This window comes from Rodentibacter trehalosifermentans (assembly GCF_002000545.1).
GTDB lineage: Bacteria > Pseudomonadota > Gammaproteobacteria > Enterobacterales > Pasteurellaceae > Rodentibacter > Rodentibacter trehalosifermentans.
Genome location: NZ_MLHL01000068.1, coordinates 1 through 41,705 on the forward strand (window position 1 = coordinate 1; position 41,705 = coordinate 41,705).

Annotated in this window: 38 protein-coding genes, 1 tRNA gene and 1 riboswitch; of the genes, 28 read left to right on the forward strand and 11 right to left on the reverse strand. The window is 41.6% G+C overall.

The window, feature by feature from the left end; all coding sequences use genetic code 11:
• Positions 1 to 198 precede the first annotated feature (198 nt).
• Positions 199 to 1,116, forward strand: a complete 918-nt coding sequence (locus tag BKK52_RS11095; RefSeq protein ID WP_077474704.1) for a LysO family transporter — start codon at positions 199 to 201, stop codon at positions 1,114 to 1,116.
• A gap of 21 nt (positions 1,117 to 1,137) precedes the next feature.
• Here the strand turns inward: BKK52_RS11095 and BKK52_RS11100 are convergent, their stop codons facing one another.
• Complete coding sequence (locus BKK52_RS11100; protein ID WP_077478697.1) at positions 1,138 to 1,698, reverse strand: YceB family lipoprotein; 561 nt, start codon at positions 1,696 to 1,698, stop codon at positions 1,138 to 1,140.
• A gap of 134 nt (positions 1,699 to 1,832) precedes the next feature.
• On the opposite strand from BKK52_RS11100, the gene BKK52_RS11105 reads away from it, so the two are divergent.
• From BKK52_RS11105 to tyrA, 11 genes are all read left to right on the forward strand, one after another.
• The gene (locus BKK52_RS11105) at positions 1,833 to 2,528 is read left to right on the forward strand and encodes a BUD32 family EKC/KEOPS complex subunit (RefSeq protein WP_077420872.1); all 696 of its coding nucleotides are present in this window, start codon (positions 1,833 to 1,835) and stop codon (positions 2,526 to 2,528) included.
• Between the two features lie 21 nt (positions 2,529 to 2,549).
• Entirely contained in the window at positions 2,550 to 2,675 is a 126-nt protein-coding gene (locus BKK52_RS14110) for a hypothetical protein (RefSeq protein ID WP_256821880.1), read from the forward strand.
• A gap of 96 nt (positions 2,676 to 2,771) precedes the next feature.
• Positions 2,772 to 2,848: transfer RNA gene (locus BKK52_RS11110), tRNA-Met, on the forward strand.
• 173 nt (positions 2,849 to 3,021) lie between these two features.
• Positions 3,022 to 3,477 carry a ribosome maturation factor RimP gene (gene rimP / locus BKK52_RS11115; RefSeq protein WP_077420870.1) on the forward strand — a complete coding sequence of 152 codons (456 nt, stop codon included), beginning with the start codon at positions 3,022 to 3,024 and terminating at the stop codon, positions 3,475 to 3,477.
• A 19-nt stretch (positions 3,478 to 3,496) separates the two neighbouring features.
• Entirely contained in the window at positions 3,497 to 4,984 is a 1,488-nt protein-coding gene (gene nusA, locus BKK52_RS11120) for a transcription termination factor NusA (RefSeq protein WP_077420875.1), read from the forward strand.
• A 12-nt stretch (positions 4,985 to 4,996) separates the two neighbouring features.
• The gene (gene infB / locus BKK52_RS11125; protein ID WP_077478698.1) at positions 4,997 to 7,516 is read left to right on the forward strand and encodes a translation initiation factor IF-2; all 2,520 of its coding nucleotides are present in this window, start codon (positions 4,997 to 4,999) and stop codon (positions 7,514 to 7,516) included.
• Between the two features lie 141 nt (positions 7,517 to 7,657).
• Complete coding sequence (locus tag BKK52_RS14260; RefSeq protein ID WP_077420868.1) at positions 7,658 to 8,068, forward strand: DUF3302 domain-containing protein; 411 nt, start codon at positions 7,658 to 7,660, stop codon at positions 8,066 to 8,068.
• Positions 8,069 to 8,071: 3 nt separating this feature from the next.
• On the forward strand, positions 8,072 to 9,205 hold the full coding sequence (locus BKK52_RS11135) for an HlyD family secretion protein (protein ID WP_077478699.1): 1,134 nt from the start codon (positions 8,072 to 8,074) through the stop codon (positions 9,203 to 9,205).
• Between the two features lie 223 nt (positions 9,206 to 9,428).
• Positions 9,429 to 9,815: a 30S ribosome-binding factor RbfA gene (gene rbfA, locus BKK52_RS11140; protein ID WP_077420866.1), complete on the forward strand. Its 387-nt coding sequence runs from the start codon at positions 9,429 to 9,431 to the stop codon at positions 9,813 to 9,815.
• The gene (gene truB / locus BKK52_RS11145; RefSeq protein ID WP_077474700.1) at positions 9,815 to 10,735 is read left to right on the forward strand and encodes a tRNA pseudouridine(55) synthase TruB; all 921 of its coding nucleotides are present in this window, start codon (positions 9,815 to 9,817) and stop codon (positions 10,733 to 10,735) included. The genes rbfA and truB overlap by 1 nt, the downstream gene beginning before the upstream one ends.
• Before the next feature lie 88 nt (positions 10,736 to 10,823).
• Positions 10,824 to 11,948, forward strand: a complete 1,125-nt coding sequence (gene tyrA / locus BKK52_RS11150) for a bifunctional chorismate mutase/prephenate dehydrogenase (RefSeq protein WP_077420865.1) — start codon at positions 10,824 to 10,826, stop codon at positions 11,946 to 11,948.
• Between the two features lie 82 nt (positions 11,949 to 12,030).
• Here tyrA and dxs read toward each other — a convergent pair whose 3' ends face one another.
• The 3 genes from dxs to xseB form a co-directional block, all read right to left on the reverse strand.
• The gene (dxs, locus tag BKK52_RS11155) at positions 12,031 to 13,890 is read right to left on the reverse strand and encodes a 1-deoxy-D-xylulose-5-phosphate synthase (RefSeq protein WP_077478700.1); all 1,860 of its coding nucleotides are present in this window, start codon (positions 13,888 to 13,890) and stop codon (positions 12,031 to 12,033) included.
• A 69-nt stretch (positions 13,891 to 13,959) separates the two neighbouring features.
• Complete coding sequence (ispA, locus tag BKK52_RS11160) at positions 13,960 to 14,865, reverse strand: (2E,6E)-farnesyl diphosphate synthase (protein WP_077420863.1); 906 nt, start codon at positions 14,863 to 14,865, stop codon at positions 13,960 to 13,962.
• Between the two features lies 1 nt (position 14,866).
• Positions 14,867 to 15,106: an exodeoxyribonuclease VII small subunit gene (gene xseB / locus BKK52_RS11165; RefSeq protein ID WP_077420862.1), complete on the reverse strand. Its 240-nt coding sequence runs from the start codon at positions 15,104 to 15,106 to the stop codon at positions 14,867 to 14,869.
• A gap of 167 nt (positions 15,107 to 15,273) precedes the next feature.
• Between xseB and thiI the strand changes: the two genes are divergently transcribed.
• Positions 15,274 to 16,725, forward strand: a complete 1,452-nt coding sequence (gene thiI / locus BKK52_RS11170) for a tRNA uracil 4-sulfurtransferase ThiI (protein WP_077474698.1) — start codon at positions 15,274 to 15,276, stop codon at positions 16,723 to 16,725.
• A gap of 26 nt (positions 16,726 to 16,751) precedes the next feature.
• Here the strand turns inward: thiI and BKK52_RS11175 are convergent, their stop codons facing one another.
• Positions 16,752 to 17,696 carry a gluconeogenesis factor YvcK family protein gene (locus BKK52_RS11175; RefSeq protein ID WP_077420860.1) on the reverse strand — a complete coding sequence of 315 codons (945 nt, stop codon included), beginning with the start codon at positions 17,694 to 17,696 and terminating at the stop codon, positions 16,752 to 16,754.
• 150 nt (positions 17,697 to 17,846) lie between these two features.
• A riboswitch (molybdenum cofactor riboswitch) is annotated at positions 17,847 to 18,008 on the forward strand.
• Between BKK52_RS11175 and moaA the strand changes: the two genes are divergently transcribed.
• The 5 genes from moaA (at position 17,997) to BKK52_RS11200 (ending at position 21,014) form a co-directional block, all read left to right on the forward strand.
• Positions 17,997 to 19,010: a GTP 3',8-cyclase MoaA gene (gene moaA, locus BKK52_RS11180; RefSeq protein ID WP_077420859.1), complete on the forward strand. Its 1,014-nt coding sequence runs from the start codon at positions 17,997 to 17,999 to the stop codon at positions 19,008 to 19,010. Its footprint overlaps the riboswitch before it by 12 nt.
• 49 nt (positions 19,011 to 19,059) lie before the next feature.
• Positions 19,060 to 19,539, forward strand: a complete 480-nt coding sequence (gene moaC / locus BKK52_RS11185; RefSeq protein WP_077420858.1) for a cyclic pyranopterin monophosphate synthase MoaC — start codon at positions 19,060 to 19,062, stop codon at positions 19,537 to 19,539.
• Positions 19,540 to 19,785, forward strand: a complete 246-nt coding sequence (gene moaD / locus BKK52_RS11190) for a molybdopterin synthase sulfur carrier subunit (protein ID WP_077420857.1) — start codon at positions 19,540 to 19,542, stop codon at positions 19,783 to 19,785. It abuts the gene before it with no gap.
• Between the two features lies 1 nt (position 19,786).
• A complete protein-coding gene (moaE, locus tag BKK52_RS11195) occupies positions 19,787 to 20,239 on the forward strand; it encodes a molybdopterin synthase catalytic subunit MoaE (RefSeq protein ID WP_077478701.1) in 453 nt (150 codons plus the stop codon).
• Between the two features lie 109 nt (positions 20,240 to 20,348).
• Positions 20,349 to 21,014: a Bax inhibitor-1/YccA family membrane protein gene (locus tag BKK52_RS11200; protein WP_077420855.1), complete on the forward strand. Its 666-nt coding sequence runs from the start codon at positions 20,349 to 20,351 to the stop codon at positions 21,012 to 21,014.
• Positions 21,015 to 21,075: 61 nt separating this feature from the next.
• Here BKK52_RS11200 and BKK52_RS11205 read toward each other — a convergent pair whose 3' ends face one another.
• Together BKK52_RS11205 and argR are read right to left on the reverse strand one after the other, a co-directional pair.
• Positions 21,076 to 21,972 carry a TIGR01777 family oxidoreductase gene (locus tag BKK52_RS11205; RefSeq protein WP_077478702.1) on the reverse strand — a complete coding sequence of 299 codons (897 nt, stop codon included), beginning with the start codon at positions 21,970 to 21,972 and terminating at the stop codon, positions 21,076 to 21,078.
• On the reverse strand, positions 21,972 to 22,424 hold the full coding sequence (argR, locus tag BKK52_RS11210; RefSeq protein WP_077420853.1) for a transcriptional regulator ArgR: 453 nt from the start codon (positions 22,422 to 22,424) through the stop codon (positions 21,972 to 21,974). The genes BKK52_RS11205 and argR overlap by 1 nt, the downstream gene beginning before the upstream one ends.
• Before the next feature lie 203 nt (positions 22,425 to 22,627).
• Between argR and mdh the strand changes: the two genes are divergently transcribed.
• The 6 genes from mdh (at position 22,628) to sucD (ending at position 30,900) form a co-directional block, all read left to right on the forward strand.
• Positions 22,628 to 23,563 carry a malate dehydrogenase gene (gene mdh, locus BKK52_RS11215; protein ID WP_077420852.1) on the forward strand — a complete coding sequence of 312 codons (936 nt, stop codon included), beginning with the start codon at positions 22,628 to 22,630 and terminating at the stop codon, positions 23,561 to 23,563.
• 300 nt (positions 23,564 to 23,863) lie between these two features.
• Entirely contained in the window at positions 23,864 to 24,445 is a 582-nt protein-coding gene (locus BKK52_RS11220; RefSeq protein ID WP_077420851.1) for a ComEA family DNA-binding protein, read from the forward strand.
• A gap of 186 nt (positions 24,446 to 24,631) precedes the next feature.
• Positions 24,632 to 27,439, forward strand: coding sequence for a 2-oxoglutarate dehydrogenase E1 component (gene sucA, locus BKK52_RS11225; protein WP_077478703.1), 2,808 nt, complete (start codon positions 24,632 to 24,634; stop codon positions 27,437 to 27,439).
• Positions 27,440 to 27,526: 87 nt separating this feature from the next.
• Entirely contained in the window at positions 27,527 to 28,756 is a 1,230-nt protein-coding gene (gene odhB / locus BKK52_RS11230) for a 2-oxoglutarate dehydrogenase complex dihydrolipoyllysine-residue succinyltransferase (RefSeq protein WP_077474694.1), read from the forward strand.
• Between the two features lie 99 nt (positions 28,757 to 28,855).
• A complete protein-coding gene (gene sucC / locus BKK52_RS11235; RefSeq protein ID WP_077478704.1) occupies positions 28,856 to 30,022 on the forward strand; it encodes an ADP-forming succinate--CoA ligase subunit beta in 1,167 nt (388 codons plus the stop codon).
• 2 nt (positions 30,023 to 30,024) lie between these two features.
• Entirely contained in the window at positions 30,025 to 30,900 is an 876-nt protein-coding gene (sucD, locus tag BKK52_RS11240) for a succinate--CoA ligase subunit alpha (protein ID WP_077420847.1), read from the forward strand.
• Positions 30,901 to 31,450: 550 nt separating this feature from the next.
• On the opposite strand, the gene asnS is transcribed toward sucD, so the two are convergent.
• From asnS to malE, 4 genes are all read right to left on the reverse strand, one after another.
• Positions 31,451 to 32,854, reverse strand: coding sequence for an asparagine--tRNA ligase (gene asnS, locus BKK52_RS11245; RefSeq protein WP_077420846.1), 1,404 nt, complete (start codon positions 32,852 to 32,854; stop codon positions 31,451 to 31,453).
• Between the two features lie 477 nt (positions 32,855 to 33,331).
• Positions 33,332 to 34,222 (reverse strand): maltose ABC transporter permease MalG, encoded by an 891-nt coding sequence (gene malG / locus BKK52_RS13390; protein WP_077420845.1) that lies wholly within the window; start codon positions 34,220 to 34,222, stop codon positions 33,332 to 33,334.
• A 9-nt stretch (positions 34,223 to 34,231) separates the two neighbouring features.
• Positions 34,232 to 35,782: a maltose ABC transporter permease MalF gene (malF, locus tag BKK52_RS13395; protein ID WP_143531416.1), complete on the reverse strand. Its 1,551-nt coding sequence runs from the start codon at positions 35,780 to 35,782 to the stop codon at positions 34,232 to 34,234.
• A gap of 161 nt (positions 35,783 to 35,943) precedes the next feature.
• Complete coding sequence (gene malE, locus BKK52_RS11255) at positions 35,944 to 37,131, reverse strand: maltose/maltodextrin ABC transporter substrate-binding protein MalE (RefSeq protein WP_077415668.1); 1,188 nt, start codon at positions 37,129 to 37,131, stop codon at positions 35,944 to 35,946.
• Between the two features lie 380 nt (positions 37,132 to 37,511).
• Here malE and malK point away from each other — a divergent pair, with 380 nt between their 5' ends.
• The 4 genes from malK to BKK52_RS11275 all read left to right on the forward strand — a co-directional run.
• Positions 37,512 to 38,654: a maltose/maltodextrin ABC transporter ATP-binding protein MalK gene (gene malK, locus BKK52_RS11260; protein WP_077478705.1), complete on the forward strand. Its 1,143-nt coding sequence runs from the start codon at positions 37,512 to 37,514 to the stop codon at positions 38,652 to 38,654.
• Positions 38,655 to 38,737: 83 nt separating this feature from the next.
• The gene (locus BKK52_RS11265) at positions 38,738 to 40,009 is read left to right on the forward strand and encodes a maltoporin (RefSeq protein WP_077478706.1); all 1,272 of its coding nucleotides are present in this window, start codon (positions 38,738 to 38,740) and stop codon (positions 40,007 to 40,009) included.
• A gap of 60 nt (positions 40,010 to 40,069) precedes the next feature.
• Positions 40,070 to 40,963 carry a maltose operon protein MalM gene (malM, locus tag BKK52_RS11270; protein WP_077478707.1) on the forward strand — a complete coding sequence of 298 codons (894 nt, stop codon included), beginning with the start codon at positions 40,070 to 40,072 and terminating at the stop codon, positions 40,961 to 40,963.
• Between the two features lie 598 nt (positions 40,964 to 41,561).
• A partial coding sequence (locus BKK52_RS11275) for an ESPR domain-containing protein (RefSeq protein ID WP_208606161.1) occupies positions 41,562 to 41,705 on the forward strand: 144 nt, incomplete at its 3' end.

Consider the following 41,705-nt stretch of genomic DNA (forward strand, 5'->3'; position numbering starts at 1 on the left):
GTGCTGTGCTGTGCTGTGCTGTGCTGTGTCATAATAGATCCTCTTAAATAAAAAAACAGTGGGAATTTTACTTAAGTGAATTTTATAAATAAAGCATAAAAATTATAAAACTGACTAAAAACAATACTATAAAACTCTATTTTATTTGATATCTTGAAAAGGTATGCTAAGCAAGGTTTATTACAAAGGAAAATGATTATGCAAGATGTGATAAACGGATTATTAGTCGTGCTGGTGCCTATGCTATTAGGCTATTTATTGAAAGTAAAAAACAAAAAACATATCTCCCAAATTAATCAAATGGTGATGTTTTTACTGTATATCATCTTGTTTTTAATGGGGTACTTACTCGGTCAGCTTGATGATCTGGAAACAAAACTTCCGATTATCGGTAAAACTGCAGCGACACTTTCGGCGATTATTCTCACCTCAAATGTGATTGGATTAATGATTTATGATCGATTGCACCCGGCGCCATTACTTAAACCTCCAGGAAAGCTCCCTTCTCGTTGGCATTCGTTGATTGATTCTGTCAAACTTTCTGGCATGGTGATTTTAGGGACGTTATGCGGTTGGTTATTTAATTCCTATCTTGTGTTACCTACGGGGATTAATCTTTATGTGTTGATTGTGTTAATTTTCTTCGTGGGCATTCAGTTGCGTAATAATGGTATTTCACTAAAAGAGGCGCTATTTAATCAACGGGGCTTTCAAACCGGTATGGTATTTACTGTTACTTCTTTATTTGGAGGGATTGTAGCGGCGTTGGTTTTAACTATGCCGATTACCCAAGGTTTGGCCTTTGCTTCCGGAATGGGGTGGTATTCGTTATCCAGTGTGGTGTTGACGAATGCCTGGGGGCCGGTGCAGGGGAGTATTGCGTTTTTTAATGATTTATCTCGAGAGATAATCAGTTTATTTATCGTCCCGCTTTTTATGCAGCATTTTCGCTCAACGGCAATTGGTATCACCGGGGCAACCGCATTGGATTGTACTTTGCCGATTATCCAAAAATCAGGGGGCATCGAAGTAGTACCTATCGCAATTTCCTTTGGATTTGTCACCAATATTCTCCCGCCGATTTTGCTGGTTTTCTTTTCAAGTGTGCCAATTTAGTCTCAATATCAACCGCACTTTTTATAAAATATTGGCTTCCAGTTCTAATACACCCGGTTCGATTTTAATGCCTTTGGCAAATTTCTTAATTAACAGGTCACGAACTTTTCTTTCATCGAGGGTATAAATGGGTACGGAGGCAATCAGCGCGGAAATGCTTTCGCTTAAAAATGGCATGGCGATTTGCAATTGTTCCATATATTCATTAGGTTCGCCTGCCCAGCGCAAAATGCGTACATCTCGCAGATAAACCGCACCTTTTTCCGGATCATAATAGGGAATGGTATCAAAGGTCAGATCTAATTTTGCCGGAAATTGTTTGCCGCCAAGTTTGAATAACCCTTCGGCAATTCCACTGATTTCTACCCGTTTTTCTGTGCTGCGTCCGATTTTGGTGTTGAGTTCTTTTAATTGATAATCGAGGGAAAATAATCCGGGAAAAGCAAATTTATCGTTGATTGCTCCCTTTTCTGAGAGATATTGATTGATTTGCTCTTCGCTGATACTAAATGGGGAAGCCTGCACCGTCGAAAAAGTGACAAAGCCGAATAATAATGTGAAAAGTTGAGTGAGATTTTTCATAAAACACCTACAAGTTGAAAGGATTTGAATAAAGCCTTAGAATGTGTGGCTTTTTGGTGGCAGCACTATACCACAAAACCTTGACGATAAAACGAATTCATCGGAGTTAATCTGTGATACATTCCAATATCAATATGAATATTAAGTCTATTTTAGAAAAATACAAAGGAGAACGTATTGTTAAATTTAGTGAAGGAGGGAAAGAATATTGGCTGAAACAACCGGAAAAACTCTCAGGTGTTTGGCTGTTTTTAAAACCGCATCCTAAAAAATCATTTGATCGTGAATTGAAAACGCTTTTATCATTAGCAAAACAAAATGTGCCTATCCCCAAAGTGGTGTGTTATGGGAAAGATTTTTTTATTTTGGAAGATGCAGGGCACAGTATTTCGAATTGGTTCAATGGCTTAGCTGTTTCGGAGGAGCAAAAATTTTTAATTTTAGCCGATGCAAGCCAAGCGCTAATCGGATTACATAAAGAGGGGATTGCACATGGGCGTCCTGCCGTGAGAGATATCGTTTGGAATGAAGGCAAAATTATTTTTTTAGATTTTGAATCCCGTTCAAAGAGTGAAAATAAAGACTGGTTGATTGTGCGGGATATGTTGTTTTTCTTTCATAGCTTATGCCGTGAAGAAACCATTTCAGATGCCTTAGTAAAAGATACGGCAGCTTATTATCAGGCTCATTGTCCGCCGAGAAATTGGCAACTGATGCAAAATTATTTATCTCGATTTCATTGGCTTTATTCTCTTTTATTGCCTTTTAAACCGATTGCGAAAAGGGATCTTGTTGCCATTTATCGTTTGTTTGAATTATTACATGAGTGAAAGGAAAAAATGATGAAAAAAATGCTCTTAGTTTTATTGATGTCAGCCATTATTGGCGCCTGTTCTGTTGGCGGCGGTATTGGCGTTGGCGGAGGAAGTAACGGTGTGGGTGTCGGCCTTGGTGTTGGCTCCGGATTTAGTTTTTAATAGGAAAGTGCGGTTGAAATTTCAGGCGTTTTAATATTTTTGAGAAAGTGCTTGATCTTTCAATAGAGTTCACTATAATACGCCACATCTTTCGGACGCGGGGTGGAGCAGCTTGGTAGCTCGTCGGGCTCATAACCCGAAGGCCGTCGGTTCAAATCCGGCCCCCGCAACCAACACAAGTTCAGTAAAAAGAACCCCAAATTTGGGGTTTTTTTGTACGAGAAATTTAAAAACTGGGCTTAGGTTCAACGAACCTAACCCTTTTTTTACGTCTAAAATTCAGTGCGAGATGTTGATTTACTCCGCATTGCAACAGTGGCGTAATCCCGCTAACAGGAGTAGGAAATTGGCAACATTAGAAGAAAATTTGAAAGCAATGCTTGAAGGGACAGTAGAGGATTTAGGCTGTGAACTTTGGGGCATTGAATGTCAACGTACGGGGCGGTTTATGACTGTACGTTTATTTATTGATAAAGAGGGGGGGGTTACCGTTGATGATTGTGCCGATGTCAGTCGTCAAGTGAGTGCCATTTTGGATGTAGAAGATCCGATTGCCGATAAATACAATCTCGAAGTGTCTTCACCGGGGTTAGATCGTCCGTTATTTACGTTAAATCAATACGAACGTTACATTGGGGAAGATATCGCTATTCATTTGCGGATTCCGGTGATGGATCGCCGCAAATGGCAGGGTAAATTAGCGCGTATTGAAAATGATATGCTGATATTAACCGTTGAGGGGCAGGAACAGGTTTTTGTGTTCGGTAACATTCAAAAAGCCAATGTGATTGCAAAATTCTAAAAAAGGAGGAAAAGAAAAAATGAGTAAAGAAATTTTATTAGCGGCTGAAGCCGTATCAAATGAAAAACTATTACCACGCGAGAAAATTTTTGAAGCATTAGAAAGTGCGTTGGCGCTTTCAACAAAGAAAAAATATGAATATGAAATTGATGTTCGCGTTTCAATTAATCCAAAAAACGGTGAATTTGATACTTTCCGTCGTTGGCTAGTTGTAGATGAAGTCAAAATGCCAACAAAGGAAATTACGTTAGAAGCCGCACAACTTGAAGATTCTAATATTCAACTTGGCGATTATATCGAAGATCAAATTGAGTCAATTACCTTTGACCGTATTGCGATGCAAACAGCACGTCAAGTGATCAGCACAAAAATTCGTGAAGCTGAGCGTGCTAAAGTGATCGATCAGTTCCGTTCCGAGGAAGGGAAGATCGTGACTGGTACAGTGAAAAAAGTCAATCGTGAAAGCATTATTTTAGATTTAGGCCATAAAGCGGAAGCGGTGATACTACGTGAAGATATGCTGCCACGTGAAAATTTCCGTCCGGGTGATCGTGTGCGTGGTGTACTTTATAAAGTCGCACCGGAAAACAAAACATCACAGTTATTTGTGACACGGGCAAAACCGGAAATGTTGGTGGAGTTATTCCGCATTGAAGTCCCTGAAATTGGCGAAGAAATGATTGAAATTCGTGGCGCAGCCCGTGATCCGGGTTCTCGTGCGAAAATTGCCGTGAAATCCAATGATAAACGTATTGATCCGGTAGGTGCTTGCGTAGGTATGCGTGGTGCACGTGTACAGGCGATCACGAATGAATTGGGCGGAGAGCGTGTTGATATCGTCCTTTGGGATGACAACCCAGCGCAGTTTGTGATTAACGCCATGGCACCGGCTGATGTTACCTCAATTATTGTGGATGAAGATACCCACGCGATGGATATTGCGGTGGATGAGGTAAATCTTGCACAAGCTATCGGGCGTAATGGACAAAATGTGCGTTTAGCCACCCAATTAACCGGCTGGACGTTAAATGTAATGAGTACAGAGGCGCTGAATGAAAAACATCAGGCAGAAGATAATAAAGCATTAAATTTATTTATGAATGCTTTAGAGCTTGATGAGGAGTTTGCCCAAATTCTTGTAGAAGAAGGCTTTACCAATTTAGAAGAAATTGCTTATGTCTCAGTAAACGAATTAACGGCAATTGACGGTTTGGAAGACGAAGATCTGGTGGAAGAACTGCAAACCCGTGCAAAAAATGCCATTACGGCAGAGGCTGTGGCGGAAGAAGAAGCGCTGAAAAAAGCCAATATTGAAGATGCCCTACTTAATTTAGAAGGGATGAATCGCCACATTGCATTTAAATTGGCCGAAAAACAAATTACCACCCTTGAAGAATTAGCCGAACAAGGGGTGGATGATTTAGCGGATATTGAAGAACTCAGCGCAGAACAAGCGGCAGATTTAATTATGGCTGCGCGTAATATTTGTTGGTTCAGCGAAGAATAAGGAGAATGAGTGATGACAGATGAAGTAAAAAAAGCGGATGCGGAAGCGCCGAAAAAATTAAGTATTCAACGCAGAACAAAAACAACGGTAAGCGGAACGACAACAGCCGGTAAAAGTAAAGCCGTTCAAGTGGAAGTGCGTAAAAAAAGAACGGTGAAAACCGATGCGGCACAAAAAGCGGAAGAAGCGGCAAAATTAAAAGCCCAACAAGAGTTAGAGGCGAAAAAAGCTGCTGAAAAGAAAGCGGCAGAAGAAAAAGTACGTTTAGAAGCAGAAAAAGCAAAAGCGGAGAAAGAAAAAGCACAAGCTGAAAAAGCTGCGAAAAGTGCGGTCGATTCTAAGCCTAAATCTGTTGATGTGGAAAAAGAAAAACGCAAAGCAGAAGAGGCGGAACTTCGCCGTAAAGCCGAAGAAGTAGCGCGCCAAAAAGCAGAGGAGCAAGCCCGTCAAGCGGCAGAAGAAGCAAAACGTTATGCAGAAAGGGATGATGAGGATGAAGAAGCTTCTTCAGAAGATTATTCCGATTACCATTTAAGCTCCAAATATGCACTTGAAGCGGAAGATGAAGAAGAGCGCCGCAATGAAAATCGTGGTCGTGGAAAAAATAAAGTTGCCAAAGCCAAAAAAGGCGGCCGTGACGACGATAACAGCAAAAATAATCGAAATGAGCGTGAATCTAACCGTAAAAACCAAAAAGAAGGGAAACCGGGTAAAGGTAAAAACGGGAAGAAAGGGGCGGCATTACAACAAGCATTCACTAAACCTGCTCAAGTAGCTAAAGCCGATGTGGTGATTGGTGAAACCATTACTGTGGCAGAGCTTGCCAATAAAATGGCGATTAAAGCCACTGAAATCATTAAAATGATGATGAAAATGGGCGAAATGGTGACGATTAACCAAGTGCTTGACCAAGAAACGGCCCAATTGGTGGCAGAAGAGCTGGGTCATAAAGTGATTCTCCGTAATGAAAATGAGCTTGAAGAAGCGGTACTTGGCGATCGTGATGTGAATGCAGAGAAAGTCACCCGAGCACCGCTTGTCACCATTATGGGGCACGTTGACCATGGTAAAACCTCGTTGCTTGACTATATTCGTAAAGCGAAAGTGGCTGCCGGTGAGGCTGGGGGAATTACCCAACACATTGGTGCATATCATGTAGAAATGGATGATGGAAAAATGATCACTTTCCTAGATACACCGGGACATGCCGCATTTACCTCAATGCGTGCCCGTGGTGCGAAAGCAACGGATATCGTAGTGCTTGTGGTTGCAGCAGATGATGGGGTAATGCCTCAAACGATTGAAGCGATTCAACATGCCAAAGCAGCCGGTGCACCATTAGTGGTTGCGGTAAACAAAATTGATAAACCGGAAGCCAATCCGGATCGTGTTGAACAAGAATTACTCCAACATGAAGTGATTTCCGAAAAATTCGGGGGCGATGTGCAATTTGTCCCGGTTTCAGCGAAACAAGGTCTTGGTATTGATGAATTGCTCGATGCCATCCTTCTCCAATCCGAAGTGCTTGAATTAACTGCCGTAAAAGACGGTATGGCAAGCGGAGTGGTGATTGAATCTTACCTGGATAAAGGTCGGGGGCCTGTTGCTACCATCTTGGTACAATCCGGTACCTTACGCAAAGGGGATATTGTACTTTGTGGTTTTGAATATGGTCGTGTGCGTGCAATGCGTGATGAAAACGGCAAAGAAATTGAGGAAGCCGGCCCATCTATTCCGGTAGAAGTGCTAGGGCTTTCCGGTGTACCTGCCGCCGGTGATGAGGCAACGGTCGTGCGTGATGAGAAAAAAGCACGAGAGGTGGCATTATATCGTCAAGGTAAATTCCGTGAAGTCAAACTTGCCCGTCAGCAAAAAGCGAAACTGGAAAATATGTTTAGCAATATGACGGAAGGGGATGTTGCAGAATTAAATGTTATCGTCAAAGCGGACGTACAGGGTTCTGTCGAAGCCATTGTTCAGGCCCTACATGAACTTTCAACAGATGAAGTGAAAGTGAAAGTGGTGGGCTCGGGCGTAGGCGGTATCACCGAAACCGATGCCACATTAGCGGCAGCCTCCAATGCGATTATGGTAGGTTTTAACGTGCGTGCCGATGCGTCAGCCCGCCGTGTGATTGAAAGCGAAAATATTGATTTACGTTATTATTCAATCATTTATGAATTGCTTAACGAAATCAAAGCAGCCATGAGCGGTATGTTACAGCCTGAATTCAAACAAGAAATCATTGGCTTGGCAGAAGTGCGTGATGTCTTCCGTCATCCGAAGTTTGGTGCGATTGCCGGCTGTATGGTGACAGAAGGAATCGTTAAACGTAATAACCCAATCCGTGTGTTGCGTGACAACGTGGTTATTTTTGAAGGCGAACTTGAATCACTTCGCCGTTTCAAAGATGATGTGGCCGAAGTGCGTAGCAATATGGAATGTGGTATCGGCGTGAAAAACTACAATGATGTCAAAGTGGGTGACCAAATCGAAGTCTTTGAAGTGGTTGAAGTGAAACGTACCATTTAATGATTAGGCAGTCACCTGCCAACTTTTCAAGTTGCGGTAAGATTTTTCGGTTAAAAAAACAGAGAAAAATCTCACCGCACTTTTTACATAAGATGAGCTGTTTGGGGCAACAATGCAGAAACAGCGATTTTGGGAGCAGCTATGTTGGATTATTTAGCCTTATTTTTTCTCTTATTTGCGTGTATTGTGATTTTTTATGCGGTGATCGCTATTCACGATATTCCCTATGAAATTGCCAAAAAACGCAATCATCCCCATTTAGAAGCAATCCATTATGCCGGGTGGGTCAGTTTATTTACCTTGCATGTGATCTGGCCTTTCCTTTGGATTTGGGCAACTTTATGGCATAAAGAAAATGGTTGGGGAAATGGCAATCGTCAAAAAGAAAAAGCACTGTTTTTAGGTGTAGAAAATCTCACCAAACAGCTTCCTGAATTGGAAAAGCAAAACCTAAAATTAGAAACCGAATTGGTAACATTACGTCAAGAATTGAAGGGTTTAACACAAAAATTAGCCCAATTAGAAAACAAGCAACATAAAAGTGAGGAGTAAAAGATGGAATTAATGATTTTAATTATTTACGCTTCGCTTTGTGTGGGGATTTTTAAACTCTTTAAAATTCCTTTAAACAAATGGTCGGTGCCGACTGCGATTTTAGGTGGTGTGGTATTAATGGTTTCTATGCTCTTGTTTATGAATTATAACCATCCCCATACCAAATTAGCGACACAATATTATGTTTCAACCCCTATTGTGCCACAGGTTCGAGGTCGTGTGATTGAAGTCAATCAATTTGCACCAAACCAACGGATCAAAAAAGGTGAAATGTTATTTCGTATTGATCCCACGCCTTATCAAGCGGAAGTGGATGCGAAAAAAGCAGAATTAGCGGATGCTATTCAAGCTGCGACTACCTTACAATTGGATGTGAATGCGGCAAAAGCTCGCTTAGAAGAAGCGAAATTGACGATGTTGCAAAAGCAAAGGGAAGCGGAACGTTATAAAAAACTGGTGGCAACACAAGGGGTGAGCCAATTAGAAGCGGAAATTAAAACCCGTGAAGCCTTAAGTGCCAAAGCCACTTATGAAACCCGTATTGCTGAGCTGGAAAAAACAGAAAAATTACTCAATTCCAACATTAATGGTGAAAATACCACTGTTGCAGCAAAACGGGCAGCCCTTGAACGTGCCGAATTTGATTTGGCCTCCACCACTGTGCGTGCACCGTCTGACGGGTATGTATCACAACCCTTTTTACAAGAGGGGATGATGGCAGGACGTTTAGCCATTCGTCCGGTGATGACCTTTATTGGTGAGCAAAAGCGTCAGTTCATTGCCGCCTTTCGTCAAAATTCCCTATTACGATTAAAACCCGGTGATGAGGCGGAATTAGCTTTTCCGGCTATCCCGGGAAAAGTTTTCCCTGCTAAAGTGAAAGGGATTTTACCGGCAATTGGTGAAAGCGAAGTGCAAGCCAATGGTACAACCTACACCCGTAAATTCATTGATGAGCAAGCAATGCCCCTTGTGGTGCTTGAACTCACCGAAGATATGGACGAATATCAACTCCCTTTTGGGGCAACGGCAGAAGCCGCCGTTTACACCGAACACGCCCACCATCTTGCTATGATGCGTAAGATTTTATTGAGAATGAATAGTTGGAAGAATTATCTCTATTTAGATCATTAAACCTCTTGGTGGATTAACATGAAAAAAAGCGGTCAGATTTATGATGTTTTATAAATTGATCGCTTTATATTTATCTAAGCCACACTTTTCTCAATGGCTTTTATATTAACTATTGGGCAAGTGTTTCAAAAATTCCCCAAAACCCACCGCACTTTTCCCTTTTTGGCGATAAATTTTGCTATAATCGCCCGTCTTAAATGCATACTAAAAATAGGAAAAGAAAATGGCCCGAGAATTTAAACGTAGCGACAGGGTTGCCCAAGAAATTCAGAAAGAAATTGCGGTAATTTTACAGCGTGAGGTAAAAGATCCCCGTATTGGAATGGTGACGGTATCTGATGTAGAGGTCTCCAGCGATTTGGCGTATGCCAAAATTTTTGTCACTTTTTTGTTCGATCATGACGAAAGTGCGATTGAACAGGGAATGAAAGGCTTAGAAAAAGCCGCACCTTATATCCGCACCTTACTTGGCAAAGCCATGCGGTTACGCATTGTGCCGGAAATTCGTTTTATTTACGATCAATCTCTCGTAGAAGGGATGAGAATGTCTAACTTGGTGACAAATGTGGTGCGTGAAGATGAACGCAAACACGTTGAGGAAGAGGCATAATGTCAAGACCATGCAAGCGGGGACGGGATATTGACGGCGTATTTTTGTTGGATAAACCGCAAGGCATGTCTTCCAATGAGATTATGCAAAAAGTCAAACGTCTTTTCCAAGCGAACAAAGCCGGGCATACAGGGGCACTCGATCCCTTAGCAACAGGTATGCTGCCTATTTGTTTGGGCGAGGCCACTAAATTTTCACAGTTTTTGTTGGATGCCGATAAGCGCTATTTAGTCACAGCAAAATTGGGCGAGCGCACCGATACTTCCGATGCGGAAGGGCAGATCGTGGAAACCCGGGCCGTGAATGTGGAAACGCCACAAATTTTGACCGCACTTGAGCAATTTCGAGGCGATATTTTGCAAGTGCCGACCATGTTTTCAGCTTTAAAACATCAAGGTAAACCCTTGTATGAATATGCCCGTCAAGGTATTACTGTCGAGCGTGAAGCCCGCCCCATTACGATTTTTGAACTCAATTTTATTGAATATCACGCCCCTTATTTAACTTTAGAAGTACATTGTTCTAAAGGAACCTATATTCGTACCTTAGTGGATGATCTCGGGGAAGTATTGGGTTGTGGTGCCCATGTGACGGTGCTAAGAAGAACAGCAGTGGCAGATTATCCCACTGAAAAAATGATGCAATGGGAAACCTTGCAAGCGCTTGCAGAAAAACAGGATTTAGCCCAACTTGATCAGCATTTATTACCGACCGACACTGCAGTCAATAAATTGCCGGCGTTATATTTAAACGCCGAGCAGAGCCGTGCCATCACTTTTGGTCAGCGTGTAAAGTTTGCCAATGAGCAAAATTTACAAGGCCAAGTGCGGTTATTTTCAGCGGAGAATGTGTTTTTAGGGGTGGCGTTAATTGATGGCTATATCATTCGCCCACAGCGATTAATCACACAATCTTTATAATTTCATTTGCCTTTCGTGCTAAATTCCAGTAATCTTGCCTGTAATTATTTTCTTACAAAATATGTAAATAAAAAATTACAGGTAAATTATGGAAGCGCTCAACGATTTACGTTCCGAAATTGATTCGCTGGATCGCGAACTCATTCAACTTTTTTCCAAACGTCTTAAATTAGTTTCACAAGTCGGCAAAGTAAAACATCAGCACGGTCTCCCTATTTATGCGCCTGAGCGTGAAATTTCTATGTTACAGGCTCGCCGTTTAGAGGCGGAAAAAGCCGGCATCTCACCGGATTTAATCGAAGATGTGCTACGCCGTTTTATGCGGGAATCCTACACCAATGAAAATCAATTTGGTTTTAAAACCGTCAATCCAGACATTCAAAAAATCGTGATTGTGGGCGGTTATGGAAAACTGGGTGGATTATTTGCCCGCTATTTACGGGCCTCCGGTTATCCGATTTCTGTTTTAGAACGTGATGATTGGAATGTGGCGGAACATATTCTTGCCAATGCAGATGCGGTGATTGTTTCAGTGCCAATTGCCAATACCCTTGAAACTATTGAACGTTTAAAACCTTATTTGACGGAAAATATGTTGCTGGCGGATCTCACTTCGGTGAAACGTGAACCTTTGGCGAAAATGCTGGAAATTCATCAAGGGGCTGTGGTGGGCCTGCACCCGATGTTTGGGCCGGATATTGCGAGCATGGCAAAACAGGTAGTGGTTTGTTGCGGAGGACGTTTTCCAAAACGCTATGAATGGTTGCTGGAACAAATTCAAATTTGGGGGGCAAAAATTCATCAAACCGATGCCATTGAGCACGATCATCATATGACTTATGTACAAGCCTTACGTCACTTTTCAACTTTTGCCAACGGTTTACACCTTTCCAAACAGCCGGTGAATTTGGCAAATTTACTGGCGCTTTCTTCCCCAATTTATCGCTTGGAGTTGGCGATGATTGGTCGTTTATTTGCACAAGATGCCGAGCTTTATGCGGATATTATTATGGATAAACCGGAGAATCTTGAAGTGATTGAAAGCCTAAAACAAACCTATGAAGAAGCATTAAGGTTTTTTGAAAGTCACGACCGTCAAGGTTTTATTGATGCTTTCCATCAAGTGAAGGAATGGTTTGGTGACTATTCCGAACAATTTTTAAAGGAAAGTCACCAATTGTTGCAACAAGCCAATGATTTAAAACAGGGATAGAGGATAAAAGCAAAAAGTGCGGTGAAAATAGCCGCACTTTTGGGTATTAGGATTATGGCAACTGCCACACGATAGCGAATTTTTACGCTTTGCCTTTGATAAAGGCGAGAATTTTTGCTTCAATGCCTTCGGCATCTAGCTGTAATTCGTGCAACATTTCTTGCTGTGTACCTTGGGGGATAAAATAATCAGGTAAGCCGAGTTGCAAAAGTGCGGTCGGTTTTGCTGATGAATTAAGCACTTCTGCTACCGCTGAACCGGCTCCGCCCTGAGTTGCATTTTCTTCCAACGTCACCAAATATTCGTGGGTTTGTGCAAGGATATTAATCATCTCCACATCAAGTGGTTTAACAAAACGCATATCGACCACGCTGGCCTCTAATTTTTCGGCAACGGTAAGGGCAGAGGTCAAAAGCGTACCAAAATTTAAGATAGCAATATTTTTTCCTTCACGAATAAGGCGGGCTTTGCCAATTGGTAAGGGCTCAAGCGGTGTTAATTCTACCCCAAGGGCATTGCCTCTCGGATAACGCACTGCCGCCGGTTTAGCACATTGATAGCCGGTATAAAGCATTTGGCGGCATTCGTTTTCATCACTTGGCGTCATAATAATCATATTCGGAATACAGCGCATAAAGCTTAAATCAAACGCCCCTTGGTGGGTTTGTCCATCTGCCCCTACGATACCGGCACGGTCAATGGCAAAGAGCACGGGAAGATTTTGAATGGCAACATCGTGGATCAGCTGATCGTAAGCACGTTGTAAGAAAGTGGAATAAATTGCTACAACCGGTTTATAGCCGGCAATGGCTAAGCCTGCGGCAAAAGTGACCGCGTGCTGTTCAGCGATTGCCACATCAAAATATTGTTTTGGGAAACGCTGAGAAAATTCCACCAGCCCCGAACCTTCACGCATTGCCGGGGTAATACCAATGATTTTAGGATCATGCTCTGCCATTTCACAAAGCCAGTCACCGAAAATTTGGGAATAGGTCGGATTGGCGTTGGATTTCGGTAATTCACCGCTTGTAGGATCAAATTTGGGCACACCGTGGAAACCGATAGGGTCTTTTTCTGCCGGGGCATAACCTTTGCCTTTTTTGGTTTTGATATGAAGAAATTGTGGGCCTTTTAAATTGCGCATATTGCTTAAGGTTGCCACTAATTCATCAATATTATGCCCATCTACGGGGCCGATATAGTTAAAGCCTAATTCCTCAAATAACGTACTTTCCGGTGAGAACATCACGCCTTTCATATGTTCTTCGGTTTTTTTCATGAAGTTTTTAACGCTTGGTACTTTATCAAGGAATTTTTTGCTGCCATCGCGCACCGTAGAGTAAAAAGAACCGGAAAAAATACGGGCGAGATGGTTGTTTAACGCCCCCACATTTTCTGAAATGGACATTTCATTATCGTTTAAAATCACCAACATATCCGTATGCAAGGCACCGGCATGGTTTAATGCCTCAAATGCCATACCCGCAGTAATGGCTCCATCACCAATGACACACACGGTTTTGCGTCCGGCATTTTCACGTTCTGCGGCAACGGCGATACCAAGGCCTGCACTAATAGAAGTGGAAGAATGGCCAACGCTTAACACATCAAATTCACTTTCTTCCCGCCAAGGAAAAGGGTGAATACCGTCTTTTTGACGGATAGTGGACATTTGATCTCGGCGACCGGTGAGGATTTTATGTGGATAAGCCTGATGACCAACATCCCAAATAAGCTGATCGAAGGGGGTTTTATAGACATAATGGAGAGCAACAGTGAGTTCCACTGTTCCTAAGCCTGAGGCTAAATGACCGCTGGTTTGACTAACGGAGGTTAAAAGATAATCGCGCAATTCTTGGCAAAGTTTTGGAAGTTGATCTTTATTTAAAAGACGCAAATCTTCCGGTGAATTAATTAAAGATAAAAGAGGGTAGTTGTTCATGGTGAGTCATTCCAAAAAATTTGTGATTTTTGACCGCACTTTTCACTTAAATAAGTGATAGGGCTTTCATTAACTTTTTCTTGTAATAATAAATTCCGCCAACGCACGAAGTGCGGTCGTATCAAAAGGAATTTTATCCAATTCGCTCAATGCCGTTTGATATAAATCTTGCGCCTTTTGCTTTGCCCCTTCTAACCCGAGCAATTTAGGGTAGGTGCTTTTATCCAAATCTAAATCTGAGCCTACGGGTTTGCCGATTTCTGAACATTCCCCTTCAATATCTAAAATATCATCTTGCACTTGAAAGGCCAGACCAATAGCCTCGGCATAGCGGGTTAAGGCCTGTTCTAGCGATTTATCGGAAAAATGCGGCGAGCAAATAAAGCCAAGTTTTAAGGCGGCTGTAAGCAATGCACCGGTTTTATTGCGATGAATTAATTCTAATTCTTGTAGGCTAATTTGTTTGTGTTCTGAGATTAAGTCTAAACTTTGTCCTAAGCACATTCCTTGTACACCGGAGGCTTGCGCTAAAATCTGCACTAATGCCAGTTTCTGCTGTGCACTAAGATGAGGGGTTTGGCTTAACATCTCAAAGGCGAAACTTTGTAAGGCATCTCCTGCGAGAATAGCGGTGGCTTCATCAAACGCAAGATGGCAGGTTGGATGCCCACGGCGGAGATCATCATTATCCATTGCCGGTAAATCATCGTGAATTAAGGAATAAGCATGAATCGCTTCAATGGCAGCAGCGGCATAATCAAGAGATTGTTCGTTGGCATTGAGCATATTTCCTGTGGCATAAACCAAAAAAGGGCGTACCCGTTTCCCGCCCAATAACAAGCCATATTTCATTGCCTCAAGTAAGGGGGCATTGTGTAAGGGAGCATTGTAGCTTTCCAGAGCGTCAAATTGCCTTTCTAGAAAAACATTAATGCGTTGTTGTACCTGTTTGAGTTGTTGGGCAAATGGGCGCATATTATTCCTTTTCCTCATAATCACTCAAAGGTGCTGTTTCACTTTTTTGTAAAAGTATTTGAATACGCTGTTCTGCTTGCTGTAAACGTGCTTGACCAAGTTGGGCCAATTGAATGCCTTGTTCAAATTCTTTGAGGGATTCTTCTAAGGGGAGTTCGCCGCTTTCTAAACGGGCGACAATGGTTTCTAATTGTGTCAATGTGCTTTCAAAATCCGGTGAGGAAGCCGATTTGCGTGCCATTTAATCATCCTTTTGATGGGGAAAATAAGTCTATTGTACTGTAAATTTAGGGGATGTTAAAAATTTATTTCTAAAAAGAGAGTGTGGGAGGATAGGCTATCTTGCCGTATGGACTTTTCCCCTGCTTTGCGTAAAATATTCGCCATTTTTTACCGGTCTTAATCTTTATGAAATTTATTATTAAACTTTTCCCTGAAATTATGATTAAAAGCGAAAGCGTGCGTAAACGTTTCGCCAAAATTCTTACCAGTAATATTCGTAATATTTTACAAAAATATGATGAAGAAACCGCCGTCGTCCGCCATTGGGATTACATTGAAGTGCGGTCAAAAAATGAAGAAAATCGACAAGCTCTCATCAGTTTGTTACAACGTATCCCGGGTATTCATCATTTTCTTGAAGTAGAAGAAAAAACCTTTACAGATTTACACCATATTTTTGAATTGACCCTTGCCGATGTGGCAGCGCAACTGCAAAACCGCACCTTTTGTGTACGGGTAAAACGCAAAGGCAAACATTCTTTCAGCTCTATTGAAGCAGAGCGTTATATCGGGGGGGGGTTAAATCAGCATATTGAAAGTGCTAAAGTGCGCTTAAAAAATCCTGATGTGACGGTGCGTATTGATATTGAAGATGACAAAATGCTGTTGGTGAAGAAACGTCATCTCGGCATTGGTGGCTATCCGATTGGTACGCAGGAAGATGTGCTTTCGTTGATTTCCGGCGGTTTTGATTCCGGTGTATCAAGCTATATGCTGATTCGTCGAGGCTCTCGGGTGCATTATTGTTTCTTTAATTTGGGCGGTGCGGCACATGAGATCGGTGTAAAACAAATGGCACATCATATTTGGCAGCGTTACGGTTCATCCCATAAAGTCCGTTTTATCGCTATCAATTTTGAAGGGGTAGTCGGTGAGATTTTAGAAAAGGTCGATAACGGACAAATGGGGGTAGTGTTGAAGCGAATGATGGTGCGTGCTGCAAGTCAAATCGCCGCTCGTTTTAATATTGAAGCCATTGTCACAGGCGAAGCCTTGGGGCAGGTTTCCAGCCAAACCCTCACCAATTTACGCTTAATTGATGAAGCCAGTGAAGCATTGGTGTTACGCCCGCTTATCAGCCACGATAAAGAGCAAATTATCGCCACAGCGAAAGAAATCGGCACCGATGATATTGCCAAATCCATGCCGGAGTTTTGTGGGGTGATTTCCAAAAATCCAACCATTAAAGCCGTGCGTGAGAATATTATGGCAGAAGAGGGGAAATTTGATTTTTCGATTTTAGAACGTGCTGTGCAAAATGCCCAATATTGGGATATTCGTCAAATTGCCGAAGACACGGAAAAAGAAGTGATATCTGTCGATACCATTTCAGTATTAGGCGAAAAGGACATTATTTTAGATATCCGAAGCCCGGAAGAAACCGATGAAAATCCGTTTGAATCAGACAGTCACGAGGTTCTCCAAATGCCGTTTTATAAGCTTTCCTCACAATTTGGTTCACTTGATCAAAGCAAAAATTATGTGTTGTACTGCGAACGTGGGGTGATGAGTAAACTACAAGCCCTTTATCTAAAAGAAAACGGCTTTGAGAATGTGTGCGTATTGGCGAAAAAATAATGCCAAAATTGACCGCACTTTTTCGGTTAGAACCTATGCTGATTTAATTCTTCCACCATCTCATCAATGGCTTTTGCCAATAAGGTGCGATCGTGGCGATAGCTGATATCGTCTGCGTTGAGGCGTTTTTCTAGAACGGTAACCGCAGACATATTGGAAAAATCGACCGCACTTTTACCGGTTGGCATAATCACCCCATCTAAAATCTCTGCACCGATTGTGCGGTGAATCCATTGGATACGATGAGCTAAAGAAAGCTTTGCGGCAGCCCCCAATTCTATACCTAAATTATCAATAAAAATTTTCTTCGCCGGGCTTTTTTTCAGGGCATTGCTCATCTCGGGTAGCAATAATGGGGGCATAATACTGGTGAAAAAACTACCGGGCCCAAATAAAATCACATCGGCCTGTTCAATGGCCTGTAGTGCTTCCGGTGTGGCTTGAACGAGTGGTATAAGAAATAAGGATTGGGGGAGTTCGGTTAAATTATCAATGCTCACTTCACCTACGATACTCGTGCCTGTCCCCGTACTTGCTGCAAGATGCACCGGGCTTTCCGACATCGGAATCAAATGCGATTTCACCCGCAATAGATCACGAATTAAATTTACCCCATCCAAAGGGCGAATATGCATATTTTCAAGGGCTTTTAGCATTAAATTGCCAAGATTATGACCGGCCAATTCCCCGTTGCCGCCAAAGCGATACTCAAAGAGTGCCGACGCAGTAGTAGGTTCGATGATGATTTGATTTAAACAATTGCGCAAATCTCCCCAAGCAATGCCGCCTTGTTGTTGGCGAATACGACCGGTGGAGCCGCCATTATCGGTGGTGGTAACAATGCCGGTCAGCCGTTCTTTCATAAAACTGAGTGCAGACATCACTCGTCCTAATCCATGCCCACCACCAATGGCGACAACATGTAAATTATTTAAGTAGTCATAGCGGCGGTGTGGGGTTAAATCGGACATAATATTTCTCTTTCTACCTAGAATGTATTAATTTTTAAAACATTATATAGTTATTTATATAATTGATTTAAAAGAATTTATTGAATTTCTCAACAAGAGGCGGGGAGTGCTTGCTTTTCTTGTTCAGAATCTTTTAAAATGCCCGCCAATTTTATCGCATAACTCCGAGCTTGTTTAGTCTAAGTTCCTCTTTGGTGAAAATACCTTGGTAAGGAATATGACGGCAATGCCAATAACGCTATTTGTTATTCAGGGATACGTTGGAAACGGCTTGTCCTCTCCATTTTAGAAAGGTGTATCATGCAATCGATTCCCATTAAAAACGTGGGAGACGCACGTTTAATTGATGCGTTTCAGCGTACCTATTATTATTTGCGGCTGTCTATTACCGATCAGTGCAATTTTCGTTGCAACTACTGCTTACCCAATGGTTATCAGCCTGAACTGAATAAACCCCATTTTCTTACGCTTACTGAAATTACACGCCTTGCTAAGGCTTTTGCCCATATGGGAACAGAAAAGATCCGTTTAACCGGTGGTGAGCCAACCTTACGAAAAGATTTTCTGACCATTGCAGAGCATATTGCACAAATTGAAGGTATTCAGCAGCTGGCATTAACCACAAACGGTTATCGTATGGCAAAAGCGGTGAAGGATTGGAAAAAAGCTGGGATTACCTCGATTAATGTCAGCTTAGATAGCCTTGATCCTAAAATGTTTTATCATATTACCGGTATGAATAAATTTGATGAGGTCATGCGCGGTATTGATCTTGCTTTCGAGGTGGGCTATCAGAAAGTGAAAGTCAATTCCGTATTAATGAAAAATTTGAATGATATTGAATTTAACCAATTTTTAGCTTGGGTAAAACATCGTCCTATTCAAATGCGTTTTATTGAACTGATGCAAACAGGCGATATGGATGATTTTTTTCATCGTCATCACCTCGGTGGCCAAATTTTAGCGGATAAGCTAGTGGCTAAAGGATGGAAGCTGCAACAAAAAGCCCTGACCGATGGCCCGGCAAAAATTTTTAAACACCCGGATTATGTGGGGGAAATTGGCTTAATTATGCCTTATGAAAAAGACTTTTGCACAAGTTGTAATCGGCTACGAGTGTCTGCCAAAGGCAAATTGCACCTTTGTTTATTCGGTGAGGCGGGGATAGAACTGCGTGATTTATTGCAATCTGATGAACAACAAGCCTTTTTACAAGCCCGAATATTTAATGCCTTACAAGGAAAACGTGAGCATCATTATTTACACCAAGGCGACAGCGGTATTCGCAATCATCTCGCCTCGATTGGTGGATAATGATGACTAAAATAAAAAGACTTCAACATTTAACCGCACTTTTAAACTTATGACAACATTTACCCATATTAATACACAAGGCGAAGCCAATATGGTGGACGTTTCCGATAAAATTGAAACCGTACGGGAAGCGCGTGCTGAAGCAATTGTGACTATGTCACAAGAAACTCTTTCGATGATTTTAAAAGGTGAGCATCACAAAGGTGATGTATTTGCCACGGCACGCATTGCGGGTATCCAAGCGGCAAAACGCACTTGGGAGCTTATTCCTTTATGTCACCCATTATTGCTTTCCAAAGTGGAAGTTAGCCTTGAACCTTTGGTCGAAACCCATCAGGTTCGTATCGAATCCCTCTGTAAACTGACCGGTAAAACCGGTGTGGAAATGGAAGCGCTCACCGCCGCAAGCGTTGCCGCATTAACCATTTATGATATGTGTAAAGCCGTGCAAAAAGATATTGTCATTGAGCAGGTTCGATTGTTAGAAAAAAGCGGTGGAAAATCAGGTCATTTTTTAGTGGAGAAATAAATGTTAAAGGTGTTATTTTTTGCCCAAACACGAGAGCTTATTGGTATGGATGAAATGCAAGTAGAGGCGGTGTTTTCTACGGCAGAAACCTTGCGTGAGCATTTAAGCCAAAAAGGAGATAAATGGGCGTTGGCGTTGGAAAAAGGAAAAACGCTGGTGGCAATTAATCAAACCCTTATGCCCCTTGAAAGTGCGATCAATAATGGCGATGAAATTGCCTTTTTCCCACCGGTCACAGGGGGGTAAGATGAGCGATATTCATATTTCTGTGCAAGAGGCAGAATTTGATCAAAACGCTGTTTATCGTTGGCTTTGCCAATCCCATTGTGTTGGGGCAACGGTCATTTTTGTGGGAAAGGTGCGGGATTTTAATTTAGGCGATGGCGTATCCGGGCTTTATTTAGAGCATTATCCGGCGATGACGGAAAAAGCCCTACATGAAATTGTGGCAGAAGCCAAGCAACGCTGGGCTATTCAACGGATTGCCGTTATTCATCGGGTGGGCTTGCTCAATACCAGTGATGAAATTGTGTTGGTGGGGGTGAGTTCAGCACATCGTGGTGAGGCTTATCGTGCCAATGAGTTTGTGATGGATTACCTCAAGTCCAAAGCCCCCTTTTGGAAAAAAGAACAAACGGCGAAAGGCGAGCGTTGGGTTGAGGCCAGAGATTCAGACAAAATTGCTTTAGAAAAATGGTAAAAATGGCATGTGATGGTTTTAATAAAAATAATTTTTTATTGCCCATTGACTTTTTATACACTCGCCTTTACCTTACTCACTGCGTTTAACTATATCATAAGGAGCTTTTATGCAATCTCGCATTATTGTTGACTCAAGAGAGGAATCCTTATTAAGCACCCATAAAGTGCTTCGTAACACTTATTTCTTGCTTGGACTGACAATGGCATTTTCGGCTGTGGTCGCCTATATTTCTATGGCGATGAACCTGCCTTATCCAAACATTATTGTTTTACTTGTTGGCTTTTACGGCTTACTTTTCATTACCCATCGTTTGGCTGATCGCCCGGCGGGGATTTTAGCGGCATTCGCTTTTACCGGTTTTATGGGCTATACCATTGGGCCGATTCTCAATATGTATGTTGCCAACGGTATGGAAGACTTAGTGATGTTGGCATTTGCCGGCACCGCAATTGTATTCTTTGCTTGTTCGGCCTATGTATTGACCACGAAAAAAGATATGTCATTTCTTGCCACGGCAATGTTTGCGCTTTTCATTGTGCTTTTACTGGGTATGGTTGCCAGTTTCTTCTTCCAAATGCCGGCATTAGCTATCGCAATTAGCGCATTATTCGTTGTTTTTTCAACCATGACTATTTTATATGAAACCAGTAATATCATTCACGGTGGCGAAACCAATTACATTCGTGCCACAGTGAGTATTTATGTGGCAATTTATAACTTATTCTTAAGTCTATTGAGATTACTTTCTATCTTCTCAAATAATAACGATTAAGTTTAATTGAAAAGAAAACGCACTTTGATATCGCAAAGTGCGTTTTTTATGCCTTTTGAATTTATTTCTTCGAGAAAAGTGCGGTCAGATATTGGGGTAAATTTTCATAGTGAAAATGAAATCCTGCATCAAGAAGCCGTGTTGGGTAAATCTTTTGGCTTTCAAGTAAAAGAGCTGCACGTTCGCCTAAAATCAGTTTTAATGCCAAGCGGGGGGCAGGAAAGAGGGCACAGCGTTTTAGTGCTTGAGCAAGCTGTTGATTGAATATTTTATTCGTTACCGGTTGTGGCGATACAAAATTATAAACGCCATGACATTGATGATGTTCAAGTAAAAATACAATGCCCCTTACCATATCTTCCAACGCAATCCACGCCCAATATTGTTCGCCCGAACCCAACCGACCGGCTAAATTCCAACGATAGAGCGGGAGCATTTGTTTTAATGCACCACCTTTAGGCGAAAGCACCATGGCAGTGCGAAGAAGGCAAACTTGGGTTTTTGCCTGTAATGCCGCATTTTCCCATGCCTGACAAAGCCGGGCAGTAAAGCTGTTATGTGCGATAGGGCTTGTTTCAGTAAGCGTTTCGATTGGGCGATCACCATAAATTCCTGTTGCCGAGCCTGAAATAAAGCGTGGGGGATTAGCTCCCTCATTAATTAATGCCGCTAATTGTTGTGTGAGTTTTACCCGACTATCAAATGATTTTTTCTTTTGTTGGAAAGTCCAACGCTTGGCAAAAATAGGCTCACCGGCAAGGTTTATCACCACATCAAATTCATCTAAATTTTTGAAGGAAGAAAGTGCGGTCAAAAATCGCAAGTTTTTTTGGGGAAAAAGGGCTGAGGCCTTTTTTTCATGGCGAACCAGTAAGGTAAGCTGATGTTGTTTCTGCAAAAGTGCAGAGACTAAAGCTTGCCCGATAAGCCCTGTTCCGCCGGTGATAAGAATATGCATTAGAGTGAACGTTCAAATAAATCTTGAATGTGGTTAATGAGCATTGAGATAGCTGTTTCCCGTGTTGGCGTAACAAAAATCGTATCATCGCCTGCAATAGTGCCCAAAATCCCTTCCGGTTTGCCGATAGAATCTAACAACCGTGCAATTAATTGTGCTGCCCCCGGGGTGGTTTTGATGACAACTAAAAATTCGTTGTGATCAATATCCAAGACTAAATTTTTTAACGGACTGCTTGTCGCCGGCACACTTAGCTCATTAGGCAAACAATAAACCATTTCCATTTTGGTATTGCGGGTACGCACCGCACCAAATTTGCTCAGCATACGTGAAACTTTTGATTGATTAATACCGGAAAAACCCTGATTTTTTAACGCTTCAACTATTTCACTTTGTGAGGCAAAACGTTCTTGGCTAAGTAATTCTTTAAATACTTTTGTTAAGTTATCCACTTTTGATCTTTAAGGAATGCTAAATTTGCATAAGCGTTGCATAAAAATTCATTTTATGCAACTAAAATTCAAGGTAAGGCCGTTAAAAGGAAAGATTTATGAATAGAAATTTGAACTAGATCTCATAATTGTATTTCTGTATTTGTAATTTATAGCCCAACCTTTTAAAATCTACCTGTTTATTTACAGAGTAAGGAGGCAACATGAAAGTTGCAGTGTTAGGTGCCGCAGGCGGTATCGGTCAAGCATTAGCGTTATTATTGAAATTACAATTACCGGCAGAAACAGAATTATCGCTGTATGATATTGCTCCTGTTACACCGGGGGTGGCGGCAGATGTCAGTCATATTCCCACTGCAGTAAAAGTAAAAGGATTTTCCGGTGAAGATCCAAGCCCGGCCCTTGAAGGGGCGGATGTGGTATTGATTTCTGCCGGTGTGGCTCGCAAACCCGGTATGGATCGCTCTGATCTTTTTAATATTAATGCCGGTATTGTTCGTGGATTAATAGAAAAAGTGGCAGCAGTTTGCCCAAAAGCCTGTGTGGGGATCATTACCAATCCGGTTAACACTACCGTAGCAATTGCGGCAGAAGTATTAAAAAAAGCCGGGGTTTATGACAAACGTAAATTATTCGGTGTCACGACGTTAGATGTGCTTCGTTCTGAAACCTTTGTTGCAGAATTAAAAAATTTGAATGTTTCCCGTACGACAGTGCCTGTCATTGGCGGGCATTCCGGTGTGACAATTCTTCCGTTACTTTCTCAAGTCCCTTATGCTGAATTTTCAGCTGAAGAAATTGCCCCTTTAACCAAACGTATCCAAAATGCCGGCACAGAAGTGGTGGAAGCCAAAGCCGGTGGCGGTTCTGCAACTCTTTCTATGGCGCAAGCCGCAGCACGTTTTGCCCGCTCATTAGTGAAGGGATTAAGTGGTGAAACCGTCGTGGAATGTACTTATGTAGAAGGTGATGGACAATATGCCCGTTTCTTTGCTCAACCGGTTCGTTTAGGTAAAGAGGGGGTAGAGGAAATTCTGCCTGTTGGCCCACTCAGTGAATTTGAACAACAGGCGTTAGAAGCCATGCTTCCAACATTACGCGCAGATATTGAATTAGGGGAAAAATTTATTAACGGTTAATTGATTTTTCTCGACAAAAAAGGCGCAATATTGGCGCCTTTTTTTGTGGAAAAATAAAAATTTTAAGAAAAACCGTGAGTTAGTTCACAGATTTGAAAAGAGGGGTTTGCATTAACGATTTGATAAGCGTATTCTGAACCCATAAAGAACAAGTGCTATCCTAAATAGCCGATATTTATTTTGCTTTCCGAGTAGTGTCTCTCCCGAGACACTTTTTTTTGCCTGCTAAAATGAACTAATTTCCCTTCCTTCAGTCTTATAGCCTGTCTTTTGACAACATTATTCTTTATAGGAGTATTTATGAAATCTTTAAAATCTTTATTAAGTTTAACCGCACTTGCCTTGGCGGTTTCAGGTTCTGCATTAGCCAGTGAAAATGCACTAAGCAGTTTAAAAAATGAGGCAACAAATAATATTAATTCAATGGTTCAAAGCCAAAAACAAAGTGCGGTTACCAATAAAAACAATGCGATGGAAAATGTGGTGAACGCAAAAGAAAAAGCAACAGAATCAGCGAAATCCTTAAAAGACTCGGCAAAAGCCTCAACAAAAAATACAGCCAAAGCAGCACAAGAGAAAGTGAAATCGGTGAGCTCATCTGACAATTCGTCAATGAAAGAAAAAGCGACAGAAAAATTCAATGTAGCTAAAGATAAAGTGAAAGCAGAGCAAGATAAAATCGCTTCAAGTGCAAAAGTAAATATCAATAAAGCAGATGCTGCAACATTACAAAAACTTTCCGGCATTGGTGAGAAAAAAGCACAAGCGATTGTGGATTACCGTAATAAAGTAGGCAAAATAAAAAATGTCGCAGAATTATCAAATATTGAGGGATTAGGCAGTACGACTATTGAGAAAATCGCACCTTATCTAACATTCTAAAACCTTATTAAATTTAACCGCTCTTTAAAGCCCGATAGTTGTCGGGTTTTTTGTTTTAAAATAAAAAAGAAAAGATTGTTGAGCTAGATCACAATTTTGTAACAAACTTGTAAATGGCACATTTTTTCCTGTTTGATCCTATGTATAATGGGCGGCGAATTTAATAGATAATTATTCGAGGTGAATATGCAGCCAAACAAGGCTTTTGAACAATGGTTGGCAACAACCGCATTAGGTGGTGCGAACCAAGCCTATATCGAAGAATTATACGAGCGTTATTTGGATGATCCGAATTCTATTGATGAGAGTTGGAAAACCACGTTCGATGCCTTTCCAAAATCAACAGTCGCTGAACAAGCCCATTCTCTGGTGCGTGATTATTTCCGTCGTTTAGCCCGTGAAAATAGCGCAGAAACCGTCACAGTTATTGATCCGGAAGCCAGTGCAAAATTAGTAAAAGTGCTGCAGTTTATTAACGCTTATCGATTCCGAGGTCATTTGGAAGCAAACCTTGATCCCCTTAATTATTATCGTTGGAAAGTCTCCAGCGTACCGGAATTAGATTATCGCTATCACGGTTTTACTGAACAAGATCTCAATGAAACCTTCAATATTAATCATTATGTTTACCAGCGGGATACCATTACCCTTGCCGAATTAAACGATATGCTGAAAGAAACCTATTGTGGTTCTATCGGTTTAGAATTTATGCATGTGCAAGATATGGAACAAAAAATGTGGCTTCAAAACAAATTAGAAAGTCGCTTAAATCAACCGCTTTTTAGCCCTCAAGAAAAAATCAATTTTCTCAATGAATTAACGGCTGCAGATGGTTTGGAACGTTATCTTGGCGCCAAATTTCCGGGCGCAAAACGCTTTTCCTTAGAGGGGAGTGATGCCTTTATTCCTCTGATGAAAGAAATTATTCGTCATGCCGGTAAACAAGGGGTGAAAGATATTGTGATGGGCATGGCACACCGTGGGCGTTTGAATATGCTCGTTAATGTATTAGGTAAAAAACCGGAAGATTTATTTGATGAGTTTGCCGGTAAACATTCAGGCGATCGCACCGGTGATGTGAAATATCACCAAGGTTTTTCTTCTGATTTTGCCGTAGAAGATAACTTGGTTCATTTAACCCTTGCGTTCAATCCTTCTCATTTGGAAATTGTAAGCTCCGTGGTGATTGGGGCGGTGCGTTCACGTCAAACTAAGAGAAATGATATTGAACGCGCCAAAGTATTAGCGGTCACCGTTCACGGTGATTCGGCGGTAGCAGGACAAGGCGTGGTACAAGAAACCTTAAATATGTCCAATGCTCGAGGCTATACGGTCGGCGGTACCATTCGTATCGTCATTAATAACCAAATTGGCTTTACCACCTCAAACCCAAATGACACCCGTTCCACCGAATATTGCACCGATATTGCGAAAATGATTCAGGCGCCGATTATCCATGTCAATGGTGATGATCCGGAAGCGGTGGCCTTTGCTGCCCGTATGGCGGTGGAATATCGCAGCCTATTTAAACGGGATATTTTTATTGATTTAATTTCTTATCGTCGTCATGGTCATAATGAAGCCGATGAACCATTGGCCACTCAGCCGATGATGTATAGCATTATCAAAAAACATCCTACACCCCGCAAAGTCTATGCCGATCGTTTAATTACAGAAGGGGTAATGACTGAAGAGCAAACCATTGAAATGATGAATCTTTACCGTGATGCATTAGACAATGGTGACCGAGTGGTAAAAGAATGGCGTGATATGGATACGGCAAAAATGGACTGGTTGCAATATCTGAATTACGATTGGACATCGCCTTATGAAAATACCTTCCCGAAAGCACGTTTTGTTACGCTCGCTAAACGTGTCTGCGAATATCCGGAAAGTTTACGGGCTCATCCTCGGGTGGAGAAAATTTATAATGATCGTAAAGCCATGTACCAAGAGGAAAAATTATTCGATTGGGGAATGGCGGAAACCATGGCTTATGCCACCTTGCTCGATGAAGGGGTTAATGTTCGTTTATCCGGTGAAGATGCAGGTCGGGGAACCTTCTTCCACCGCCATGCGGTAGTCCACAACCAAAATGATGGGACAGGTTATGTGCCGCTTACCCATTTACACGCCAACCAAGGGCGTTTTGAGGTATGGGATTCTGTACTTTCGGAAGAAGCGGTACTTGCCTTTGAGTATGGTTATGCCACCACCGATCCGAAAACCCTCACCATTTGGGAAGCGCAATTTGGCGATTTTGCCAATGGTGCACAAATTGTGATTGACCAATTTATCAGTTCAGGCGAACAAAAATGGGGAAGAATGTGTGGTTTGGTGATGTTATTGCCACATGGTTATGAAGGGCAGGGTCCTGAACATTCTTCTGCACGATTGGAACGTTATTTACAATTGTGTGCAGAACAAAATATGCAGGTTTGTATTCCTTCTACCCCTGCACAGGTTTACCATATGTTACGCCGTCAGGCATTGCGTAAAATGCGTCGGCCGTTAATTGCGATTTCACCAAAATCCTTACTACGTCACCCACTTGCGGTATCCACCTTGGAAGAACTCACTCAAGGGGCCTTCCAAACGGTGATAGGCGAAGTGGATGAGCTTGATCCAAAAGGGGTTAAACGTGTCGTATTGTGTTCCGGTAAAGTCTATTATGATTTATTAGAACAACGTCGTGCGAATCAGCAAACCGATGTGGCAATTATTCGTATTGAACAGCTTTACCCTTATCCTCATGAAGATGTGAAAAAAGCCCTCGAGCCTTATGCCCATGTGAAAGATTATGTATGGTGTCAGGAAGAGCCGCTCAACCAAGGGGCTTGGTATAGCAGCAAACATAATTTTGAGAGTTCTATTCCGGATGGCGTGAAACTCAACTACGCAGGTCGCCCGGCCTCGGCTTCACCGGCGGTGGGCTATATGTCATTACATACGAAACAACAAAAACAATTAGTGGATGATGCACTGACCTTGTAAAGTGCGGTTAAAAATCACAAAGATTTGTCGGGAAGAAATGTATCATCCACTTCCCGACAAAAAGCTAAAAATAAAAAGGAAAACAATATGACAATTGAAATTCTTGTTCCCGATCTCCCTGAATCCGTTGCAGATGCAACAGTGGCAACTTGGCATAAAAAAGTGGGAGAGGCAGTAAAACGTGATGAAGTTCTAGTGGAAATTGAAACGGATAAAGTGGTGTTGGAAGTGCCGGCTCAGTCTGATGGGATACTCGCTGAAATTTTAGAGTCGGAGGGAGCGACCGTCATCAGTAAACAGGTGTTAGGGAAACTTTCTACTGCTCAAGCCGGTGATTTTAGTATGGCAACGATAAAAGAAACCAATGAGCCTACACCAGCGGATCGTAAAAATGCCGCTATTGAAAACAGCCATAATAACGCATCGGATCAAAGTCCGGCAATTCGTCGTTTATTGGCAGAGCATGATCTTGATGCTTCACAAATTCAAGGTTCAGGTGTGGGGGGAAGGCTCACTCGTGAAGATATTGAACGTGAGCTCGTTAAACGAGATGTTCAAAAAGTGAAAGAGCAGGTTGCGACAGAACAAAATACCATTAGCACGGTGGCATACAGTGCTCGCTCTGAAAAACGCGTACCGATGACCCGTTTACGCAAACGCATCGCTGAACGTTTATTGGAAGCGAAAAACAGCACGGCAATGCTAACCACCTTTAATGAAGTAGATATGCAACCGATAATGAATTTGCGTAAAACCTATGGCGAAAAATTTGATAAGCAACATGGTGTGCGTTTAGGGTTTATGTCATTTTATATTAAAGCCGTAGTGGAAGCGTTGAAACGTTATCCGGAAATCAATGCCTCTATTGATGGTGATGATATTGTTTACCATAACTATTTTGATATTAGTATTGCCGTTTCCACACCACGAGGGTTAGTCACGCCGGTGCTGCGTAACTGCGATAAACTCAGTATGGTGGAAATTGAAAAACAAATTAAAACCCTTGCTGAAAAAGGACGGGATGGTAAATTGACTGTGGAAGATTTAACGGGCGGTAATTTCACCATTACCAATGGTGGGGTGTTCGGTTCTTTAATGTCCACCCCTATTATTAATCCGCCACAAAGTGCAATTTTAGGTATGCACGCCATTAAAGAGCGTCCAATTGCACTAAATGGTGAAGTGGTGATTCGTCCTATGATGTATTTGGCGCTTTCTTATGATCACCGATTAATCGATGGGAAAGAATCTGTTGGTTTCCTTGTGACGATTAAAGAATTATTAGAAGATCCGACAAGATTACTTTTGGAAATTTAGGCAAAAAGTGCGGTCAATTTTGATCGCACTTTTGTTTTTTTACAAAAATATGATACTTTCAAACACGATTTAATCATACGGAAAAATGCAGGTGAAAGAATGAATTTACACGAATATCAAGCAAAACAGCTTTTTAAAGAATATGGTTTGCCGGTGAGCGATGGGGTGGTTTGTCATTCGGCGGAGGATGCCGCTATGGCACTTTTTCAGCTTAACGGCGATGTTTGGGCGGCAAAATGTCAAGTCCATGCGGGCGGTCGGGGAAAAGCCGGAGGAGTTAAATTGGTTCACAACGAAGAAGAGGCTTATTCTTTTGCAAAAAAATGGCTAGGCAATCGTTTAGTGACATTTCAAACGGATAAGCATGGGCAACCGGTGAACAGTATCTATATTGAAGAAACCTGTGATATTGATAAAGAACTTTATCTTGGTGCCGTGATTGATCGTTCTTCACAAAAAATTGTTTTTATGGCATCAAGTGCCGGCGGTGTGAATATTGAAGATGTTGCACAGGATACACCGCATTTGATTCACTGCGTATCCATTGCTCCTCTTTTTGGCGGAATGCCGTATCAAGGGCGCGAATTAGCGTTTAAATTAGGTTTAAGTGGGGAACAAAATAAACAATTTACCCATATATTTGTACAACTCGCAAAATTATTTGCCGAAAAAGACCTTTCTCTTTTAGAAGTCAATCCTCTTGTTATCACACAGCAAGGCAATTTGGTTTGTTTGGATGCCAAAATCGCTATTGATGATAACGCCTTGTTCCGCCATAAAGATTTACTCGCTTTGCGGGATTTAAGCCAAAGTGACTTGCGTGAGGCAGAAGCCGAAAAATATCAATTAAATTATGTGGCATTAGAGGGCAATATCGGTTGTATGGTGAATGGGGCAGGGCTTGCTATGGGCACGATGGATATTGTTAAACTTTATGGTGGTGAACCGGCAAATTTCCTTGATGTCGGTGGCGGTGCGACAAAAGAACGTGTTGCCGAAGCCTTCAAAATTATTCTTACCGATAATGCAGTGAAGGCAATTTTAGTCAATATTTTTGGTGGTATTGTACGTTGTGATCTCATTGCTGAAGGGGTGATTGCCGCCATTCAAGAAGTGGGCGTTGAAGTACCGGTGGTGGTGCGTTTAGAAGGCACTAATGCAGAATTAGGACGTAAAATTTTATCGGAAAGCGGTGTGAATTTAATTGCCGCCAATAGTTTGCAAGAGGCGGCTCAAGCCGTGGTGAGTGCCGCAAGAGGAGAATAACGATGTCTATATTAATTAATAAAGAGACTAAAGTCATTTGCCAAGGTTTTACCGGAGCACAGGGTACGTTTCATTCTGAACAAGCTATTGCCTATGGCACAAAATTAGTGGGCGGTGTTTCACCAAATAAAGGCGGTAGCACGCATTTGGGGTTACCGGTATTCAATACAGTGAAAGATGCGGTTAATGCCACGGGAGCAACTGCAACGATGATTTATGTGCCGGCACCATTTTGTAAAGACGCGATTTTAGAGGCTATTGATGCAGGGATTCAACTTATCGTCTGTATTACTGAAGGTATCCCTACGCTAGATATGTTGACAGTAAAACAAAAATTGAACGAAGCCGGTGTAGTAATGATTGGTCCGAATTGCCCGGGGATTATTACACCGAATGAATGCAAAATGGGGATTATGCCGGGAAATATTCATAAAAAAGGTAAAATTGGCATTGTTTCCCGTTCCGGTACGCTGACTTATGAAGCCGTAAAACAAACCACTGATGAAGGTTTTGGACAATCCACTTGTGTGGGTATCGGGGGCGATCCGATCCCGGGTTCAAATTTCATTGATATTTTGAAACGTTTCCAAGATGATCCCGAAACGGAAGCTATTGTAATGATCGGCGAAATTGGTGGTTCTGCTGAGGAAGAGGCTGCCGCTTATATTAAAGCCCATATCACCAAACCCATGGTCGGCTATATTGCCGGTGTCACCGCACCAAAAGGAAAACGTATGGGACATGCTGGGGCGATTATCAGCGGAGGAAAAGGAACGGCAGAGGATAAGATCGCAGCTCTTGAAGCAGCTGGAGTTAAAACCGTGAGGAGTTTGGCAGAAATCGGTGTTGCATTGAAAAAATTGTTAAATGTTTCTTAACTAACGGAATGACAATGTTTAATTTGAAAAAGCGGAGCTGATTTTGACCGCTTTTTGTGTATCAATGGATGCTTATTCTTCGGTAAAATCTGCACAAGAAAAAGTTGAATAAGTGAAATCAATTGATATTCAGGTTATGCCTTATTATTGCATACAAGGGTAAAGCCAATTTTGCTATAAACATTAACAAAATTGATATACTTCTTGCTACTAAATTATCTTGCTGACTATCAAAAAAACTCAAAATTGTGGAGAGAGAGAACCCGAATTTATTACACCAATAACAATGTTTGTTTTTACCGTCCATTGTTATGATTTGGGGCAAAGAGATGAAGCGGTAAAGTGGTTTTATCGAAGAATTGACTAATTACAACACTGGATGTATTGATGCTTTCTGAAATGACTGAGTAGGAATATATCGATTTTTCCAAACTTGTGGGAAATGTGATTTGCTTGTTATTAATTAGACCTGAGGGGCTTTTATCTGCCAAAATTTGGCGAAAAATTTAACCGCACTTTAAAGTGCGGTTAAATTTTTTGTGATTTTTACCTAGAAATTGGCATTTCTTGGCGCACGAGGGAATGGAATCACATCGCGGATGTTTTGCACTCCGGTCACATAGACGATTAAACGCTCAAAACCAAGACCGAAACCTGAGTGAGGTACTGTACCGTATTTGCGAAGGTCACGATACCACCAGTAATCGTCAGGATTTAATCCCATTTCTTCCATACGTTTATCCAGCACATCTAAACGTTCTTCACGTTGTGAACCGCCAATAATTTCACCAATTCCCGGGGCCAACACATCCATTGCGGCAACGGTTTTGCCATCATCGTTTAAACGCATATAGAAGGCTTTAATGTCTTTCGGGTAGTTTTTCACCACAACCGGTGATTTGAAATATTCTTCCGCTAAATAACGTTCATGTTCGGAGGAAAGATCAATTCCCCAAGAAACCGGAAACTCAAATTTCTTACCGGATTTTAATAACACCTCAATGGCATCAGTGTAATCAATTTGAGCAAAGTCGGAATTGACGAAGTTTTCCAAGCGGGTAATCACGTCTTTATCCACATGTTTTTCAAAGAAGGCAAGATCGTCTCTGCGTTCGCTTAAAACTGCACGGAAGACATATTTCAACATATCTTCAGCAAGTTTGGCATTGTCTGCCAAGGTGGCGAAAGCTACTTCAGGTTCGACCATCCAGAATTCGGCAAGGTGACGGGTAGTATTGGAGTTTTCCGCACGGAAGGTGGGACCAAAGGTATAAATTTTACTTAATGCACAGGCATAGGTTTCACCGTTTAACTGACCGGAAACCGTTAAAAAAGATTCTTTCCCAAAAAAATCTTGGGTGAAATCCACCGCGCCTTTTTCATCACGTGGGAGATTTTCTAGATCTAACGTGGATACTCGGAACATTTCTCCCGCCCCTTCGGTATCGGAAGCGGTTATGAGGGGGGTGGCAACCCAATAAAAGCCTTGTTCATGGAAGAAACGATGAATGGCTTGTGCTAAACAATGACGTACTCGGGCTACGGCACCGATAATATTGGTACGAGGACGTAAATGAGCCACTTCCCGTAAGTATTCAATAGAATGACGTTTTGCCGCCATTGGATAGGTATCCGGATCCTCTACAAACCCCGTCACTTCTACTTTTTCCGCTTGTAATTCAACCGCTTGACCTTCAGCAGGTGACTCAACGACTTTACCTGTTACGATCACAGAACAACCGGTGGTGAGGCGTAACACTTCGCTTTCATAGTTTTCAATATCGTTATTAATGATGGCTTGAATAGGATCAAAACAAGAGCCGTCATAGACCGCTAAGAAAGATAAACCCGCTTTAGAATCTCTACGGGTACGCACCCACCCCCGTACTGTCACGGTTTCGCCAAGGGCGATTTTTCCTTGTAATACATCAACAATAGATGCAATTTTAGACATATAAACCTCTCGCTATAAAATAGGGGATAAAAATGCAGTTAGTTTACCTTAAATCCTGAAATTTTCCATAAAAAATGGGAACTTTCTTCAGTAAGAAAAAGGTTTGTATATCAATGGGCTAAAACGATTTTGAAATGATGTTCCTAAACTAAGGCTTGTGGGTTGAATGATGTTGTCTTTTCGGATATTACATTTCATCATTTATGGTGTGGGTGATCGGTTATTTTTTGATATTTCCGAGAAATTTATTTGTACCGCAACTTTTGGTCGCCAATCTTTTATAACTGCAAAAATTATAGGTTGTGAAAGAAAGGAGAGAAGAGAAATAACATCAAAATGAAAGTGCGGTTCAAAATGCTGGCGATTTTTGGTATTTGTAGAAAATATGTGCCGCTTGTTATTTTAACCAAAAAATAGGAACACCTGAACGGTGTTCCTTTGGCTTTACAGGTAAACGAAGATTAAGTTTTTACGCGGTTATCCTTTTACCCCACCGGCAGTTAATCCACCTACTAACCAGCGTTGAGCAATCAAGAATACTGCGGTGATTGGAATAGCAGAGAGTACTGCGGCGGCGGCAAAATCGCCCCAAAGGTAATTTTGTGCATAAAGATATTGCTGCATCCCCACGGCAAGCGTATAGCTATTGACATCACGCAAGAGCAATGAGGCAACCGGAACCTCCGTAATGGCGGCAATGAATGAAAGAATAAATACTACTGCTAAAATAGGCACGGACAATGGCAATAAAATTAAGCGGAATGCCTGCCAAGGGGTTGCTCCATCCAATGCAGCCGCTTCTTCCAAAGAACCGTCAATGGTTTCAAAATAGCCTTTGATCGTCCAAACGTGCAACGCAATCCCCCCTAAATAGGCAAAGATCACGCCGGCGTGGGTATTTAAGCCGAGGAACGGCACATATTGCCCGAGGCGATCAAATAAAGCATACAATGCCACGAGAGAAAGTACGGCAGGAAACATTTGGAAAATTAGCATCCCTTGTAAGAGTGTTTTTTTCCCTTTAAATTTCATTCTCGCAAAGGCATAAGCACAGGTGGTAGAAAGGGTGACAATACCCACAGCCGTAATCGTCGCAACTTTGACGGAATTCCATAACCAGAGTAGTACCGGAAATGGCGGTGGCGTAACCGTTCCGTCAGGATGAACCACATTAAATCCCAAGGCTAGTTTCCAGTGTTCCCAAGAAATTTCACTTGGGATAATATCGCCAAGAGCTAAGTTACCCGGGCGCAAGGAAATGCCAATCACCATTAATAAGGGAAACATAATGAGGGAAATGAATAGGATTAGCACAGCGTGCGTTGCCCACAGGCGATAACGCATAGATTTTGGTTGAACAATAGCCATAAAATTCTCCTAATCTAATTTCATTTTGGTTGCTTTAATATTTAACAATGCCAATCCCCCCACTAATAAGAAGATAAGGGTCGCAATGGCGGCGGCAAGTCCGAAATCCTGTGTTCCGCTGCCCTCAAAGGCAATACGATAGGTGTAGCTTACCAATAAATCGGTGTAGCCTGCCGGCGTGGTGGTGCCAATCATATCCGGACGACCGTTAGTCAATAATTGGATCAACACAAAGTTATTAAAATTAAAGGCAAAACTTGCAATCATTAACGGCGTTAACGGTTTTAACAAGAGAGGGAAAGTGATTTTAGTAAAATTTTGCCAAGTGGATGCTCCGTCCATTGCGGAGGCTTCATAAAGATCCTGCGGGATGGCTTTGAGTAATCCCATACATAGAATCATCATATAAGGATAACCCAACCACGTATTCACAATCAGAATCATTATTTTGGCAAGGAATGGATCATTAAACCATTCCGGCGAGATACCGAAAAGATTATTTAGAATCATATTGATCTCACCAAAGCTCTGGTTAAATAATCCTTTAAAAACCAAAATAGAAATAAACGCCGGTACGGCATAAGGTAAAATCAGCAATAGGCGGTAAATACTTTTCCCCCGTAATGCTTCCCACTGCACGATACAAGCGAGCACCATACCAATAATTACAGTAAACACAACGGTTAAAACCGAGAAAATAATTGTCCAAATAAAAATTTGCACAAAGGGTTTTTGGATGCCTTCATCGGTAAAAATTTTCACAAAATTATGAAATCCCGTTGTCACCGTATAACCCGGCTCTAGGGTTTCAGTTTCCCATTCTCCTGCGGCATTAATGGCTTGGAAAAAGCCCTTGTCATCGTTGGCACGATAACGTTGCATGGTTTCGTTATTGGTTAAAATCTGCGTATTTTCATCATAGTTGTAACGCATTTTTTGCTCTGAAAATTGACGCAATGAACTCATTGTTAATTCATTTCCATCAGGCAATATAACGGTCATCGCTTGCAATGCAGAACGATTTTTTGTTACTACTTTTAATGGCGCACTTTCTCCTTCCGGAGCCGTTTTTTCTACCACATTTACCGGGGTGTCGGTCAATAAAATATTATCCGAAACAAAAACTTGATCTGTAGTTTTATTGTGTAAAACCAATTGAAAACGTTCATCGGTTTGCGGATACAATTTGAAATCATATTTGCTGCCGGAAAAATAATGCTGTTGGGTTAGTACATTAAGGGCTCGCTCAAAAGAAAGCTGATTTGTGCCACTATAATTGGTAAATGCAATCGCAATGGTAGCAACAAGCGGGAATAAAATGAAAATCACCATTCCCATCATTCCGGGAAAAACATAGCGCCAAGCATAGACTTTTTGACTGCTAAAAATATAGACACCGGATGTGAGGATCACTAGGGTTAGAAGTGCAAATAAATATTCTCCACGAGAATACATAAGCATAACCAGATAAAAATCAATCAGGAGAACAGCACCGATTAATAGCATTTTTAACCAGTTCATAGAAAATTTCGATGGAGCGGGATCAATGTTTTTTAGCATAATACACCTCGAAATGCTGAGAAATTAATTATCACATTTAAGTGATATAAAAAATGCGTGCCTATCCAATAAAATCAAACTTAAAACAGCGATAATTTTGACCGCACTTTTGGGAATATCCAAGACGGACTAGGCGGGTGATATACCCGCCTGAAGTAAGATTATTGTTTTTGAATTCTAGCTCGTGCATCATCCAATGCCGCTTTCACATCTTGACGACCTGAGACCGCATTAATAATCGCACTACGCTCTGCATACCAAAACGCTGTCATTTGCGGAATATTTGGCATAATTTCACCATTTTGTGCATTTGTCATTGTCGCAGCGATGCGAGAGTCTTTTGCCAATTGCGCTTGGTAAGATTTTAATGCGACCGCCCCCAATGGTTTATCCGCATTAACCGTTGCCAACCCTTCATCAGTCAGCAGATAATTTTCTAAAAATTCTTTCGCAAAGTCCTTATTCGGACTTGCCGCATTCACACCGGCACTCAATACCCCAACAAACGGCTTAGAGGCTTGACCATTTAATGTTGGGAGTACTGCTACACCATAGTTAATTTTACTTTTCTCAATATTTCCCCACGCCCAAGGACCGTTAATGGTTAAGGCTGTTTCACCTTTATTAAAACTCGCTTCCGCAACCGCATAGTCCATATCGGCATTGATCACTTTGTTTTTCACCATATCCACAACAAACTGTAACCCTTTTTGTGAACCCTCGTTATTTACGCCAATATCATTAGCATCATAACGACCGTTAGCATATTTAAATGCATAACCTCCATTTGAGGCAACCACAGGCCAAGTAAAATAAGGCTCTGCCAAGTTCCACATAATCGCATTTTTACCTTCTTTTTTCAGTTTTTTATCTAGCGCTAAAATGTCTTCCCAAGATTTCGGTGCTTCAGGTGTGAGATCTTTATTGTAGATAAGTGATAAGGCTTCAATCGCAACAGGATAACCAATCACTTTGCCGTTATAAGTTTCTGCATCCCAGGCGAAATCAACAAATTTATCTTTAAATTCTTGGCTTGGTTGTAATTCGGCGAGTAAACCGGATTGCGCATAGCCTCCAAAACGGTCGTGCGCCCAGAAAATAATATCCGGACCATCACCGGTCGAAGCAACCTGTGGGAATTTTTCTTCTAATTTGTCCGGATGTTCCACAAGAACGGACACCCCGGTATCAGCTTCAAATTTTTTACCGACTTCTGCAAGTCCGTTATAACCTTTGTCTCCGTTGATCCAAATAACCAATTTTCCTTCTGTCATCTTAGCCATCACGGAAGAAGATAAAACCAAGCCTGCAACAGCAGTTAAGGTGAATTTCAACAATGTTTTGCTCATAGTACACTCCTTGAGAGTTTATCAATAAATTTAGGGCGTTAAACATAGAAAGATAATCTTGTTTAATGAGGTCAAATTATCAATAAATATTCTCCTTTGTTATCATCCCTTTATCTACGCCCCCACGGAATTATCCTGCAATATTTCTAATATTTTTTTGTTTTGTGAAAAGGATCACATTTTTTAAATAATAAAATATGATCTAGCTCAAAGAATTAATAAAAAAATCCATTTTATTCTCCGCGAGTCCTGTAAATAGCAAAATGCCATACTTTTTTCTTCTAATCCTCAAAAAAATGATAAAAGGATGATTTTTTCTCGCTCGAGATAGGCAATGATGTATGCCCAAAGAAAACAATTGATGTTGATGAGGTTTTGTTATGGCCAATGTATCACTACGTAATGTCAATAAATCCTATGGGGATATCCACATTTCAAGAAATGTTAATTTAGAAATTAACGAAGGTGAATTTGTCGTATTTGTCGGACCTTCAGGTTGTGGAAAGTCAACATTATTGCGAATGATTGCCGGACTTGAAGATATTACAAGCGGTGATTTGTTCATTGGCGAGAAGCGAATGAACGACGTGGAGCCGGCAAAACGTGGTATTGGGATGGTTTTCCAATCTTATGCGTTATATCCTCATTTAAATGTCGCCGATAATATGTCATTCGGTTTGAAATTAGCGGGGGTGAGCAAGGAAGAGCGGGATCAGCGTGTTAATCAAGTCGCTGAAATATTACAGCTTGCCCATTTACTTGATCGAAAACCTAAAGCACTGTCAGGTGGTCAACGCCAACGGGTTGCAATTGGTCGAACCTTAGTTTCACAACCCGAAGTTTTTCTATTAGACGAACCGCTTTCAAATCTTGATGCCGGCTTGCGTGTACAAATGCGGGTTGAGATCTCCAAATTACATAAAAAATTGGGCCGTACGATGATTTATGTCACCCACGATCAGGTGGAAGCGATGACCTTAGCGGACAAAATTGTTGTGTTACAAGCCCTTGGAAATAATCCTGATATCGCCACCAATGTCGCTCAAGTCGGCAAACCATTAGAACTTTATCATTATCCGGCAAATCGCTTTGTTGCCGGTTTCATTGGCTCACCAAAAATGAATTTCTTACCGGTACGGGTCACCGCTGTAGAGCCTGAACGTGTCCGTGTGGAATTGCCTGACTCTAATCATCATACTTTCTGGGTTCCGGTGGAAGGCAAGGGGGTAAAAGTCGGTGAAATGTTATCTTTGGGTGTTCGCCCTGAACACGTGATCCCTGTCTCTCAAGCGGAAATTCGCTTACGTGGAATTGTTCAAGTCGTGGAATTATTGGGTCACGAAACCCAAATCCATCTTGAAATACCGGAAATTCGTCAACCGATATTTGTTTATCGTCAAAACGATGTGGTATTGGTCGAGGAAGGCGATGAAATTGAGATTGGCATTATGCCGGAACGTTGTCATTTATTTAAAGAAGACGGCACAGCTTGCCGCCGTCTGTTTAAAGAAATCGGTGTATAAACATTTACCCGGCAAGAACGGATGGGATTCTTGTCGGCTTTCATTTTGATCCTAAATTAACCAATAACAAAGAGAGAGTTATTATGAACAACAAAAAAACACTACTCGCAACTGCAATTGCAGGCGTATTAATGGCAACATCCGCAAGTGCGGTTGATTTTCATGGTTATGCCCGTTCCGGTATCGGTTGGACATCCGGTGGTGGTGAGCAATCAGCCTTTACAGTCAATGGCGGCGGTTCTAAATACCGTCTAGGTAATGAAGCCGAAACCTATGCGGAATTTAAACTAGGGCAAGAGCTCTATCAAGAGGGCAATAAATCCTTCTATTTAGATTCCAATGTGGCTTATAGTGTTAATCAACAAGGCGATTGGGAAGATACCAGCCCGGCTTTGCGTGAAATCAACGTACAATTTAAAAACTTCGCAGAGAGTTTACCGGGTGCAACATTATGGGCAGGTAAACGTTTCTATCAACGTCATGATGTTCATATGAACGACTTCTACTACTGGGATATTTCCGGTCCCGGTGCAGGGGTTGAAAACGTTGATTTAGGCTTTGGTAAATTATCTCTAGCAGTCACCCGTAATACTGAGCGAGATGGGGCTTACGGATGGACATATAACCCTTTAACCAAAAAATGGGATTCTAGTCAGGATAAAAACAAAGATGTTTATAACGATGTCTTTGATATTCGTTTAGCTGATTTGAAAGTCAGTGAAAATGGTCGTTTAGAAATCGGTTTTGACTATGGCAATTCTCATACCAAAAACCACGCATCCCGTGAACAAGGGGCAAGCAAAAACGGTTATATGGTCACTTTAGAACATACCCAAGGCGAATTTTTTGGTGGTTTCAATAAATTCACTGCACAATACGCAACAGATTCAATGACTTCTTGGAGTACCGGACATTCTCAAGGCGGTTCAGTCAATAATAAAGGTCATATGCTTCGCTTAATCAACCAAGGTGTGGTGTCCGCAACAGATAAAATCGAAGTGATGTATGCGTTAATTTATGAAAAAACCGACTTGGATAACAAACAAGGTAAAACGTGGTATTCTGCCGGTGTGCGTCCAATGTATAAATGGACGGATACAATGAGTTCATTGGTGGAAGTGGGTTATGATCGTATTAAAGATCAAGCCACCGGTAAGAAAAATGACCTGACCAAAGTAACCCTTGCACAACAATGGCAAGCCGGTTCAAGCATTTGGGCTCGTCCTGCTATCCGTGTCTTCGGTACTTATGCCCATTGGAATGATAAATTCAACACCGATGTGCGTACCGCTGCCGGCTACAAAGCAAAAGACAGTGAATTTATTGCCGGTGTTCAATTTGAAGCTTGGTGGTAATCACCGATTAATTATAGGGGGGAGTTGCTCTCCCCTTCTGTTTATGTCTATGAGGTTAATATGAAAAAAACACTTTTTTCTACCGCACTTCTATTGGCTAATATGTTAGTTGTTTTGCCAAGCGCTGCAACACCGAATCATATTAACTCTACGGTGTTATCACAATTAAATTGGAAAGATGTTCCCTACTCCGAAACACTCACCACCACATTAAACGCCCAACAAAAACAGAATTTCATTGTGCCATTCGCCGGTATGGAAAGCCCGGTTGCGGCATATCGTATTCCCGCCAATCAAGGCACACTGGAAATCCGTATTGCCAGCCCGGTTGCCAAAGATCACGTATTTATACCGAGCGCCATTGTTTTGGATAGTCAATTTAACATTGCAGCACGTTATTCTTCTTCAGATTTTAAATTTGAAGGTGAGCGGGGATTACAGCCTAATCGTTTTGTTGCAGAATTGAATTTAACCCCAGCGCCAAACCAAGATTATATTTATCTATTGGTTTATACCACAGCACAAGATGTACAAAAAACCACAATGGTTCCGCACCCGGCTAAAAGTTTTGCCAAGGCTACAGGTAAACAACCGCCGGCAATCGCAGATATTGAAGTAAAACATAGCTCTTACGGGGAAATCAGTGTCAATGTAACGGCAGCCGATGGCACACGCTTTATCGGTATCCCAACAGCGATTTTTAGCGGCAAGAAAAGCGAACCAAGCCAACCGGTAGGGCAAGCCGTTTCACAACCGGTACAAAAAACGACAACAAATACGAAAGCCGTTGTTACTGCCGTAGATAAAGAAACGGAAGCCTATTTCAAACAAGCAGTCACCAATGCGTTAAAACAAAATGATGTAAACCGTGCATTAAATCTTGTTAATGAAGCGGAAAAACTCGGTTTAACTTCACCACGAAAAATTTTCTTACAACAGGTTTCATCTAAATAATGCGATTTTGCTGCTTAAATTTTGCCACCTTTAAAAGGTGGCTTTTTTATTGAATCATCACCGTTAAGGTATTCACTGGCATAGGCGATCGATTCCCTTAGGATTGTTCTCTTCCTTTTTTGTGTGTTTTCGATTGAATAAACCAATCACAAAGCTCCGCTTAGCTGCATCAATACCACAATAAATAAAATTTTCGTTCATCATACCCCTTACATTTGGGTTTTAGCCCGGAAATTTTTCTGTTTTGGTGATGGAAATTATCTGCTTTCATTGCTACGATTCGATTTATTGCCTAGAGTGAGTGCGAGATGCAGATAATCGGGGTTATTACTATTTTATATTAAGTACAATATACAAAAGGGTATGAATAATTTATCATTGACACACTACTTTTGCTTACAGGTATTTATACCAAGTTTCGGGCGATCTTTGGATGAGATTGCGCTGTGATTGAAAAAGTGCGGTTGATTTTTAACATGCTTTAAAACAGTTTGAGAATCAACCGCACTTTTGTTTACAAGGTCAGCAAACGTAACCTGTGTGAAGCAAAAACTTAAACGGATACTATCTTACCTCATTTCATTTTAAAGGAAATCTCATGAATAAAAATCACTATAAAGTTATCTTCAGCCGTGTGTTAAATCAGCTTGTTGTGGTGTCTGAACTCGCAAAATCCCAACGCAAAACGGCGAATGAAAATCTTGGTGCGGAAATAAAAACAACATCAAATCTGACCGCACTT

Coding starts and splice junctions, on each gene's coding strand:
- dxs (WP_077478700.1), bottom strand. CDS start 13,890: ATGAACAACTACCCTCTTTTATCTTTAATTAATTCACCGGAAGATTTG.
- mdh (WP_077420852.1), top strand. CDS start 22,628: ATGAAAGTTGCAGTGTTAGGTGCCGCAGGCGGTATCGGTCAAGCATTA.
- ispA (WP_077420863.1), bottom strand. CDS start 14,865: ATGCGCCCATTTGCCCAACAACTCAAACAGGTACAACAACGCATTAAT.
- sucA (WP_077478703.1), top strand. CDS start 24,632: ATGCAGCCAAACAAGGCTTTTGAACAATGGTTGGCAACAACCGCATTA.
- odhB (WP_077474694.1), top strand. CDS start 27,527: ATGACAATTGAAATTCTTGTTCCCGATCTCCCTGAATCCGTTGCAGAT.
- BKK52_RS11200 (WP_077420855.1), top strand. CDS start 20,349: ATGCAATCTCGCATTATTGTTGACTCAAGAGAGGAATCCTTATTAAGC.
- BKK52_RS11135 (WP_077478699.1), top strand. CDS start 8,072: ATGGAATTAATGATTTTAATTATTTACGCTTCGCTTTGTGTGGGGATT.
- BKK52_RS14260 (WP_077420868.1), top strand. CDS start 7,658: ATGTTGGATTATTTAGCCTTATTTTTTCTCTTATTTGCGTGTATTGTG.
- moaA (WP_077420859.1), top strand. CDS start 17,997: ATGCAATCGATTCCCATTAAAAACGTGGGAGACGCACGTTTAATTGAT.
- BKK52_RS11265 (WP_077478706.1), top strand. CDS start 38,738: ATGAACAACAAAAAAACACTACTCGCAACTGCAATTGCAGGCGTATTA.
- asnS (WP_077420846.1), bottom strand. CDS start 32,854: ATGTCTAAAATTGCATCTATTGTTGATGTATTACAAGGAAAAATCGCC.
- BKK52_RS11095 (WP_077474704.1), top strand. CDS start 199: ATGCAAGATGTGATAAACGGATTATTAGTCGTGCTGGTGCCTATGCTA.
- BKK52_RS11220 (WP_077420851.1), top strand. CDS start 23,864: ATGAAATCTTTAAAATCTTTATTAAGTTTAACCGCACTTGCCTTGGCG.
- moaE (WP_077478701.1), top strand. CDS start 19,787: ATGAGCGATATTCATATTTCTGTGCAAGAGGCAGAATTTGATCAAAAC.
- moaD (WP_077420857.1), top strand. CDS start 19,540: ATGTTAAAGGTGTTATTTTTTGCCCAAACACGAGAGCTTATTGGTATG.
- BKK52_RS11100 (WP_077478697.1), bottom strand. CDS start 1,698: ATGAAAAATCTCACTCAACTTTTCACATTATTATTCGGCTTTGTCACT.
- infB (WP_077478698.1), top strand. CDS start 4,997: ATGACAGATGAAGTAAAAAAAGCGGATGCGGAAGCGCCGAAAAAATTA.
- malG (WP_077420845.1), bottom strand. CDS start 34,222: ATGGCTATTGTTCAACCAAAATCTATGCGTTATCGCCTGTGGGCAACG.
- rbfA (WP_077420866.1), top strand. CDS start 9,429: ATGGCCCGAGAATTTAAACGTAGCGACAGGGTTGCCCAAGAAATTCAG.
- truB (WP_077474700.1), top strand. CDS start 9,815: ATGTCAAGACCATGCAAGCGGGGACGGGATATTGACGGCGTATTTTTG.
- malK (WP_077478705.1), top strand. CDS start 37,512: ATGGCCAATGTATCACTACGTAATGTCAATAAATCCTATGGGGATATC.
- BKK52_RS11105 (WP_077420872.1), top strand. CDS start 1,833: ATGAATATTAAGTCTATTTTAGAAAAATACAAAGGAGAACGTATTGTT.
- xseB (WP_077420862.1), bottom strand. CDS start 15,106: ATGGCACGCAAATCGGCTTCCTCACCGGATTTTGAAAGCACATTGACA.
- nusA (WP_077420875.1), top strand. CDS start 3,497: ATGAGTAAAGAAATTTTATTAGCGGCTGAAGCCGTATCAAATGAAAAA.
- thiI (WP_077474698.1), top strand. CDS start 15,274: ATGAAATTTATTATTAAACTTTTCCCTGAAATTATGATTAAAAGCGAA.
- BKK52_RS11175 (WP_077420860.1), bottom strand. CDS start 17,696: ATGTCCGATTTAACCCCACACCGCCGCTATGACTACTTAAATAATTTA.
- sucD (WP_077420847.1), top strand. CDS start 30,025: ATGTCTATATTAATTAATAAAGAGACTAAAGTCATTTGCCAAGGTTTT.
- malM (WP_077478707.1), top strand. CDS start 40,070: ATGAAAAAAACACTTTTTTCTACCGCACTTCTATTGGCTAATATGTTA.
- moaC (WP_077420858.1), top strand. CDS start 19,060: ATGACAACATTTACCCATATTAATACACAAGGCGAAGCCAATATGGTG.
- BKK52_RS11205 (WP_077478702.1), bottom strand. CDS start 21,972: ATGCATATTCTTATCACCGGCGGAACAGGGCTTATCGGGCAAGCTTTA.
- tyrA (WP_077420865.1), top strand. CDS start 10,824: ATGGAAGCGCTCAACGATTTACGTTCCGAAATTGATTCGCTGGATCGC.
- malE (WP_077415668.1), bottom strand. CDS start 37,131: ATGAGCAAAACATTGTTGAAATTCACCTTAACTGCTGTTGCAGGCTTG.
- BKK52_RS14110 (WP_256821880.1), top strand. CDS start 2,550: ATGCTCTTAGTTTTATTGATGTCAGCCATTATTGGCGCCTGTTCTGTT.
- malF (WP_143531416.1), bottom strand. CDS start 35,782: ATGCTAAAAAACATTGATCCCGCTCCATCGAAATTTTCTATGAACTGG.
- sucC (WP_077478704.1), top strand. CDS start 28,856: ATGAATTTACACGAATATCAAGCAAAACAGCTTTTTAAAGAATATGGT.